The sequence below is a fragment of the Nitrospira sp. genome, assembly GCA_016788885.1.
Taxonomy (GTDB): Bacteria; Nitrospirota; Nitrospiria; order Nitrospirales; family Nitrospiraceae; genus Nitrospira_A.
In genome coordinates, this window is the sequence record JAEURX010000008.1 from 57,672 (window position 1) to 115,342 (window position 57,671).

The 57,671-nt window shown below is 57.9% G+C and carries 53 protein-coding genes and 2 tRNA genes (2 of these 55 cut by a window edge); 11 read left to right on the plus strand and 44 right to left on the minus strand.

The annotated features are described in order from the left end of the window. From JNL86_01740 to JNL86_01825, 18 genes are all read right to left on the minus strand, one after another. A protein-coding gene (locus JNL86_01740) for an NAD-dependent epimerase/dehydratase family protein (GenBank protein ID MBL8041626.1) crosses the window boundary here: on the minus strand, positions 1-323 show its beginning. It extends 691 nt beyond the left edge of the window; 323 of the gene's 1,014 nt are visible here — the first part of the coding sequence; it begins with the start codon at positions 321-323; its stop codon lies off the left edge, out of view. Between the two features lie 29 nt (positions 324-352). Beyond that, positions 353-2,011, minus strand: coding sequence for a GMC family oxidoreductase (locus JNL86_01745; protein ID MBL8041627.1), 1,659 nt, complete (start codon positions 2,009-2,011; stop codon positions 353-355). Next, positions 2,001-2,804: an aldo/keto reductase gene (locus tag JNL86_01750; GenBank protein ID MBL8041628.1), complete on the minus strand. Its 804-nt coding sequence runs from the start codon at positions 2,802-2,804 to the stop codon at positions 2,001-2,003. The genes JNL86_01745 and JNL86_01750 overlap by 11 nt, the downstream gene beginning before the upstream one ends. A 40-nt stretch (positions 2,805-2,844) precedes the next feature. Next, positions 2,845-3,996, minus strand: a complete 1,152-nt coding sequence (locus JNL86_01755) for a glycosyltransferase family 4 protein (protein ID MBL8041629.1) — start codon at positions 3,994-3,996, stop codon at positions 2,845-2,847. A 59-nt stretch (positions 3,997-4,055) separates the two neighbouring features. Then, complete coding sequence (locus JNL86_01760; protein MBL8041630.1) at positions 4,056-5,384, minus strand: outer membrane beta-barrel protein; 1,329 nt, start codon at positions 5,382-5,384, stop codon at positions 4,056-4,058. A gap of 66 nt (positions 5,385-5,450) precedes the next feature. Continuing rightward, positions 5,451-6,053 carry a polysaccharide biosynthesis/export family protein gene (locus JNL86_01765; protein ID MBL8041631.1) on the minus strand — a complete coding sequence of 201 codons (603 nt, stop codon included), beginning with the start codon at positions 6,051-6,053 and terminating at the stop codon, positions 5,451-5,453. 24 nt (positions 6,054-6,077) lie between these two features. After that, a complete protein-coding gene (locus tag JNL86_01770) occupies positions 6,078-7,082 on the minus strand; it encodes a glycosyltransferase (GenBank protein ID MBL8041632.1) in 1,005 nt (334 codons plus the stop codon). A gap of 108 nt (positions 7,083-7,190) precedes the next feature. Beyond that, complete coding sequence (locus JNL86_01775) at positions 7,191-8,591, minus strand: O-antigen ligase family protein (protein ID MBL8041633.1); 1,401 nt, start codon at positions 8,589-8,591, stop codon at positions 7,191-7,193. Beyond that, entirely contained in the window at positions 8,588-9,898 is a 1,311-nt protein-coding gene (locus JNL86_01780) for an oligosaccharide flippase family protein (GenBank protein ID MBL8041634.1), read from the minus strand. Before JNL86_01780 ends, JNL86_01775 begins: the two co-directional genes overlap by 4 nt. Before the next feature lie 86 nt (positions 9,899-9,984). Beyond that, on the minus strand, positions 9,985-10,941 hold the full coding sequence (locus JNL86_01785; protein MBL8041635.1) for an NAD-dependent epimerase/dehydratase family protein: 957 nt from the start codon (positions 10,939-10,941) through the stop codon (positions 9,985-9,987). A 73-nt stretch (positions 10,942-11,014) separates the two neighbouring features. Beyond that, positions 11,015-11,803 carry a class I SAM-dependent methyltransferase gene (locus tag JNL86_01790; protein MBL8041636.1) on the minus strand — a complete coding sequence of 263 codons (789 nt, stop codon included), beginning with the start codon at positions 11,801-11,803 and terminating at the stop codon, positions 11,015-11,017. Positions 11,804-11,822: 19 nt separating this feature from the next. After that, positions 11,823-13,055, minus strand: coding sequence for a glycosyltransferase family 4 protein (locus tag JNL86_01795; GenBank protein ID MBL8041637.1), 1,233 nt, complete (start codon positions 13,053-13,055; stop codon positions 11,823-11,825). Positions 13,056-13,095: 40 nt separating this feature from the next. Continuing rightward, the gene (locus tag JNL86_01800; protein ID MBL8041638.1) at positions 13,096-14,478 is read right to left on the minus strand and encodes a glycosyltransferase family 39 protein; all 1,383 of its coding nucleotides are present in this window, start codon (positions 14,476-14,478) and stop codon (positions 13,096-13,098) included. A gap of 7 nt (positions 14,479-14,485) precedes the next feature. Beyond that, the gene (locus tag JNL86_01805; GenBank protein MBL8041639.1) at positions 14,486-15,760 is read right to left on the minus strand and encodes a hypothetical protein; all 1,275 of its coding nucleotides are present in this window, start codon (positions 15,758-15,760) and stop codon (positions 14,486-14,488) included. After that, positions 15,753-16,556 carry a class I SAM-dependent methyltransferase gene (locus JNL86_01810; GenBank protein MBL8041640.1) on the minus strand — a complete coding sequence of 268 codons (804 nt, stop codon included), beginning with the start codon at positions 16,554-16,556 and terminating at the stop codon, positions 15,753-15,755. Before JNL86_01810 ends, JNL86_01805 begins: the two co-directional genes overlap by 8 nt. Beyond that, entirely contained in the window at positions 16,553-18,787 is a 2,235-nt protein-coding gene (locus JNL86_01815) for a hypothetical protein (protein ID MBL8041641.1), read from the minus strand. Before JNL86_01815 ends, JNL86_01810 begins: the two co-directional genes overlap by 4 nt. Further along, on the minus strand, positions 18,787-20,520 hold the full coding sequence (locus JNL86_01820) for a sugar transferase (GenBank protein MBL8041642.1): 1,734 nt from the start codon (positions 20,518-20,520) through the stop codon (positions 18,787-18,789). The genes JNL86_01815 and JNL86_01820 overlap by 1 nt, the downstream gene beginning before the upstream one ends. Positions 20,521-20,679: 159 nt before the next feature. Further along, positions 20,680-20,955, minus strand: coding sequence for a transposase (locus JNL86_01825; GenBank protein ID MBL8041643.1), 276 nt, complete (start codon positions 20,953-20,955; stop codon positions 20,680-20,682). A gap of 1,141 nt (positions 20,956-22,096) precedes the next feature. On the opposite strand from JNL86_01825, the gene JNL86_01830 reads away from it, so the two are divergent. Next, entirely contained in the window at positions 22,097-22,804 is a 708-nt protein-coding gene (locus JNL86_01830) for a response regulator transcription factor (protein MBL8041644.1), read from the plus strand. 239 nt (positions 22,805-23,043) lie between these two features. Here JNL86_01830 and JNL86_01835 read toward each other — a convergent pair. The 23 genes from JNL86_01835 to ccsA form a co-directional block, all read right to left on the minus strand. Continuing rightward, positions 23,044-23,118 (minus strand) — tRNA-Gly (locus tag JNL86_01835). Between the two features lie 68 nt (positions 23,119-23,186). After that, complete coding sequence (locus JNL86_01840; GenBank protein ID MBL8041645.1) at positions 23,187-24,404, minus strand: tyrosine--tRNA ligase; 1,218 nt, start codon at positions 24,402-24,404, stop codon at positions 23,187-23,189. Next, a complete protein-coding gene (locus JNL86_01845) occupies positions 24,401-24,946 on the minus strand; it encodes a helix-hairpin-helix domain-containing protein (protein ID MBL8041646.1) in 546 nt (181 codons plus the stop codon). Before JNL86_01845 ends, JNL86_01840 begins: the two co-directional genes overlap by 4 nt. Beyond that, on the minus strand, positions 24,943-26,370 hold the full coding sequence (gene lpdA, locus JNL86_01850; GenBank protein ID MBL8041647.1) for a dihydrolipoyl dehydrogenase: 1,428 nt from the start codon (positions 26,368-26,370) through the stop codon (positions 24,943-24,945). Before lpdA ends, JNL86_01845 begins: the two co-directional genes overlap by 4 nt. An 88-nt stretch (positions 26,371-26,458) precedes the next feature. Next, positions 26,459-26,845 (minus strand): glycine cleavage system protein GcvH, encoded by a 387-nt coding sequence (gcvH, locus tag JNL86_01855; protein MBL8041648.1) that lies wholly within the window; start codon positions 26,843-26,845, stop codon positions 26,459-26,461. A 96-nt stretch (positions 26,846-26,941) separates the two neighbouring features. Beyond that, a complete protein-coding gene (locus JNL86_01860) occupies positions 26,942-28,450 on the minus strand; it encodes a tetratricopeptide repeat protein (GenBank protein MBL8041649.1) in 1,509 nt (502 codons plus the stop codon). Positions 28,451-28,499: 49 nt separating this feature from the next. Further along, positions 28,500-28,919: a nucleoside-diphosphate kinase gene (ndk, locus tag JNL86_01865; protein ID MBL8041650.1), complete on the minus strand. Its 420-nt coding sequence runs from the start codon at positions 28,917-28,919 to the stop codon at positions 28,500-28,502. Between the two features lie 161 nt (positions 28,920-29,080). Then, entirely contained in the window at positions 29,081-30,145 is a 1,065-nt protein-coding gene (gene mtnA, locus JNL86_01870) for an S-methyl-5-thioribose-1-phosphate isomerase (GenBank protein MBL8041651.1), read from the minus strand. Positions 30,146-30,310: 165 nt separating this feature from the next. Next, positions 30,311-31,378, minus strand: coding sequence for a DegT/DnrJ/EryC1/StrS family aminotransferase (locus JNL86_01875; GenBank protein MBL8041652.1), 1,068 nt, complete (start codon positions 31,376-31,378; stop codon positions 30,311-30,313). Between the two features lie 164 nt (positions 31,379-31,542). Further along, positions 31,543-32,745 (minus strand): glycosyltransferase, encoded by a 1,203-nt coding sequence (locus JNL86_01880; GenBank protein MBL8041653.1) that lies wholly within the window; start codon positions 32,743-32,745, stop codon positions 31,543-31,545. A 293-nt stretch (positions 32,746-33,038) separates the two neighbouring features. Continuing rightward, positions 33,039-35,570 carry a DNA internalization-related competence protein ComEC/Rec2 gene (locus tag JNL86_01885; protein MBL8041654.1) on the minus strand — a complete coding sequence of 844 codons (2,532 nt, stop codon included), beginning with the start codon at positions 35,568-35,570 and terminating at the stop codon, positions 33,039-33,041. Positions 35,571-35,596: 26 nt separating this feature from the next. Next, the gene (locus JNL86_01890) at positions 35,597-36,946 is read right to left on the minus strand and encodes a phosphoglucosamine mutase (protein ID MBL8041655.1); all 1,350 of its coding nucleotides are present in this window, start codon (positions 36,944-36,946) and stop codon (positions 35,597-35,599) included. After that, entirely contained in the window at positions 36,939-37,748 is an 810-nt protein-coding gene (gene folP / locus JNL86_01895) for a dihydropteroate synthase (protein MBL8041656.1), read from the minus strand. The genes JNL86_01890 and folP overlap by 8 nt, the downstream gene beginning before the upstream one ends. Before the next feature lie 279 nt (positions 37,749-38,027). Continuing rightward, a complete protein-coding gene (gene ftsH / locus JNL86_01900; GenBank protein ID MBL8041657.1) occupies positions 38,028-39,842 on the minus strand; it encodes an ATP-dependent zinc metalloprotease FtsH in 1,815 nt (604 codons plus the stop codon). Positions 39,843-39,930: 88 nt separating this feature from the next. Further along, positions 39,931-40,482, minus strand: coding sequence for a hypoxanthine phosphoribosyltransferase (hpt, locus tag JNL86_01905; protein ID MBL8041658.1), 552 nt, complete (start codon positions 40,480-40,482; stop codon positions 39,931-39,933). 2 nt (positions 40,483-40,484) lie between these two features. Continuing rightward, a complete protein-coding gene (gene tilS, locus JNL86_01910; GenBank protein ID MBL8041659.1) occupies positions 40,485-41,978 on the minus strand; it encodes a tRNA lysidine(34) synthetase TilS in 1,494 nt (497 codons plus the stop codon). Positions 41,979-41,981: 3 nt separating this feature from the next. After that, positions 41,982-42,944 carry a bifunctional riboflavin kinase/FAD synthetase gene (locus JNL86_01915; protein MBL8041660.1) on the minus strand — a complete coding sequence of 321 codons (963 nt, stop codon included), beginning with the start codon at positions 42,942-42,944 and terminating at the stop codon, positions 41,982-41,984. Continuing rightward, positions 42,941-43,924 (minus strand): porphobilinogen synthase, encoded by a 984-nt coding sequence (gene hemB, locus JNL86_01920; protein ID MBL8041661.1) that lies wholly within the window; start codon positions 43,922-43,924, stop codon positions 42,941-42,943. Before hemB ends, JNL86_01915 begins: the two co-directional genes overlap by 4 nt. A gap of 7 nt (positions 43,925-43,931) precedes the next feature. Further along, positions 43,932-44,324, minus strand: a complete 393-nt coding sequence (locus tag JNL86_01925; protein ID MBL8041662.1) for a CBS domain-containing protein — start codon at positions 44,322-44,324, stop codon at positions 43,932-43,934. Between the two features lie 31 nt (positions 44,325-44,355). Next, positions 44,356-45,942, minus strand: a complete 1,587-nt coding sequence (gene cobA, locus JNL86_01930; GenBank protein MBL8041663.1) for a uroporphyrinogen-III C-methyltransferase — start codon at positions 45,940-45,942, stop codon at positions 44,356-44,358. Further along, entirely contained in the window at positions 45,942-46,874 is a 933-nt protein-coding gene (gene hemC / locus JNL86_01935; protein MBL8041664.1) for a hydroxymethylbilane synthase, read from the minus strand. The genes cobA and hemC overlap by 1 nt, the downstream gene beginning before the upstream one ends. A gap of 88 nt (positions 46,875-46,962) precedes the next feature. After that, positions 46,963-48,369 (minus strand): glutamyl-tRNA reductase, encoded by a 1,407-nt coding sequence (locus JNL86_01940; protein MBL8041665.1) that lies wholly within the window; start codon positions 48,367-48,369, stop codon positions 46,963-46,965. Continuing rightward, on the minus strand, positions 48,369-49,175 hold the full coding sequence (gene ccsA / locus JNL86_01945; protein ID MBL8041666.1) for a cytochrome c biogenesis protein CcsA: 807 nt from the start codon (positions 49,173-49,175) through the stop codon (positions 48,369-48,371). Before ccsA ends, JNL86_01940 begins: the two co-directional genes overlap by 1 nt. An 88-nt stretch (positions 49,176-49,263) precedes the next feature. Between ccsA and JNL86_01950 the strand changes: the two genes are divergently transcribed. After that, a complete protein-coding gene (locus JNL86_01950; GenBank protein MBL8041667.1) occupies positions 49,264-49,989 on the plus strand; it encodes a hypothetical protein in 726 nt (241 codons plus the stop codon). Positions 49,990-49,992: 3 nt separating this feature from the next. Here JNL86_01950 and JNL86_01955 read toward each other — a convergent pair whose 3' ends face one another. From JNL86_01955 to JNL86_01965, 3 genes are all read right to left on the minus strand, one after another. Beyond that, on the minus strand, positions 49,993-50,253 hold the full coding sequence (locus tag JNL86_01955) for a sulfurtransferase TusA family protein (GenBank protein ID MBL8041668.1): 261 nt from the start codon (positions 50,251-50,253) through the stop codon (positions 49,993-49,995). A gap of 149 nt (positions 50,254-50,402) precedes the next feature. Continuing rightward, positions 50,403-51,185: a hypothetical protein gene (locus JNL86_01960; GenBank protein MBL8041669.1), complete on the minus strand. Its 783-nt coding sequence runs from the start codon at positions 51,183-51,185 to the stop codon at positions 50,403-50,405. Between the two features lie 287 nt (positions 51,186-51,472). Further along, positions 51,473-51,559: transfer RNA gene (locus JNL86_01965), tRNA-Leu, on the minus strand. A gap of 180 nt (positions 51,560-51,739) precedes the next feature. Here JNL86_01965 and JNL86_01970 point away from each other — a divergent pair. From JNL86_01970 to tsf, 9 genes are all read left to right on the plus strand, one after another. Beyond that, positions 51,740-52,021, plus strand: coding sequence for a Fe(2+)-trafficking protein (locus JNL86_01970; GenBank protein MBL8041670.1), 282 nt, complete (start codon positions 51,740-51,742; stop codon positions 52,019-52,021). Positions 52,022-52,273: 252 nt separating this feature from the next. Further along, positions 52,274-52,729 carry a bifunctional nuclease family protein gene (locus tag JNL86_01975; GenBank protein ID MBL8041671.1) on the plus strand — a complete coding sequence of 152 codons (456 nt, stop codon included), beginning with the start codon at positions 52,274-52,276 and terminating at the stop codon, positions 52,727-52,729. Positions 52,730-52,731: 2 nt separating this feature from the next. Continuing rightward, positions 52,732-53,220, plus strand: a complete 489-nt coding sequence (locus tag JNL86_01980; protein ID MBL8041672.1) for a bifunctional nuclease family protein — start codon at positions 52,732-52,734, stop codon at positions 53,218-53,220. Between the two features lie 50 nt (positions 53,221-53,270). Further along, complete coding sequence (rplM, locus tag JNL86_01985; GenBank protein ID MBL8041673.1) at positions 53,271-53,702, plus strand: 50S ribosomal protein L13; 432 nt, start codon at positions 53,271-53,273, stop codon at positions 53,700-53,702. A 51-nt stretch (positions 53,703-53,753) separates the two neighbouring features. After that, positions 53,754-54,137 carry a 30S ribosomal protein S9 gene (rpsI, locus tag JNL86_01990; protein ID MBL8041674.1) on the plus strand — a complete coding sequence of 128 codons (384 nt, stop codon included), beginning with the start codon at positions 53,754-53,756 and terminating at the stop codon, positions 54,135-54,137. Positions 54,138-54,246: 109 nt separating this feature from the next. Continuing rightward, positions 54,247-55,320, plus strand: coding sequence for an N-acetyl-gamma-glutamyl-phosphate reductase (locus tag JNL86_01995; protein MBL8041675.1), 1,074 nt, complete (start codon positions 54,247-54,249; stop codon positions 55,318-55,320). A 57-nt stretch (positions 55,321-55,377) separates the two neighbouring features. Continuing rightward, on the plus strand, positions 55,378-56,589 hold the full coding sequence (argJ, locus tag JNL86_02000; protein ID MBL8041676.1) for a bifunctional glutamate N-acetyltransferase/amino-acid acetyltransferase ArgJ: 1,212 nt from the start codon (positions 55,378-55,380) through the stop codon (positions 56,587-56,589). Between the two features lie 228 nt (positions 56,590-56,817). Beyond that, positions 56,818-57,591 carry a 30S ribosomal protein S2 gene (gene rpsB / locus JNL86_02005; GenBank protein MBL8041677.1) on the plus strand — a complete coding sequence of 258 codons (774 nt, stop codon included), beginning with the start codon at positions 56,818-56,820 and terminating at the stop codon, positions 57,589-57,591. 51 nt (positions 57,592-57,642) lie between these two features. Next, positions 57,643-57,671, plus strand: partial view of a translation elongation factor Ts gene (tsf, locus tag JNL86_02010; GenBank protein ID MBL8041678.1) — the 5' end (the start) only. It continues 568 nt past the right edge of the window; the window shows 29 of its 597 coding nt (coding positions 1-29); its start codon is at positions 57,643-57,645; its stop codon lies off the right edge, out of view.

Below are 57,671 nucleotides of genomic sequence, written 5' to 3' on the forward strand. Positions count from 1 at the left end.
ATCAGGTTGGTGTTGAACAACGAGAACTGATTGCCGAACACATAATTGATGCCGGCAACCACGTCAGCCAGGTGATAGACGATGTCCTGTCCTTCCGTCGCTTGTTCACAGTTCCGGTAATCAGCGAGATCGAGTTCCAAGAACCGATGCTCCATATCAATGACCGGCACACCGTTTTCCCCAAGCAAGTTCGTTTTCTTCCCGCGCCACAGATTGTCGGCTACGGTCACCTGGGCGCCGGCGGCGGCGAGCCGCGCCACGAGGTGAGACCCGATCTGACCAGCCCCTCCGGTGACGAGTACACGTTTGTTTTTCCAGTACATGGTGTTCCCTTTCTCACAACTATACGGTTTCAGTCCCGTATGATACCCGAGTGTGTCTTCTTGAGATGATCAGCGACGCGCAAGGCCATGGCGACGATGGTCAACGTCGGATTGGCATGGCTCGACGTCGGAAATACCGAACTGCTGGCGACAAACAAATTGTCGACGCCATGCACTCGGCAGTGTTCATCAACCACCCCCTGCGCAGGATCAGCCGCCATGCGCGTGGTCCCAATATGATGCCCCAGGACGGCTTTCACATCGTGCATCAATTGCGGCACGTCATCCCCGAGATACGTTAGATAGCCGCAGTCCTGCCTCCGAAGCTCTTGATCCAGAAGCCGGTGCGCTCGCTGCACGCTCTCCCGATCCTGCGCTGTCACCTGAAAGTGAAGCCGTAATCGCGGCATCCCCAATTCGTCCTGCACATCATCCAGGGTCACGCGATTGTCCCGATGCACAATTTGCTCGCTCTGAAAATAGAGATAGTATGTGTTCGAACGGGACCGCATGAGCAGCGAGGGAATACGTCGCCGCTGGAGTAAGCGCTTTCGGCCAAACTTGGGAAGCACCGAAAGGGCTTGAGGCGATCCCATCAAGATGTTCTTCAAATGCCGCCAATACAGTGCGTACTTGCCCGTTCCCAGTTCCTCTTGCTGCCTTCCGCCCAACAGCCGTTTGAGCAGGAACGTGGCCGACAACACGGCGTTTCCGTGACCGGGATCTCCGAGCAGCGGCCGATCGAGAAGCATATACAGATTCAAGAGTTCGTGACGTCGCTGAGCAGCCTCTGAAAACCCGATCCGTCGCCTGCAGAAGACTCCTTGCGGATCGGCTTCGTATCCGAACATCACCTCTTGCCCAGCCGTGAGCGTGACGCTCGCGATCACCCCATGAATGTGGGACATGTACCCGCGCCCCAGCCAGTCCGAGTGGTTGCCGATCCCTCCCTGATGCACGCTCCGTGATGCCAGGAGCAGCCGCGTAGTCTCCAGCCCCCCCCCCGCCAGCACGATAGTGTGCGCGCGCACATGAAAACGACGCCTCGCGAACGTCGCCACTTCAACCGACTCGATTCGGGTCCCGTCCGGCGAGGGGTGCAATTCAACTGCAGGCGCGTGCAGCAGGACACGCACATGTTTCGCCTTGGTCAGATCGGATCGATACACCTTGCCAAATTGAGTCGGCGGACTCCATCGCTCGAGACTTGAGGTACAGACATCTCCATCCTCAAAGCCAGGCAACATCGTGGGGAATGCACCGGGAAGCGCTGAAGCAACGTCGTAGTCGTATGCCCCACACTCGCAGTACACATGCGCACGTCGATAGTAATCGTGCATCTCTTTCTGCGAAAACGGCCAGCCGCTGTACGACACCCAGTCGCGTCGATCAAAGTCGAGAGAATCGAACGGGAGACAACGTCCCCCCCACAGCGAAGTGGTGCCTCCGAGTTGGCGATACCGGGCTTGATCCAAGGGGACGTGGCGGACCGAATCGTTGAGTGCCCCCTGATAGAGCGCTTGACTCTCGCCGGCACGTGTCTTCCCCCCGGCCTCCAGGAGAATGATGCTCTTCCCAGTCGCCTCGAGTTCTTTGGCCAGAGTGATACCAGCAGCCCCTGCCCCCACGATGCAGACGTCCGCCGACAGCATCTGTCCATCTGGGACTGTTTTCGCGTCAAGCAACATGGACGCACCTCAGAGTTTCTTCGATCGCACCGAGATTTTCGCGCAAATGCGTCCGGCATCCCATGCCGGCCAACATCACCCCAACCTCCGGGCGTTGAACGAGCGGCCGGAATGCGGCGGATACGGACCCGGCAGCCATCGCGTCATGGGACAAAATCTCGCGCGCAATCACGCCGACGCCGAGCACACCTGCACGTTCCAGGAGCGGCAGGGCCGATTCAATTCGACTACGGTCGAGGGGAACTTGCACGCAGGCGACGCCCGGGTGCTCGACCCATGAATCGGCATCCTCCAATGAACGGCAGGAGACTCCGAAGTGACGCAGCTTCCCGTCTGCCCTCAAACGCAACAAGAGTTCAAACACCTCATTGCGCTGGGGAAGATCAACCGGAGGATTGTGCAAGAGGAAGAGATCGATGCGATCCACGCCTAAGCGCCGCAAACTTCCTTCAATCCGGCGACAGAGATAGTCCGGATTGAAACACTGCCCCTCCTGACAACGCCGAGTGCGTGTTGTGGCCCCACGGGCGGACGGCCAGCGCCGCAGCAGAACATTCAGGACCGGCTTGACCATGCGAACAAGGCCTTCCACCGGACCAACTGTTAAACCTGCTTTGGTGCAAAGAATCATCCCGTCGCCCTGATCACGATAGACACGCCCGAGCAGTCGCTCGCTATCACCTTGTCCATACACGTCCGCCGTGTCGAAGAAGGTAATGCCGGAATCTCTTGCTGCACGGAGCGTCGCCTCGATTTCGCCGGGCGAATGGCGGGTCGCCAGTGAGGCGATCATCGAGCACCCGAAACCCAACAGAGAGGGAGTCAGATCCGAATTACCGAGCCTGCGATACTGCACAATCAGCTCCCGTCCTCAGGAGATCCGCATACCGCGCCCCGGTCAGACCCGCAATAGTCTCCCAGGAGATCTCAGTCGCGGCCGCTCGGACATTCGCACTCATGCGTGAGTACAACGCTTCATCTCTCAGCAGTCGCACCATGGCTTTCGCCAACAAGTCTGGATCCTTCGGAGGCACGAGCAATCCCGTCGATTCATCCGTCACCACTTCATCAAATCCACCGACCCGGGTGGCGATCACCGGCTTCCCGAACCCGAACGCCGAGGCGAGGACCCCACTGTTCCATCCATTTTCATACGGCAGAACGAGAAACCTGGCGGCGGTGAAGTAGCCAGCCATTTGTGCAAAACTGGCATATTCCGGCACCAACCGCACGCGCTCCTGCAGCCCCAACTCCTCCACCTGACGCTGCAAGGGAGCGATATCCATCAAGGGTTTTCCGACGATCAAGATCAGCGTGTTCGGGACCTGCCGAATGACTTCCGGTGCGGCAGAGAGCAGCGTATGGATGCCTTTTCTCGGCTCAATCAGACCGAAGCAGAGCACGACATGAGCGCCATCCGGAACGTTCGGCGACTCTCGCGCCGCATGCGTTCGCACGAACGCGGTCAGGTCAGCGATCGGTAGCACCGTGATCCGTTCGCGCGGTACCGAAAAATGTTCGATGACCAGCGGCTCATTCTGTTTGGCATTGAGAAATACATGCCTCATGCGGGCGTAGAGAAAGCGAAACGCCTTGATGTGATACGGTCGCAACGAGTTGGGTAAGACATCCTGCGGGGTATACACAAATGTGGCCTGACTCATGACTCTCAAGATCATCCAGAGCAGAATATACAGAGCCGGATGCTGGGCCCCCTGAAGGTGAATGATCTGCGGCTGAAACCTTAGGCAATACCAAAGCCACTTCAACAGCCTGACCGGTCTGGGTCGGTATCGATCAAACACCTCGAGCGCCCTGTACCGTTTGGGATAATCCGCCAATTCAAATCCCAACCCGGTCACAAGCGCTACGCAATGCCCTCTGTCTGCCAGTGCGTTGGCTAGGTTATGGGTATATTGCACCGTGCCGGCCCTGGGAGCCGGGGCGATGAACATAACGCGCAATCCGTCGGTCGCTGTTCCCATTTCTACTGCCGCCTTTTCTTGTACATCATGCCGCGCACGGATTGCTCCACCACACCCGGTCAGAACGTCGCAACCAGCCGTAAGCTCACTTTGTTGGCGAGGCGATTCGCCGAAGTCCCCAAAATGTCTTCCCGTTGATCGAACATGTCATACCCCAGTCGCGTCACAAACCAGGAGGCGGGGGTATACGAAATGCCGACGTTCCACTTCAGTGTGTGCACGGTCAAATCGTCCGAGCTGGTGCTCGTCAAAACCCAGGTCAACCCGGCATCGAACAGAAAGTCATTCGCAAGACGAATTTTCGTCGAGGCTCGGATGAAATCTCCGACAAGCGGTTGACTCAGGCCTCCCGACGGAGGAAACACATCGCGCATATAACCAATCTCGTACAAGGCGTTGCCGATCGACTTCTTGATGGAAGCCTGCGCAAGCACTTCGATCGTGGAAGGGTTAGGTTCCACGCGTACCGCTCCAATTGTTCCGCTCACGACCAACGTTTCCGACAGATCGAACTCCTGAGCAAGGAGAGCAGAATGAGACTGAAAGTCCCGCCCCTGGTCGAAGTCAAAGAAGCGAAACCGGTACTTCAGCGTGGTCCGCCCCCACTCAGTTTCCCGTACTCTTGCCCCTATCTCACCTTCGTGAGTCATACTGTTGTTGGCACCCGGCGTCTCAGTGGACCAGAGAAAGTTGGCATAGTTGGCCAGTAGATCCACCGACGGCGTCAGACGATGTCGCATCATCAAGGCGCCGAGATTGATTGAGGTTCGTCCAAAGGCGCCCATGACCCCGGGTGTCACTTGCTCAGTAGGATCCTGAAACGACTCGAACCGTTCAAACAACGTTACCGTCGTCCGATCGCTCAGATTCCACAATCCGAACAATTCTCCGTTCTGCCGCGACACGGCGCGGTTTTGATTCGTGTTGTTCGCATATACTCTGGACTCTATCGAATAATCAGCCGTCAGCTGCCCATCCCGTCCCGAGGTGGTGTATCCGAGTCCGGGTGCAATCTTCGTGATGAAATCGGTTCCGCGATTCTGAGCCGTAAAAAACACATTGTCCGTATACTGCTCGGTGACGGTGAGGCGTGGCGTAACCCCCTCCCGGCGAGTCGGAACACCCAGCAATAGTTTCTCGGAGGTCGGCATTCGCTCATACCCCATTTGATTCTGCCAGGATGGCAACTCGCCGAACTCTCGCTTCGGCCGAACAAACTCCCCGCTGTCCGGTTCCTCCGCCGAGACTATCGACGGAGTCAGCCAGGGCCACGCCGCCAATGCCATCCCCACCATCGGAAGACGCAACCAACGGAACACCACATCGACCAGCACGTTCCCACCGTTCAACACGGTGTCCCGCCTGCTGCTGCCTTCCACGGCTGTCATCAGGCCCTGCATTCTCTGTAACACGCGACTTCGCTTTCGTCCCGGAGTTGTGAGTGATCGTCGCGGCTACGGAACGATCACCGTATCTCCAGGCCGAAGCATGACATTCTGGTTACTATCTTCACCCTGCACAAACTTGCTGTAGTTGAATGGAATCCGCTGCTCTCCGCTTCGGCCAGGATTCACGATGAAAATCTTATTTCGCGAAGCAAACGTGGTCAGACCGCGCGCCATCGCCAACGCTTGAATCACGGTGACCGGGCCCTTCAAATCAAACACACCAGGCTGCATGACTTCGCCCAGGACGAAGATGCGGAAACTGTGCGTGGCCTCCAAGATCACAGTGACCTGCGGGTCCTGGATGTGCTGCTTGAGCTGTTTGTTGATCCGCTCCTCGATTTCTCCCAGCGTAAGTCCCTTTGCCTCAATTTCGCCGATCAATGGATAGTTGATCTTTCCGTCCGGACGGACCGTGACAATAGTCGAGAGCTCCTTGTGTTTCCAGATGAAGACATTCAGCACATCCCCTGCCCCCAACCGGAACGGGCCACTCCAGCCCATTTCCGGTGTCGGCACCAACGCCGCTTCGGGCTCAGATGCCTGTGCTCCACCCGCAAAACACAACGCCATAAAGAGAACCACCCAGATCGTGCGAAGAATTCGTTGCATGACTCGCCCCTCCGTAACGTGAACTTAATTGGTCTTACTGAGTAACATCGGCACCGTGCGCATCAGCCCGGTGGCCATCACCGCGGCCCGGCACACCAATAGGAATGGTGCAGCCAGCCGCAATCCAGAATCCTCACGCGGCAACTGCCATAGAAACGGAGCCGCCGTGGCGGCAAACAGACCGCCGGCAAGCCCAGCCACAGACGCGGCATGGGGGACAACCGGACTGAGGACTAGCGCGCCGGCACCCAACACCACCGAACCGATCTGCAGTTTCAGCGTTTGAGGGGTGTAGGAATCACGGATCGCTTTCCCTGGGAACCGCTTGTACACCATGACTCGCCAATAGGCCCGACTGTGTTTCTTGCGAAGATACTGCGTGAGGGTCGACGGATGTTGATGATAGATAATCGCTGCCTGGTTAAATTTGATCTTATAGCCGGCTGTGGCGACCCGGTACGAAAGATCTGTGTCTTCGTTGTCGGCGACGGGAAAGCTCGTGTCGAACCCACCGATCGAGCGGAAGACTTCGCGTCGGAATCCCGCAGAGTAGGAAAACACTACGTCCACATATTCTGCCGCAGCCAGTTGACGATACCGTGCCTCAAATTCGGCCTGTGCAAACCTCGCGACGAGACTTCGTTGCTTCGTCTTGTACGCGCCCTTGACAGCGGCAATTGCCGGTGACTGAAAGGGCGCGACCATCTCCTTGATCCAATCGACATGCGGCACACAATCGGCGTCGGTAAATAGCAGAAACTCTCCTTGAGCGGCTTCTGCTCCAAGATTCCTGGCCGCCGCCGGGCCTCGATGGGCCTGACGAAGCACGCGCACCTTGGGCTGCGCTGCCCCCCAGTCTGTCACATGCCGCTCGATATATTCAGGCGTACCATCTGTGGATTCGTCATCGACAATGATCAGTTCGACTTCGCCTGCCGGAAAGGACTGCTTCGCAAAAGCGTCCAGGCCGTCATGAATTGTCTTCGTGGCGTTGTAAGCCGGGATGACAACCGATACACGTATTCCCATGAGTACCTCACTTCCGATCTGGAGCAGCGCAAGCGGTGTGCGAACACATCGCTTCACACTAAAAACCACCGCCGCTCATAACCACCGCCCGGTGGCTTGCCTACTGAATCACGCCTTTGCCCTCGCCATGGTTCCAATCGCAATGGCCATCGGCAATGTCAGCCAAATCTCACGCACCATCGGAGTGATCATGAGGAACGCCATCTGCCCGAAAATGATACTGCACATCAGAATAGCGTACGGCCGCAATTCCGGGTGTGGTAGGCCGCGCTTCGTGGACATCAGTGCCCAGAGCCACAACCCCAGAAAGGCGACAAGCGCGAACACACCCAGTTCACTCGCCACTTCCAGAAAGACATTGTGAATCGTGGATGGATGGGAAGAGTGATTTGCCCAAGCCGGTAAGTATTTTGTGTAATGCCAAATGGACTGACCGAAACCGACACCGAACCAAGGATGGGCACAGAAAAGCCTCCAGCCCCCGACGATCGACTCCAAGCGAAACTCCCAACTTCCGCTCGCTTCATTGACATCGGCTTTTCCGAAGAGCCCACCGCTTTCTATGGCATGTACTCCGGTCGAGAAAGACTCTGAAATTGCCTGATAGCTCAGGAACCCTGTGAAAACCAACAACGCCCCAACCGGGAGCAACATCCGGACGGCGCGGGAATGAAAGAACACTGCGACGACCGACATCACCACAAATCCGATCATTGAGCTTCTGGCGAACGTGTAGAACCAAGCGTATCCCATCAGCGACAACATGCCTCCAAGCATGATCCGTATCGTGATGCGCGATTCCGTAAGACATAAAAATGCGGTACAGGGAATCGCCATGAGAAAAAAGCTGGCCAGCATAATCGGGTGCGACGTCGTGCCTTCAGCGCGAATTTTTCCGTCCAGGATGGCGCTGAGCGTCCCATCCACACCACCTTCGCCGGGTTGACCGAGATTCTTCCGCCAGTCGCCCGGCATCACAAACCCGTAATGCACCTGCGCTGCAGTGATCAGCGCCTCTCCGAGGCCCGTGAAGGCAATGACCCACAGCAAGCGGCGAAAGTCCTCAGGCGTGCGATTGAACGTAAGAGTCAAGAAGAAGAGTGCCCCATAGACGGGAATCTTAGCCGCCTCTCCAGGCAGACCGCGCAATCCCTCGGCAAGCACCAGGGAGACGATCGAGGCCAAAAAGAACACGCCGGCCAGGTAACCGGCAGGCCATCGCATGACCAGCGGCCACGGCCCTCGATGAGTCAGCGCGTTGAAGGTCACCATGCCGATGGTCAAGGGGGTGATCAATTTGGTGACGGTAATGCTGCTAATCAAGTCGACTTGTACGGGAATGGTCGCCACCAGGATATAGTAGGGAAACGCCACCGATGCGGCCATCGTGCCGAAGGCGGTCCCTGCGATCAGGATCGCCAATGCCTTTGTCGAAAGCGCGAGCACGGACGCTCCCAATGCCGCTCCAATGAATGTGGGCGCTGCCAGAGCGCCAAGATTCGGCCTCATGCGCCTCGTATCCATTCCGCCAGGGGGCTTGGTCTGCGTTTGGACGACGACAGAAATCCCAGGGCGAATCCCAGAATGACGACGATTGCCAATGACTGAAGCAGGCGGGCGATCAGGGTGGTCCATGCGGCCCCAAGCGCACCATATGCCGGTATGAGAAACATTCCGGCGAGAATCCACCCCAGCAACGCGAAGCCTTGGATCAGGCCAAACCACTGAGGGCGGTTCATTGTGTACAACACCAAATACAGCGGATGAGTCACCAACGTTCCCAGCGTGCCGAGGAACAGCACCTGAAAGATCAATATTGTGCCTTCATACGCAGGGCCAAATAAGGCCAGCACCAGCGGACGGGCAACGTACAGAACCGGGAGGAGGGCCACCGCAATCAGCGCATAGAGCGGGAACGACCGCTGAACGTAGGATCGACACTGGTCAAGCCCGGTGAGCTGGGTCACTTTCGGCAGTAAGGTTGTCACCAGACTGACCGTCAAAAAATCGACCCCCATGAGCAATGAGGATGCAGCTCCATAGAGCCCGGCCTCACGGGCACCGGCCAGATAACTTAGCACCGGCACTCCGAGATTGATCTGCAGAATAAAGAAGAGACTCGCCATGGCGGGCCACTTGCTAAACCGAAGCAGCTCACGCACCAGTGACTTGTCGAGCCGGTACATCGACAGATGAGGACGCAGGAGCCAGAGGCCTCCTACAGTACACGCGTAGTAGAACAACACATGCATTCCCATCACAGACCCCAGCGACAACCACCCTGCCCAGAGCAATAGTGGGACACTGGCGATACGTAGCAAGTTGACCAACGCGACCATCCCACCATAGACCGCAAACTCCTCACGCGACTGCCAGACACAGAGCGCAAAACTCCAGAGCGCCGCTCCGAACGACCCGATCAGACCCAATACCACTGGCCACACGTAGTCCGAGCGATCAGATACGACATTGGCAAAATAGACGCTCCCAGCGATACCCAACACGACGACCGGAAGACCGAGCATCACTCGCAGCGCAAGTGCATTACTGAGTACTTCAGCAGCTTTAGGAGGATCGGATTGCCGATACATGGAATAAAAGCGCACCACGCCGGGACTGAGCCCGTCCCCGAGGATATCGTTCCCAAGAATCAGGATCACAATGAAGAGGGAAAACAATCCAAACTCTTCCGGTCCCATTCGGCGCGCGACGATTAAGCTCATCGCAAACCCCAGGCACGCCCCGGTCATCTTTCCGGCAAACACCAGCGCAGTCTGCTGCGTCAGAGCCTTCATCCCGGACCATCTGTTTCGCATACCGGCCAACACCAACCTCTATGTGCACACAGGACAAGGAGTACGCATACGACTTCCCCACCACAATAATCGCAGACACCGCGAGATCACGATCGCACCTCCGTGCCTCGAGGTATCAACGCCCCGGCGGTGCGGGTCACGTCCGCTGACCAGTGCGCCACACAATGCTCCAATCCCTTCGTAATCTCACCAGGCTGATATGGCACCAAATCCAGCAACAGCGAGGTATCCGCCTGCCAATGTTTGGGGTCGCCTGGCAATTCTCGATTCAGCGTCACAATCGCTTTCTGGTTCCCGACCAAACGTGTGACGATCTCCGCCATGGTTCTGACCGACGTAGACACCCCCGAGGCAATATTGACCGCCCAGAATCCCTTCGGCTGCCGCTCTGCAATCCCAAGGAAGTACCGACAAATATCGTCGATATGCAGGAAATCACGAGTTTCGGTCCCCGTACCCTGGATGGTCAGATAAGGATTGTCGTCAATCGCCTGCCGAAACAGTTCCCATACCAACAACCGCTGCTGAGCGGGTCCGATTGTGGAGAACAGTCTGGCCGTCACCACATTTAGGCCGAAACATTGCGCATACTCCTGCGCCAACTGCTCACAGATGACTTTGTGAAATCCATATGGTGAAATCGGGCGAAGGCTCGCGCCCTCGGTAACTGGGAGCAGAGTCGGATTGCCATACACTGAAGCGCTGGACGGAAAAATAACCAACGGATCCACATCGGATTTTCGAACCGCCTCCAGTACCGCACCCCAGGTCTCGACGGCCTTCAGAAAATCTTCTCGAGGTTGCTGAAAAGAGCGCCCTACCGAGGCAGAACCGGCGGCATGCACCACCACATCTGGGGCATACCCATTTACCGCAGTGATGAATTCCGGATGGTCCAGGGCGCAGTGTGTGAATGCCATGCCTTCGATCGGTTCGCCACGCTTCGATTGCGCAACGCCCAACACCTGGTGTCCTCTGCTGAGGGCGTATCGAACCATGCTGCTTCCCACGAACCCATGACAGCCTGTAACCAACACTTTCATATCCGGCTCACTTCCTGTGAGAAACACGTGCTTTACCGCAAGACCGCCAATTCCGAACCAGACTACTGGCCTATCATTTGATAATGAAGCAGCTACCCATCGGCGTCTCATAAAAGAGGGAACAGTCGATATCCCGTACAAATTCATCCACGGCCCGTTTCGCTCCTGGAAACACGCTATATCCGTAGTCATCCACGACGATGACGCCCCCTGGCATCAGCCTGGGATAGAAAAATTTCAGGCTGTCCAACGTGGGCTGGTACAAATCGACATCAACGTGCACGAATGCAAATCGTTTGTGCTCCACCTCGGGGAATCGATCGGGGATCCATCCCTTGTAAATTTCAATGAAGTCGAACCCCACGAGCGCTTTCTTCAAGTCCTCAATGGTGGAGGAGAACCAATTCTTTTCAAATTCGGCTTCTTCTTTGGTCTGCCGTGCATAGTCGGAAACGTCTTCACTGGTTTTGTCCGACAGTCCGCCTTCGAATGAATCAAAAATGTGGAACGACCGCGAAAAATTGTGACGCGCGAGAATTTTCGAAATGATGTAGGCCGAATGCCCCTTCCAACATCCACACTCCGCAAACTCCCCGTCGATATTCCTGCGCGCAGCCAATTCGACCATTTGCTGCAGGCTAAACAGGCGGCATTGCAGCGGGAAGTTGTCCACCCATTCCATCCCCGACTTGACAAGACCTTCCCGATAGAGCGCCATTCGCGGATGGTTCTGCTGAAAGTATTCCAGCGTGTTCTTGTCGAAGAAGACGATGTCCGTATCGCGCTTCTTCTGGTGAAACTCGGCTTGGAGACCCAGCATGGCAAATCCCTTCACAAGCGATGTCTTGAGTATCTGCTTCACAACAACCTCCCACCTTCCGTCATGACTTACAGGCGATCTCGCTAAGTTGGCGTCTGAAATCTTCTTGGACCGAACGCGCCCTATTCCGATCCGGCCGAAGGTTCACCAATCTGTCGTAGACCTGATACGTCCGCTCAGCCATGGCAGCCAAGCTGAGATCCTGCAGAATTTTGGCTCGGGCCTGTAGGCCCACCCCTTTGAGTTGCTCAGGTTGTTCTCTCAGTCTGAGCAACGTCTCGGTGAGAACTGGCACGTTGTCCACGGGTACCAAATAGCCTGTCTGGCCGTCAGTGATCATTTCGGAGGCGCCGCCCACATCCGACGCGACCACGGGCTTTCCCATCGCCATGCCTTCGAGCATCGTAAAACTGAAACTTTCGGCAAACGACGGCGCCACCAACACATCCAAGGCAGCAAATACCGCCGGAATCTCCGCCAACGAGACATGGGCCATCAAAACGGCCGAGGTCAGTTCATGCCTTGCGATATAATCAATCAGAGTCTGGCGATAGGACTCGAATCCGGGCAGCACAGTGCCGACAATCACGAATCGACTACGCGGATACCGGTCAAGAATCGCGCGAGCCGCCGTCAAAAAGTTCAGGTGACCTTTCACCGGATGAATACGCCCGACCATTCCGAACACGTAATCGCCGCCGGCAGCAAAACTCGACACGGATGAGGGTGCCAGCGTCCGAGCAGGATCAAACCACGCAGTGTCGATGCCATTGCGTATGGCGACCACGGGGGGATCCTGCTTCCCCATCCGCAACTCCGTGCCGATTGCAACGGAGTCGGTGATAACGGCATCCAGTCGCCGAAGAATCATTCGATCGATCCATGGATACACGGTGGCGCGCCACGAGCCCTTCGCAAAATTCACCCATCCGAGAAAAGAGGCAACAACAGGCCGCCCGGTCAGTCTCGCACTGAGAATACCGATCAGATCGGAACGGTGATCCAGCGCGTGGATCACATCGGCTTGGTATTGTTTGATCAACGCGCTCACGGCGAAGACATCACGTAGATTGAACGGATTGCCGATAGGAATCGTGACGTACTCGAAGCCCGTCTGTTTCAATTCCTTCAGCCAAGTGGTTTCCCCGAGTGCCGGATTCACGATACACACCAACAGACAGCGCACTTTCTTCGGGTCAAACCCTTTTAAGAGCGAGAGCAGATAGGTCTCCCCTCCAGTCATGCCTGTGATCCCACGGCAGTTGCGAATGATCAGAACACGAATTGGGTTCATCTAAAGCTCCACACCGAAGCACCACTTGTCTCCAGCATCATCACGAACGTCTCCCTCGATAGAGCCCATATATGGCAGCGAGGTCTTTAACCGGTGACAGCCTCAACCAACGATTTCCCCCAACGCTGTGCGATGCCACCCACCGACTCGCCAACTCGCGCAGTCCGGCCGTCACCAACACCGTCATAACCGGAATCGTAGGAATGCTGTATCGAATCGTGGAAAAGGTGACGGCGTGAGCCGCGACCAACACAAGGATCGGTACGACCAAAACGAGGAAGACTTCTTCCCGACGCTCGGCGTACCGGATACCAAGGAGAGCGAGCGCCAACGACACCGTCTGAAACACGACGATGTACGATTGCGCCCAACGATTGTCGGGGAGAAAGATTCGAAACCAGAATCGAAACATTTTTCTGACGGTGAGCAGCGCACTCTCGAATGGATGGTCGACAATCTCCCGCCACGCCGCGTGAAGAAATGCACGATCTTCCTCGACTGTGATCTGGACCGGATGAGTCGCAGAAGGCGCCGTCTGGTGATTCGATACCCCCATGAGTCTGTGAACGGAACCCTCCGTCTTTGCCATCACGGCACCACGCAGGTTATCCAAGTGCTCACGGGTGGCCGTATCAACCTCCCAATCCTCCAGCCCTTCACTCACTGTTTGATTACCCAACCACAGTGCATAGCCCCCACCCGTAGCCACCACCACGAGTTGACCAGTCAATCGATGGTTGCGGAGTGCCCAAGGCGTGAGCACCAGAAGGCATGCGATGGACATCGCTACCGAGACGGAGAGCGCATAGACGGGGGCTCTTCGGAACTGGTAACACGCGGCGGCGACCAGACAGGGCCAGAGACTTAGCGCCACCGGCTTCACCAATGCTGTTCCGGCAATCAACACACCGACCGCAACAAACGCGGTCAGGCGCCGTGTCTGCATGGCTGCGCCCCATGCAGCGATCGACGCCGTGAACACGAACGTGAACAGCGGCTCAGTCAGAAACCGAAGGGTGTAATAGGCGGAGAGCGGATGAAGAGCAAACAGGACCGCAGACACACATCCCACCGTCGGGCCGAACTGCCGCGTTCCAATGTACACAATCAGCATAGCCGTCATGGAATCCAAGACCGCTTGAGCGAGAAGCACCGCGATCTCGTTGTGCTCGCCGAACAGCTCGTAAACCGCCGCAAGGAACGCGGGATACGCCGGCGCCCGCCAGAGAATGGCCTCGCTTTCTGGCTCAGCCACAAAACCGTGTCCATGGGTCAGATTTGCAGCAATCTCCGAGTACACATCCGCCCGCTTGATTACGTGCACCGACGAATCGATCAGCAGCGCGACACCGGTGCGCAGGATCAAACACACGGCAAAGAGTGCGCACATGCAGAGCCATCGTGAAGGCCGGTTCAGCGCCATCGACACACTACTTTCCGCCTTTAAACGAAGCGTGTTTCAGATACTCCGAATTCTCAAGAACTGCCCGCTTCCAGGCGCGTTCCTCATCGGGATAGACACCCAGTCGCGGGACTTCGTAGAAATCTTGGGCAATCTTAAAGTGTGCGAGGGTGACGGCGTGAACTCGGTCAAATCGGGGCAGCACCTCGCGAAAGACTTCCTCAATGATTCGCGCGCGACTGCTGCGTCCATCCCCGAGTATGCCGAACTCAGGAAGGAACAAGGGTCGCTGCGTGACGCTCCCCCAGGCCGCATACCCAGGGGCCAAGGCCTCCGTAATCGAGGTGCGCAATTCTTGCTGCCGGAGCTTCGGTGGGATGCGTGGGTCAATAAAATAGGCGCTTTGACCTACCCACTCGATATACTCATCGCCGGGATAGAAGAATTTCGGGTGCAACCAGGCGTTATAGTCTTCATGGTTCGGATTCATGTAGTGCGAACCGGCGTACATAAACCAGGTAACGTTCTGAACCTCTTCTTTCCGAAACAATTCGATGACATGCACGAAGGCGTCTCGAATTCGCTCCGGCCCATCCGGCCACGTCGGATCACCGTACAAGCGACAGAGATGCTCGGTATCGTCAAGGCGCTCCCCGCCCTGCTTACCGAACACCATCATGCCCTGATAGTTGAACTCGCTGAACAACGTGAGCATGATCGGATGTCGGAAGGCTTTAATCTGACGAGCCACGGTCACAATGTATGGGTCAAAATCTCCCTTCAGCAGACGCGCAACCGTAACCGTCGGTTTCCTGAACCCATACCAAAATAGGGTAGAGTCCCAGTCACAACACTGAATGGCCCACGCCACTGCCAACACCCCGCCATGCTTGTGCAGTTCACCTGCCAATTGAAGAGGGCTAATCGAGGCAGACTCCAATGGATCTGCAAAGGTGCGCAGACGCGGTGAGGACGAGTTCCAATCATCGTCGGAAACCCAATCGTGAAAGGTAAAGACAATCGCTGGGACATGCCCAGTTTTTGAAACGAAGTCGCGATGATCATCCAGAATCGGACCGATGCTGTACATGCCGATATAGGCGCCATGGCTGGGAGCCTCAAGCGAGACTTGGGCTGCGGATGATTTCCAGCCAGCTTTCGGCACGGTCACATCGCTTCGACACCCAGTGGTCGCTTCTGGCATCGATGCCGCACTGGCCTGTGCGGCATAGAGAACGAGGCCCGCCGCGACCGACAGGATCAGCCCAAAACTCTCCCTGCGTATTGAGAAATCGTTACGCACCCACAGGCCTCTTGCCGAGTTCTACAATCTGTAGATAGCCATACCGACGAAGGGAGGGAATCGATCCGGCTACCTGATCACAGCGGAGGAGCAACGACGTCATCCACGGGAGGCGTTTCTTAAACACATAGAAGTCGAGCAGGCGGAAGAACAACAAACTTGGGAAGTGGATGGTGCAGTCGCCGGGGAACGCACGTTGCAATGTCGCAATATCCTCTCGTGTCAGGGGGTGTTCATGCTCGTCGCTGTATTGCGGAACACCAAGACGCCCACACACCTTGTTTCGTGCAAACATCAACAGCGGATTCAAGGCGGAGTTTTCGATAAACACTGCCCTCCCACCTGGTTTCAATAGACGCTCGATCTGCCGGCTGGCCCTGGGAAGATCCACGTGGTGCAAGACGAACGTCCCAAACACGAGGTCGAAACTCGCATCCGGGAAATCCAGTTCCTCAAACGGCTTGCAAAGAAACGTCACATTCACGCCGTTGACCGCCGCCAGCTTGCCTGCTGTCTCAAGTTGGCCCACTGCCGTATCGAAGGCCGTCACCGTCGCACCGCGTTTTGCGAGCATCACCGATGTGTGTCCAGGACCACAGCCGCAATCCAGAAGCACTTTCCCTTTCACATCACCAAGCAAGGCCAACGCATAGGCATAGAGGTCGTACAATCCCCATAAGGTGAGCCAGTAGTCATAGGGGGCATACCACCCGTCTTCCCGAACAAACCCCTCCACAGGAGCCGCCATCTCATTCACCTGCATGACTCCCGCTCCTCCCACGCTCGACTTGCTCATACTCCCTCCCTCCCACCAGCCGCCAACCACCGCCCGTAGATCCAGTCCGGAATGATATACCGTCGCTTGTTCAGCACGAGGCCCAACAAGTGCCCACCGGCCGCCTCAATCGTCCTGATTGTTCTTGAGGCCGCCACGGAGACCGTGCGCTCTGCTTCGATCACCAAAACCGTACCGTCGATTCCCGCAATGGCCACACGCATCTCCGGGAACGATGTCAACGCTGGTCCATCGATGAGAACCAAATCGAAACGGTCGCGCATGGTCTTCGCGATCTCTCCCACAGACTCGGCAAACTCCAGGGCTGTTCCATTCCTATGCCGAACCAGCAGACAATGGAGATGCGGATGGTCAGTCGGCTCGGGGACATCGGGCATCGAGTGGCCAGGCGCCGCTGCTTGTGTCATGTCGACGGCGACCTCGCTCACACCAGACTTCTCCTGGCCAGCCGCCTCGAAGCGAATGAGCAACACACGGAACTTTTGATCGGCGAGCACTCCTGCAAGTGCACCGGCCACATATGAACGGCCCTCGCCATGGAGAGCACTGGCCACCAGAACTGTTCGCAAGCCCCGTTCGTGGTACGAACGGATGATCTGTTGAGCGGTGTGCCGCAATTCGAGGTCACAACTCCCTGTATCGGAAGTGCCGGGACGGACAAGCGGAAGGGCGGCAAGCACAGGTTTGCCCAACGTGTCTTCAACCTCTTCCCGGGTCACAAACGTCCGGCGGAGATATTCCGAGGCATAAGCGAATCCGAATCCACCAACTACGCCGATCAATAATCCGATCAGAATGTTGAGGAATTTACGGGGTCGAATGGGTGTTTGAGGAGCCGTCGCATGCTCAATCGCGTTGACGTTCGAGATTCCCTTTCGGTCCAACACTTCATTGATCCGCGACTCTTCCTCCTTTTTGAGATAGACGTCGAAGGCTTCCTGCTTCACCTTGACCTCGCGCATCAATCCCTGCAATTCCATCTCTCGCTGATCCAGAACGTTCAGCGAGTCTCGATACGATTTGAATTGCTTGGTAAGTTCCGACAGTCGTGGACGCAAACTCTCCCGGCGCCCTTCCTCCATCACCAACGTACGCTTCAATTCCTGATACGTCTGATTGACACCGGAGGTTGCAGCACCCGTGACTTTCGCACTCTCCGCTTGCAGACGCCCACGCACCGCGGCGATTTCCCGCACGAGTTCGGCTGCGGCCGGGCTGTCCGGCACATACTGCGCGTACTCCAACTCCATCTGCATCAACCGGTTCTTCAGTTGGTCCAGCATCGGATTCCGTTCCGAGACGTTCGTCAGCGGAATGGCTTCCTGTTGCCCGGCTAATCGCTCCTTTAACTTAGTGATGCGCACTTCGGTTTCAGCGACTTGAACCTGGCTTTCGCGGAGTGCGGCCTCAGTGTGCGTGACCTGCTGCAGGAGATGCCGCTTCTGATCCTCGATGGACACGATATTCCATTTGTCTTTGAAGGACTGCAGCCGGAGTTCGGCCTGCTGCAATTCTCCGCGCATCTGTTTTGTCTGCTCGTCGAAGAACTCCCGTGCACCTTTTCCTTTGCGGATCGACAATTGATGGTCCAGATAGATTCCGACCAAAGCATTCAGTGCATCTGCTGAAAAATTGGGATCAGGAGAATCCAAACTGGCTACGAACACATGCGTTTGCCGAACGCCTTCCACATTTAAATGAGAGCGAATCTGCTGCACGGCTTGATAGTGCAAATTCTCAGGTTTTGGTGCATACCCGATGGCCGCCAGCGCTTGAGCAATCGGCGGCAACCCGGCCAGTTGCTTCAAGACAGATTTCGGCAGATCGGCCACCCAGTCCCACCGTCCACGCATCGATGCCAGTACGCGTTCATTGCCGAAGTAATCAACGAGTTTGTCCAGGAGAATCGGACTGGTGAAGATTTGCACTTCGGTCGCCACATCGTCTTTTTGAGTGATATCGGACGGGGTAAAGACCTGGCCGGTCAAGGGCGTGCTCATGCTGAACGGAGTTCGCGCATTCTGAATGAGCAATCGGACCTCGGCGCTGTAGATATTCGTCATCAGAAACGAGCCGGGACCGGCCACAATGGTCGCGACGCCGATGATGGTCAGCAACATCCGTTTCTGACGAAACACGGTAATCAGGTGTTCTCTCAGACCAAACGCAGATCGGCTTGGAGCCTCAACGGATTTCGTTTCTGGAATCCCAGTCGGGTACGACACGGTCATTACACTCCTTTCAGCAACACACGAGCAGTCCGTATCAGGATGTACACATCCAGCACCAATGAACGCCGACGAACATACTCGAGGTCGTATCGGATCCACTCCGAGAAGCGATTGCGATTGCGCGCCTTCACCTGCCAGAGTCCGGTCAAGCCCGGACGAACCGTGAGCCTTGCATCACGCCACGTCGGACAGAATTTCATCTCGTCGTAGGCCAACGGACGAGGTCCAACCAGGCTCATTTCTCCCCGCAGCACATTCAACAGTTGCGGCAACTCATCGAGACTCGTTTTGCGGAGCAGTTTGCCGACCCGTGTGACGCGCGGGTCTTCTTCCAATTTGAACATCGGTCCGTCGACGCTATTTTTGGCTTTCAGGTCTTTTTGTCGCTGCTCCGCATCCGGCACCATAGTTCTGAATTTGTGCATCCAGAACTCCCGCCCGTCTTTCCCGCAACGTTTCTGCGAAAAAAATACCGGCCCGCGCGAGTCCAGCTTGACCGCGGCGGCAATCAGAATCATCAGGGGGCCGACCAGCACCAATCCGATTGCGGCACCGGTTCTGTCGACAATGGATTTGATAAGGCCGTAGACAGACCGACCCCACTTACCGCCCTCCCCTGTGGTCGAAGATCGCTGGGTGCGTCGGGAACGCGGCATCATCTTGATCGGAGAACCTTGCTCGGCCACACGACGGGATTCGTGCATTCCAGGCTCCACACTGGTCCAGTACATGCTTTGCAGTTGCATACCCTCAGGCACCGTCTCGTCCCCACCAACCACCGAATACTCCACCCTGGCGTTTCCTCGCACCCGCGTGCCTGGTCGCAACACGCTTTCCCTCACCAAACTCCCCTTCTCGAGGTACGACGTCGGTCCAATGACCGCAGGGCCTATCAGATGAACATGATCTTCCACGACACAGTTACGGCCAATCACAAGAGGCCCCAGCAAAAACGAATGCGGAGAAATTTCTGCATTTTCTCCGATGACGATCTCGTCCAAGCCACTCTTAGGGCTATCACCGCGAGGGGAGTGTTGCAGATTCTTCAGCAAGATCTCGCGATTCAACCAGAGATAATCCTCGGGGCTGGTAATGGCATGCACGCCGCTGTCGACTTCGTAGGCACGAACGACGCCTCCACGGCTTCTGACGAGCGGGACAAGTTGTTCGTTTACGTCAAAATATTCATCGCGCGGGATGTGCGAGAGCACGGACCTGTCGAATACGTACAATCCGCAGGGGGCGAGCTGACTACGACGATTTCTCGACCAATGGAGAATATTGACCCGCGACACAAGACCGGTTGGGTCGATTTCTACGCTTTCCAAGGTATCATCAGTACCTCCTCGACGCTGCGCAACCAACGTAATGCTCGCGCGATACTGGTCGTGAAGGCGAAATGCCGCCGTCAAATCAAGCTCACGCACATAGACGTTGGCATGCACACCGAGGAAGGTCGGTGTGTCGAGAAAGTCTTTTACGGCGTCCACACTGCCGGCAGTGCCCCGATAAACGCTTTCCGTCCGCCAGAGCACCTCCATGTTCTCGGATTGACCGGCCTGACGGACTGCCTCTCGTATGTGCGGGTCCTGCTCACAAGAAACGATTGCGACCTCGCGGATGCCGTGCCTTCTCAACATCAACAGGAGATGGTTAATCAGCAGCTCGTTTCCCACGGGAAACGCCAGCATTGTTCCAGTACCGGGAGCACCGTCCATGATCACAGCTTTCATGTGATGGGCTCCAATGTGGAGGCGAAACGCACAACCTGGGCAGCCTGACGAGCCTGAGGCTCTAGCCGATTCGGCGTATGTCCCCGCATGATGTTCGAGAAACTGCTCATGCCTGCACGCATCTGCATCTGTCCCCACTCAGCCACGTCGTCGTACACATCAACATTCATTTTCCCTGTCATTAATCAATGCGGACCGAAGGATCGTGTAGTCGAGCGAGAGTTCAGCGACCCGATGTTTGAGTCGCCGATTCTCCTGCTGCAAGGAACGTAAATGAAGCATTGGGTCAGGCTTTGGGACATCAAGCCTAGCTTTCCAACGATAAAAGGTGCTGACCGAAATGCCATATTTCCTGCACAGGCGTGTAACCCCGCCTTTCGAGTGTCCCTCTTTGAGGATTTGCTGCTTTTGCCGGTCAGTGAATTGAGAGCGCATCCTTTAACAATGTCCGATCGAGTCCATAGCTCAGAACGACGCTATCGTGAAACCGACAGCAATTTCCCCTGCATGACATTGCATGATTGCGAAATCAGACGATCCCATTCAGCACGAGAAGAATCGAATTCGACGCGTCTCTCGAAGCTCTCCGCTAGGCACAGCCATGAACACATCTCACTCCATGCCATCGGTCGGCGACAGCCTCGTTTCGGCGCGGGGCACTTATACAGTGTCGTGCGACAACACACATCGGATATTGGTGCCTATCAACCCACCGAAAAACCTGCCGGCAACTCGTACGTTTGTGCTGGTCACGGACCTCACGACACTCTTCGATCTGGAGCGACGAGAAATGCGTCCATTTAATTTCTCTGGAATTCTGAGACCGCGGGCGGCGCCTGACTCTCCAGCCTAGTAGGCACACCAGGGAACGCCCTCGTAGTTTGGACAAGCACTACAATTTCCGTGGACCGATTACTTATGCAGCAGAATATTTTCTTACGAGCGTTCGGCCTCACATCCAGGCATTCTCCAATGCGCGTCCGCACAGGCATCGTGCGGCGATTGGCCCTGCGCCAGATTCGGCGTTCACTCATAGACCGTTCTGAGCGGGTGACAGAAGAAGAGCACGGCAAGAGAGCGGTGCGGTGAGGGATGGCGTGAGCCGTATACTCTCGAGGATGTATCGACAACACCGACAAACTCGACGGCGCGATTCCGCAAAATGGCATCACACGCACGACTTGATCTGCCGCAACATCGCTGGCAGGTAGATGAGAACAATTACGCGCATTGTACAGAGGCAAATGAGGGGGAGATCTCACACCCTTCGAACCTGCGAAGACACGAGGCATTCCCCCCAGTATCTTAACGTGTGTACATTTTTGTGCGCACGAACGATTACTTTACGTAGACAGTCCATCGGCGAAAGATGGTGATGGACAAGCCTTTGGGTCGATTTCTTGATGAAACTTACCGATTGCCTGGCACTCAGCAGGTGTGCGATTATGCGCGGTCGAAGGTGTCTGGAATCACCTATTCAACCTAGCGTTCACTGCGTAGTATTTTATTTATTACGTAGTCTGATTTCCGAATGACTCGGCGATCACATGAACATGCGTGCCGGTCAGGAGGCGTGATGAGCAAAACCGAAACAGAAGTGGCCAAAACGGTCGTGGCTATTATCAGCAGTAATTATCTTCTGCGGCTCGGTTTGCAGCGGATTGTTGAAGCGGAAACCTGGATCAAGCTCATCGGAGAAACTGCTCACGGAGCGAACCTGGACCAACTGCTGGCAAGCGATCACCCGGATATCGCCATTCTCGACGCGGAAAATGATCAGGCCATTCCTGACCTCGTCCGGAAAATCAAACATGCCGTTCCAGCCATTAAGATTGTTCTGTTGAGTGGATTCGATGATGTGGAACGCACCCGTCAGGCATTGGCGTCCGGGATCGACGGCATTGTGCTCAAGGTCCAGCCTTCGGCCGTGCTCATCGCCACGATCGCTGACCTTGCCAAGGCAAACGAGGAAGCGCTGCTGACCTTCGACAGACAAGACAACTGCCCGAATCTCAGCAGCCCGGCGGAACTGCCCGTCTTGATCCCACGCGTCTCCGCTCAACTTAAACGTTTGGATGGACTCACGGAGCGGGAGCAGGAAGTCGTGCGATTAGTGAGTGAAGGACTGTCCAACAAAGACATTGCAGATCGCCTGTGCATTTCAAGCATCACAGTCAGGCATCACCTCACCAACATTTTCGACAAACTCGGCGTCTCGAATCGCCAGAAATTACTGATCCGGGCACACCAGAACGGACTGACCCGCCCGCCCGCGCTGGCATAGGACAACGCGTCGACCAGCCACGATTGGGAGCAATCCCGATCGTCCTTGGCCATCGGCGCCATCACAATTCCACTTAGCCACGACCGTCCCAAGGACGGTATCATCAGACCTGCTTAGACGCCGTACTATTCGACGAAATCTACGCAATACACGGCAGATAGAATGAACGGACCTTCAGTGTTAGGCCCTGCCCGGAGCACTGCCGTGGATCAAAAACTGCGGCTGATGAATGGGTTTTTTGGAGCGGGCGATGGGATTTGAACCCACGACAACTTGCTTGGGAAGCAAGGACTCTACCACTGAGCTACGCCCGCCCCGAGAAAGAGAACACGAATCCTACGCCGTAGCCCACGCTAAGTCAAGGCAGCTGGACGGGTCCGGGTCAGCTTTTATATTCTGCCACAGCAAACTTCCGTCGCCCCACACGCAGATGGAGCGTCGTGCCAACCGATAACGGGACAGCAGCGTTCGCATCCGTCATCTTCTGCTCTTCAATCTCTACCCCGCCTTGAACGATCAGCCGGCGGGCTTCGCTCTTGCTCGGGACCAGCCCGGTTTTCGCGATCAAGTCGACGAGGCCGATCGACGGCGCGCTCGCATCTTTCACATCGGCAGGCGTCAACACAACATGTGCATCAGGCTGCTCCGGAAACTCCCGGGCCTGGAATTTTTGCTGAAATGCGGCTCGGGCATCCCGCCCGGCTTCAGCCCCGTGATACCGGGCGACGATCCGCTCCGCCAACCCCTGCTTCGCCTCCATCGGGTGAGCTGATTTCACCTGCGCCAAGTCTTCAGTGGTCAGCAGCTCATAATACCGATGCATCAACGCATCGCTGATCGACATCAGCTTGCCGAACATGTCAGCGGGCTTGTCTTCCAAGGCAATGTAATTGCCGAAGCTCTTACTCATCTTGCGGACGCCGTCGGTTCCCTCCAGCAGCGGCATAGTGATCACCACCTGCGCCTCCTGCCCGTAATCTCGTTGCAGATCCCGCCCCATCAGGAGATTGAACTTTTGATCGGTCCCGCCCAACTCAATATCGGCTTTCAGCGCAACGGAATCGTATCCTTGGATCAAGGGATACATGAATTCGTGGATGCTGATCGGCGTGCCCTCCGTATACCGCTTGTGAAAATCCTCACGCTCCAGCATACGGGCGACCGTGTACCGGGCACTCAACTCAATCAATCCGTCGGCCGTCATGGTACTCATCCACCGGCTGTTAAATTCGACTTGCGTTTTCTGAGGGTCCAGAATCTTGAAGATCTGGCGCTCGTAGGTCTTGGCATTCTCGAGCACCTTTTCCTTCGACAGGGCGACGCGGGTCTCGGACCGTCCCGTCGGATCACCAATCATGCCGGTGAAATCGCCGATCAGAAAGATCACCTGATGCCCGAGATCTTGGAAATGCTTGAGCTTGTGAATCAAGACGGTATGGCCCAGATGAAGATCCGGCGCTGTGGGGTCAAACCCCGCCTTGACCCGGAGTGGCCGGTTGTCCTTAAGCGATCGAGCCAACTTTGTTTCCAACTCGTTCGACGGAACAACCTCAACAATACCTCGAAGAATAAGATCCAGCTGTTGCGCGATGGGAGTCACAGGGTTCCTTTATGTCTGGCCAACGATCGAGTGTTAGTCACAAGCACATGGGGGCGGAGACGGTCGAACTTCTTTCGGCCGATGCCCTTCACCTGCCGAAGCTCCTCCACGCTGTGGAACGGGCCACGTTCATCACGATGCTCAATCACCCGCTGGGCCAACTTCGGACCGATTCCCGGGAGGGCCTCTAAATCGGCGACCGTGGCCTGATTGAGATCGACGGGCCGGAGCGTCGCCTGAGAGGTCGGGCGGGAATCGGCAGGAGGCGTTGCCTGCTGAAACGAACGCTCAATTTCCCCCACCGGCCTGACCGTAGGCCTGACCGGCCAGACGGCCGGTTGGTTGGCACTGGGGTCCTTGGGCGTTGATACAACGGACGGAGTGGGCACTTGTGCCGACGAGGCTGTGGTGATGGGCGCCAGTGCGGGCAAATGCGCCTGAGGCGGCATGACCTTCGTCACGGGTGTCACCGAGGCGATCCACAGCAAAGCACCAAGCGTGACAGCCAGCATGGCAACCTTGATGAGGAGCGAGTGCATCATGACGTGGATGGCTTTCGCGCAAGATGGATGGCATGCCCATGCACGTCTTCCATCGCCTCCATCAATCCTTCGGCCAGCGTGGGGTGCGCATGAATCATCTCCGCCACGCGTGAAACCGTCGTACCAGCCTGCATCGCTAGGGCGGCCTCGTGGATGAGGTCCGTGGCATGAGCGCCGAGAATGTGGACGCCGAGAATTCGGTCACTCGCTCCATCCGCCACGACCTTGATCAATCCTTGAATATCCCCCGTCGCCTGAGCCTTCCCCAATCCCCCATAGCGAAAACGCCCAACTTTTACAGCCTGTTGCGGATCCTGGCCATTGGCCATGGATCGTTCCCGAGCCTGCTGTTCCGTCAACCCCACACGGCCAATTTCAGGTAACGTGAAAATGCCGGTTGGGATGACATCATAATCAATGCTGCGGCTGTGCCCCATGAAGTTTTCGACCGCCACCTTGCCCTGTTGGGAGGCCACATGCGCGAGCATGGCTTTCCCGACGACATCACCAATGGCATAGACGCCGGAAACATTCGTCTCCATCCGTTCATTCACGAGAATTTCACCGCGTGCGCCGACTTGCACCCCGGCCTGCTCCAAGCCAATCCCACGCGAATTGAACCCTCGTCCAACCGAGACCAGCACCTGCTCCACGTTCAGGGAGAGTCCGTCGCGAAAATGTGCCGTCACCACGTCGGGTTGCCGAACGATCTGGTCGACCGTGACGCCGGTGCGAATGTCCACTCCCCGCTTCTTTAATTCCCGCTCCATCATTTGGCTGATCTCTTCATCCTCCAGCGGCAGGAGTCGTGGCACTAGTTCGACCAGCGTCACCTCAGTTCCCAGCCCGCTATAGAGCGAGGCAAACTCACAGCCCTCCACGCCACCACCTACGATCAGAAGGCTGGCCGGGATTCGCGCGAGATCCAGCGCCTGCTTGCTGGTCATGATCTGCGTCCCGTCGATAGGGAAGAGCGGCAAGTTCGGCCAGGATGAGCCGGTTGCGATGATGATTCCGTCGGCCGCCGCCTGCGTAACGGTCCCATCAGGCGTGGTCACCCGAATGGTCCGGGCATCGACCAACTCACCCGTACCCTCGACATGCTCGATGTTCCAGGTCTTAAACAGTGTGGCAATGCCCTTGACCAGCGTGGAAACGACCTTATTTTTTCTCGCCACCATGACAGCCGGGTCATAGGCGACCGGACCGTTCAGCAGAATCCCGAAGTCCTTCGCCTTCTTGGCCTTATCGCCCAATTCAACGACCGACAACAGCGCCTTGCTCGGAATGCAGCCCCAATTGAGGCACACACCGCCCAGCGCCTGGTTTTCAATGACAGTCACACGCGCGCCCAGCTGAGCGGCGCGAATCGCCGCCACATACCCGCCGGGACCGGCGCCAAGAATTGCGAGATGCTTCGACATAAGAATGACTCAGTACACCAGTGCCGATTGAATCACAGGCGACACACCATCATGCGCCGCCGATTCAATGGTGCAAGGATGTCCTGCCTCAATGTTTCTGCTTGCTCAAAAATTCTTCATACTGTGCAGCGGTCATGAGCTGATCCACTTCAGCCGGCGTCGCGAGATCGATCACAGCCATCCACCCCTTGCCATAGGGATCGGAGTTCACCGCTTCGGGATGATCCTTGAGATCGGCGTTGATCTTCGCGATGGTCCCGCTCACCGGGGTATAGATCGTAGACGTGGTCTTGGTGGACTCCACCTCACCAATCTGTTGGCCGGCAGTCACCTTGGCGCCCACCTTGGGAAGATCGATAAACACGATGTCGCCCAGCGCATCCTGGGCAAAATGGCTGATGCCGACCGTCGCCTGCTGGCCTTCAGCGCGCACCCACTCGTGCTCTTGGTGATAACGAAGATTGGACGGTATCATGGGACTCCTCTTGGCGGCCGCCATCCCGGCGGCCTACGTGAATAAAACGCGCTCCAGACACAGGTGGCGCGATCGTAAAAGCTGAGAAATTCTTTGTCAAGGAATCGCCGGCGGCGCGTCCGGCACAAAGACCAGATGACGAATGTCCGACGTCCGTAATTCGTCCGCTTGCTGTGCGAGCCCCGTAAACATGCCCCCGCCATGCTCGGCCGGCGTCCGTAGGAGAACCCACCCTTGCGGAAGGGTTTGCGGTTCTCCCTTCTCGGATTGAATCACATCGCGACTCCAGCCTTTGAACGAGCCTCCGAAAGCCCGCACATCCGAGGCCTCACGCGACGGCCCTCCCAGCAATAGATCAAACCCGCGGCGGCGTGCCTCGGCGGCATCCTCTCCGTAGTTCACTAAGGCTGACGTCGGATTCGACAAGGCTTCAGGATGAATCTCCAGCACCATGCGCAGGCGCGGAACCGCCTTCTGCAAATATTTCTTGAGCCGGGCCAGCACATCGAGCTCCTGACGAGCCTTCCACCCCACCCACCGCCAGAGCGTCTTGTCGGAAGCCAACGCTCCCGCGTCTTGGCGCACCGTCATCCGTTCGCGCAGCGCCTGCGCAACTTCCGATGACGGTTGACGCACCTGGGTTTCAAACTGCCGCAGCACACCGTCACTCACCTCGTAGGCAAAACTGTTCTCCGCCCGCGCGCGAAACACCATGCCATCAACTCCGCTTCTCAGGAGATCGGCCAGCAACTGCGCCAGTTCCTGTTGAACCGGCGGGGCGAGAAGATCAAATTGCGTCCACGAATGGACCTTGCGCCGGGTCGGATCATACAGCAACACCCGGGATTCCTGGCGGTGATCGGACAGCGGTGCGTGGAACAGATCGAGCACCGCAAAGACGGAAATGCCCAGCTCATGCGCTTGCGGCACCATCACACTGAACCAGTCGGTCATCACGGGACCTTGAGAGGTCGAGAACAGCGCACCCGTCGGCAGAGTCGGCAAGGGGCTGCTGGTCGGTGGCCCAGTCGGGACAGGCGGCCTGGTAAACGACGAGTCCAAACTCGCATCCATGAGAATTGCGCTGACACCCTGGGCGCTCAGTTGCCGAACCCAGGATTCCACTTGCGCCATCGGCGGCAAATTGCTGAACGACACATACAGCGCGGTATGACCGGACTTGACGCCGGCCGGCACAGTGGATTGGTTCCGTAACGCCTCGATACGATGCAGCGCCCGTTCGGCATAGGCGCTTTGCGTCGACACCGGCGCACTCTCGGGTCCGGCCAGGACGCGATACGCTTTCAACGCCGGGGTTACTTCGCCCATCTGTTCATACGATTGCCCCAGTTCCCACTGCGCCTCATTCGCGCGACGTGACTTGGGATAGGTGGCCAGATACCGCTCGTAGAGGTGGATCGCGGCGGAGTAGCGCCCGTCTGAAAATGCCGTGGTGGCCTGATACCAGAGACGTGTCTCCGCTTCGATTGCGGGACTCTCAGTGGATGAAGCGACAGGCACAGTGGGTGAGCCGGTGCATCCGCTTAGAGCAGCCACGAGGAGGGACGCACAGAAACCAGGCAACACGGCTCGACGGCCCGTCATAGGCCGCCGAGCATCGAACAGGTCAAAGAAGTCCGCGCTCAATGTGCGCCTACCCGACCAACTCCATTTCGGGGAAGAAATACCCGATCTCGAACTTGGCCGTCTCCGGCGCATCCGACCCGTGTACTGCATTGAATTCAATGTTTGCTCCATGTGCCGCGCGGATGGTCCCGTTGTCCGCCTTGGCCGGATCCGTGGCGCCCATCAGTTCGCGATTCTTCTTCACCGCGTTATCACCTTGCAGCACCAGCACCACACAGGGTCCTGACGACATGAAGGTACAGAGGCTGTCGAAGAACGGGCGCGCCTTGTGCACCGCGTAGAAACCTTGTGCTGTGGTCTTGGACAGGTGCATGAGACGCATCGCGACCGGCTTCAACCCCGCCTTCTCGTAGCGATTAATAATGTCGCCGATGGCATTTTTCTTCACGGCGTCCGGCTTGATGATGGCAAGGGTTCGTTCACTCATGGATCGACAGGCTCCTTCGCTAAAAAATATCGCAACAATGGGGATTCACGCACTCTCGCGGCATTATAAAGAAGCGGCGGAAGTGCTGGCAAGATAAAGGACTCTGAGATTCCCGGCTAAGAGAGGAGTCTGACGAGTTCTCCCCACCAGAGGACAGATCATCAGGACGCGATGCTGGACTGGCGTACAGCTCGCTCGGTCCCAAACACACCGGCCAGCTCCCCCGGCTTGAAGACACCCCGCTCGGTGATGATGCCGGTAATCAGCTCAGCGGGCGTCACGTCGAACGCCGGATTGTAGACGGCCACACCGGTCGGCGCCACAGGATGGCTGCCGTGGATCGACGTCACTTCGAGCGGGTTCCGCTCTTCGATGGGAATATCGGCGCCGGACTTGGTGGTCAGATCGATCGTGCTGTACGGCGCGGCGACATAGAACGGAATCCCATGCGCCCGCGCCAGGACCGCAACCGAGTAGGTACCGATCTTGTTGGCGACATCGCCGTTCGCCGCAATGCGATCCGCCCCGACCACGCAGAGATGAATCTTCCCCTGTCGCATCAGGCTGCCGGCCATATTGTCTGTGATCAGCGTCACGGGAATCCTGTCCTGCATGAGTTCCCAGGCCGTCAACCGTGCCCCCTGGAGCACCGGCCTGGTTTCGTCGGCGATCACCTGGATCTGTTTCCCCTGTTCCCACGCGGCGCGAATCACGCCGAGCGCCGTCCCATACCCGGCGGTCGCCAACGCCCCGGCATTGCAGTGGGTCAACACCGTCTGGCCGCTTTGAATCACATCGGCACCCTGCTTGCCCATGGCTTTGCACAGCGCAATATCTTCGTCCAGGATCGCCTGTGATTCACGAGTGAGCTCGATTTTGATTTGCGCGATCGGAAGCGTCTTCAGCGCTGCCAGCTTCTGTTTCATCCGTGCAATGGCCCAAAATAAATTGACCGCCGTGGGACGCGAGGCGGCCAAGTGGTCACAGATGTCGTCGACTTGTTTGGCAAAGGTGTCGTAGTCGGACGCCGTCACCATGTGCGCGCCGAGGGCGACGCCCATCGCCGCCGTGACACCGATGGCCGGCGCGCCACGAACTTTCAACTCACGAATCGCGTGGGCAACCGCGCGGTAATCCCGGCAATCGAGAAACTCGACGGCCCCCGGGAGTCGGCTTTGATCCAGGATACGAACTGCGCCGTCTTTCCACTCGACTGTAGGTACCATGAACGTTGTCTCCAGTATCACCAGGGCGACAGCCGACCATATCTTCCTGCGACGTCCCCCAGAATCACGCCACTATGCCGATCACTCCCGCACGGGTCAAGAGCAGGGAGCCCCATACCGGTTCAGCACGAACGTGGCTGTCCGACAGCAGGCAGCTACCTTGGCTTAGCGGAGTTCCTCTTGAAGCATGTGCGCCACTTGTCGCACGGCGTCTTCGTTGAGAGAGGGATGGATGGGCAAGGAGATGGCGGTGGTATCAACCTCGTCGCTCGCGGGAAAATCCGGCAATTCTAAATAGCGATGCAGCGGACGAAATACGGGTTTGCGGCAATGGACTCCACGATGAGCCAAACGCGACAGGTAGTCGGCAAATTCGTCGGACGACTGAAGCCCCTTCTGAAGGCGCACGACGAACCGATAATAGACATGAGTCCGCCCGTCGGGCACCGTCGGAAGCGTGAACAAGTCTTTCGGAAGATGTTCCCGGTACACGGCGGCCAGCGCCGACCGCTTCTCAAGAAACTCTCCCAACTGATTCAGTTGCGCGACGCCGACTGCAGCCTGGAGATCCGTCATCTTGCAGTTGAACGCCGCGGCATTGAGCGAGGGGGCCTGATCGTATTCCCGAAGCTCGCGGACCCGCTCGAGGAGTGCCTCGTCGTTCGAAAGCACCATGCCCCCTTCCCCGGTGCACAGCAATTTAGTGGCGTAAAATGAGCAGACCGTGAGGAGCCCCACGGTGCCCACCGCCCGTCCCTGCTCCATCGCGCCAAGCGTCTGCGCACAGTCTTCGATCAGGGGAATGCCCAGCGATTGCAAAGTGGTCAGGTCCGCCGGCAATCCGAACAAATGAGGGACGATGACAGCGCGGGTCCTGGAGGTGCGGGCTTTACGAACCTTGTGCGGATCGAGATTGTAGGTCGTCGGATTGATGTCGACAATTCGTGCCTGTGCGCCGACACGTTGTACCGCCAACCAGGGAGCCGAGCAGACATAGCTGGGGAGAATCACATTGTCGCCGTGCCCCACACCCAAGGCACGCAAGGCCAGCTCCAACGCCACCGTTCCAGAACTCACCGCCACGCCGCCGTGCACACCGATATAGGCGGCCATACCTCGTTCGAACTGCGCCACCACCGGGCCTTGGGTGACGTGGCCCGATCGCAGCACCTCGGTGACGGCGCGAACCTCCTCCTGGCCCAGGGAAGGTTTGGAGTGCGGAATCATCGTCATGGTATCAGAAGTGAACTCTCACGAACCGTCATCGTGTCGACGACGCGCATTGGCGAGAAATTCTACGTGGAAGGCCTCTCATAAGACAACACCCTGTCTCCGCCACAACGCGACGCTACGGCTGCTCGCCGCTCTCTCCACCTGTACCAGAACGATGGTGATCGTCAACACGCGACCGCCGTCGCCTCCGACACAGTGCGTGTCGGCCCGAGCAGCGGATGATACAGCGACTCCAACGGCCAGAGACAGCGATTCCAGTCGTACCAGATTTCCGCCATGTGGCGGGCCGCCTGCGCAAACCGTTCGCGATCCGACTGACTCGCAAGCAGGGTCTGAATCGAGTCGATGATATCGGCCGGTTGATCGGCCACCAAGACATCGCGGCCCGCCTGCACCTTCATCCCCTCGATGCCCTGCGACGTGGTGATGATGGGCAACCCCGCGGCCATCGCTTCGAGAAGATGCCCGTGCGAACCCGAACCACTGAGATACGGTGCAACATAGATGGTCGCCTCGCGCAGATGCACACGTCGATCTGGCACAGCTCCGGTGACCACAATGCCCTGACCGGCCAGACGAGACACACGCGCGTCCGCATTGCGACCCACCACTCGCAACTCCGCTTTGGGAAAGTCCCGACGAATCGCCGGAAACACCTCCGTCGCCAGACATACCGCAGCATCAATGTTGTGCTCGACACCCATATGCCCCATAAAGAGCAGGATCGGCGTCGACATGGTCTGATCCGGCTTGGGACGGATCCTCTGACAATCCACGCCGTTGGGAACCACCAACACACGCTGCCCCGGGTGGGCTCGCTCACACCGAACGCGCTCTTCCTCCGAGGCCACAGCCACGCAGTGGGTCATCGGCCAACACCAGCGGTCGAACAAGCTGCGCTTGAGTCGACGGATCAGGTGCGTCGATCGTCCTTTGGCCTCCTGCCCGTCTCGCAGCCTGCGGACCTCACTCGTCGAGTCGTGGGCTCGAAGGTCGAGCACGACCGGAAGCGCCGTGTCCGGTGGAACATACGGCATCATGGCTAACGTGTCGACATGGATCGCCGCATAGGCGCCAGTGGCCACTCGATCCCGCACTACCGCAGCAACCGCTCGATCCTTCGGATAGGGATCGAATCGACAGAACCGATCGAACACACTGGACCCTTGGAGCGGGACGGGTATGACGTCGACGGACACATCTTTGAACAGCGCAGAGACATCTTCTGCACCATCCTGTGCGGGAAACAACAGATCCACAGGAAAGCGGCTTCCCAGAAACCGAAGCAGATGGAACATCCGCAGGGCTCCTCCTCCGTGACGGTCGGAAGGCGGTCCAGAGGCCAGGAATAACAATCGCTTGCTCATGGATGTGCGCCCCTTACCGCCCACACTCACTCTGCGAACCGGTTTCGGCGCTCATGCCTTGTCCGACCGACCAGTCTCGCCCAAAGACCATAGCGACTCTGAATGCTTCAATTCCCCGCAAATGTGCTGGAATGCCTGCATGCCCCATGCCTTAACAACGGGACAACTCACTCATGAGAAATTGGTGACTTACAGCGATGCCCGACAGATCATGTCGCCAAAATTGACAGGGGCGATGACGAAAGCTGCCCACAACGCGGCCGATACCTTCGTGCCAGGGAGAGAGTCTCCGGCTAGAGCCAATTCCACCGCCGCCAGAGTCGATGCCAGTTCTCCCGCTCCAACGCCCACATGGGAACGGAGAAGGGCACTGGCTGAAGCGTCCATTCCCTGGCACTGTGCACCACCAGGTGTCGCTGCGTCGGATCCACATCAACCCAGACCGCCCCATCCCGATCCGTTCGCCATACCTGAGCCTGCACCGCCTCGTATGCCGCCAAGACCTCTCCGGCGGGATGACCGTAGGGATTGTGCCGGGCGACAGACATCACCGCCACGTCCGGCCGAGTCGTCTCAAGCCAACCACGCTCCAGCGAACTCTTGGCCCCATGGTGCGGTACCTTTAACAAGGTGATGTGCCCGAACGAACCAACCTGAGTCAGGCGGGCCAACGCGTCACGCTCGGCGTCTCCGGTGAACAGCATCTGCTGCTCTCCGCAGGTCAGTTGAGTGACCACCGACAAATTGTTCAGTGACTCGCGTTTTCCACCGGCACTCTCCGTCTGTACGGGCGCAGGGTTCAGCGCCACCAGGCGACAACTGCTCTCCTCCGCCATGAGTCGCCCCTCCTGTGCCACCGTGGCCGATACATGCCGCTGCAAGAGCGCTCGCTCAATCTTTTGCCAGAACTCCTCGGGTCGTGTGACTCCGTTGGTCCAAAAGTGCTCGACCTGGAAATGGCCCAAAATCCAGGCCAACCCGCCGACATGATCCAACTGCGGGTGCGTCCCGACGATGTGATCGATGTGTCGGATTCCCCGATTCCAGAGAAACGGCGCCACGACACTTCTGCCCATATCAACCCGCTCATAGGTCGCCCCGCCGTCGATCAACACCACCGCGCCTTGCGGCAATTCAATGACCGCACTGTCCCCTTGCCCCACATCGAGAAACGTCACGCGAATGTGCCCGTCTCGAGTGAACGGGCGCGGAGACCACAGCCACCACATCACGATACCGGCGAGACACCCCACCAACGCCCCCCTCACCAGCGGAGTGGCAGACACCAATCGACCTGACAGCCAGACCCAGCCCAGCAGATAAAACAGCACCATCATGGGAACGGTCGGCGCAGCCACAAACCATTCCGCCCCCGGGAGATCAGCCAACCAATGTGTCCCGTCGATCAGTCCGCGTCCAAGCCACTCGATGAATGCAGCGCCAGGAATCGCATCGGCATGCGTCACAATCACCCACAACGCCGCCAGGAGACTGATCGGGAGAAACACCAGCCCGATAAACGGCACCATGGCGACGTTGACGAAAAGCCCCATCCAGGACACCTGATTGAAATAGCAGGCCACCAACGGCAAGGTTGCCAGGGTCACCCACGCGGTCAGTCGAACGGACTCACGCAGCCAATGGAGCATCCAACCGGCTTTTGACGGTTGAAGCCGGGGCAGTTCGGCCGTCTCCGCCCCCCGCCGCAACGCCAGTGCCAAGACCCACACCGACACATACGAGAGCTGAAAGGAGATGTCATAGAGGGCTGCGGGATGCACCAACAATGTGAGACCGGCTGCTGCCGCCAGCGCGTGGAGCAGGAAGTGCGGCGCCCCGAGCCAGACCGTCCACAAGCCGATCATGATCATGAGCGACGAACGAATGGTCGCCGTTTCTGCCCCTGCCAGGAGCGTGTACGCTCCCACCGGGAGGAGGGTCAGCAACGCGGCCGCTCTGGTTGGTGTGAGCCATCGCGAGAGGCTCAGCAGGATGTGTGGCGGGAGCAGTAGACACAGCTTTCGAATCAACGCGAAGGAGATCAACGCAATGAGACCGAGATGCGAACCGGATATCGACAGGATATGCACGGTGCCGGTCGTCATGAACCACTCCCGAGCGTCCGGCGCCAGAAACCCCTGCTCCCCAATGGTCAAACTCAGGAACAGCCCACGAGTCGGTTGGGAGAGCGAGTCGGCAGCGCTCCTCACCAGCGCGCGCCAGTGTTCGATCAGGCGCGAGACTGGCGGTATCAGTGGAGGGGCCCCGGCATCCAGCACCTCCACCGCACCGGCCCCCGAAATCGACCCGACCGCGTCGACTCCCTGCTGGTCCAGATAGGCCGCATAGTCAAACCCTCTCGGATTAATCGTCCCCGTGGGCGCATGCAGGCGGGTGCGTACGCGAATCTGAACACCTCGATGGAGATCGCGGTCTGGGTCGCGCCAGGTCAGACGAAGATGAAACGGTGTGACGAGATCTGGATCGTCGCTGGATGTCACGCGCACCAGCGCGGTCTGCCGCCCCGGTGCATGACGAACGGAGTCCACGATTGTTCCAATGACGCGGGTCGGCAAGCCGCCAGGCCTCTCCGGTACCGGGCTGTGCGGTGCGAGCCAGGCGTACAGAATCCAGTACACGCAGCCGCCACACAAACACGCGAGCCAGAGGCTGGTCTGTCGCGGAGAGAAGCGCTTCTGCCGCTCCACGAGCAGCGCGCCGACCGTGCAGATCGTCAGGAGGATGGCACTGCTGATGGGAAAGGAACTGACATAGGAACCGAGCGCCAACCCAAGGATGAAGGTAATCGTCAGGGTAGGCAGCATCCGGCACCTGCGGCATGAAGCCGTTGCTAGCCGATGCGGGCACGCACAATATTCGCGAGATGATCGGCGACCTCGCGAATCGTGGAATCCCGTTCGCCCTCGACCATGATCCGCAAGAGGGCTTCGGTCCCGGAGTACCGCACCAGCACTCGGCCGCTCCCATTCAGGGTGGCTTCAGCCGTCTTGATGGCCTGCTGGATGTCCGGGATCTGATTCAAGTCGGGCTTATGCTTCACTTTCACGTTGAGCAAAATCTGCGGCACCGCCGTCATGGCCTTCGCCAACTCCGAAAGCGGCTTGCCGGTTCGCTTCATCAGGGACAGGATCTGGAGCGCCGAGATCAACCCGTCACCGGTCGTGTTATGGTCGAGGAAAATGAAATGCCCCGATTGCTCTCCGCCGAAGTTATAGCCGTCGGCCAACATGCGCTCCATCAGATAGCGATCCCCCACCGGAGTTCGCATCAGTTGAATCCCGGCTTTCTTCATGGCGAGTTCCAGCCCGAAGTTGCTCATGACAGTGCCCACGACGGTTTGGGACGCCAGACGCCCCTGGGCATGCAGATCCAACCCCAGCGCCGCCATGACATGGTCCCCATCCACGATCTCGCCCTGCTCGCAGACAAAGATCGCCCGATCCGCGTCACCATCCAAGGCAATACCGAGATGCGCGCCATGGCGCCGCACCGCGTCCTGCAGTCGTTCCGGATGCACGGCGCCGCACGTGTCATTGATGTTCATGCCGTCGGGGGTGTTGGCAATGACCTCGATCTCTGCCCCGAGTTCCCGCAGCACCGTCGGGGCAACTTTGTACGCCGCACCGTTGGCGCAATCCACCACCAGCTTGATCCCTTGAAAATCGAGATCCCGTGGAACAGAACGTTTGACGAATTCGATATACCGCCCCTCGGCATCCCCGATGCGATAGGCTTTTCCAATCGCGTCCGCCGTCGGCCGTAGATGCTTGATCTCGTCGGAGACGATCAGTTGTTCGATGCGCGCCTCAACCTCATCAGGCAGTTTGAAGCCTTCATTGGAAAAGAATTTGATCCCGTTGTCCTGATAGGGATTGTGCGAGGCCGAAATGACCACACCCGCGTCCGCCCGTAGACTCCTCGTGAGAAACGCGATCGCCGGCGTCGGCATAGGACCGACGAGCAGCACGTCGACGCCCATCGAACAAATGCCCGAGGTCAACGCCGATTCCAACATATAGCCGGAGAGACGCGTGTCTTTGCCGATGACAACCTGGTGTCGGCCCGCCCGCCGCATGAAAAGATGGGCAGCCGCGCGTCCCAGTTGCATCGCAATTTCGCTGGTCATCGGTTCGAGATTCGCAACTCCACGAACACCATCTGTACCGAACAATTTACGCATGAGGTACCTCTACAGAAGAACGCACGTAACGGGAAATGGCTGACACGACTGCAGCCGTCTCTTTCATGGCTCGAACGTCATGAACACGCAGGATGTGGGCGCCTTTCAAAACCGCCACGGCAATGGCGCCGGCGGTTCCATACCCCCGCTCGTGCACCGGTCGATCCACCAGGTTGCCGATAAACTGCTTCCGGGAGACGCCGACCAACACCGGATGCCCGAGTTTCGTCAACGCGTCGAACCCCGCGAGCAATTGGAGGTTATGCTCTTGGAGCTTACCAAAACCGAAGCCGGGGTCAAGAATGATCTGACTTGCCTGGATACCGGCATCCAATGCCGCCCGGATCCGTTCACGCAGAAAGGTGGAGACCTCCTGTACCGCGTTCCCATAGTGTGGCGCTCGCTGCATGGTGCGCGGAGTGCCCTGCATGTGCATCAGGACGACTGCGGCCCCTGTTTCAGCCACCAGGCCGGCCATGACGGGATCGCCGCGCAGGGCGGTGATGTCGTTGACGATCGACGCTCCGGCCTCAATAGCCCGACGGGCCACGGCGGCCTTGGTAGTATCGACAGAGATGGGAAGCGACACGGCCTGACGCACCGCTTCGAGCACGGGCATCAGTCGACTCAGTTCCTCACGCTCGTCGATGGCCTCTGCGCCGGGCCGCGAAGACTCCGCACCGATATCGATCAGATCGGCGCCCTCATCTTGCATCTGCTTCGCATGGGTGACAGCCTTGTCGATCGTGAGGTAGGCGCCCCCATCAGAGAAAGAGTCAGGGGTCACATTGAGCACCCCCATGATGAGCGGCCCGGACTCGAAGGTGAGGGTTCGGGAAGCGGCCGTGAGCACAAGCGGTATACGTGAGGTCGTGTTCGTCGAGGTCACCAGAAGTCCCTCGGGTAATAGCGCGCAACCGGAGGTCTTGGAACCATGTGAGCCGGCTACGGAAGGAACACGGAGGCAACTGGCGACAAGAACAGCCGCGCGATCCCAACCTTTGGCGTGGTGCTCACAGAAGAGAAATGCGTTGCCGGAACTCCCGGTCAGGAGTTCCGGCAACGCCGGTAGTCTACAGATTTAGGCAGGAACCGTCTGCGATGAAGACCCTTGGATCAGGATTTGATCAATCTCCAACGCGTCCAACACTTCCTTTTCCAGCAAGGCCTCTGCGAGGGCCTTCAGGCTGGTCATGTTATCCGTCAAGATCCGTTTCGCACGCTCGTAGTTCTCTGTGACCAAACGCTTCACTTCATGGTCGATTTCGATTGCCACCTGCTCGCTGAAGTCACGCTTCGAGCCGATCTCCCGGCCCAGGAAAATTTCCTCTTCCTTACGCCCGAAGGTCAGGGGCCCCAGCTTCTCACTCATACCCCACTCGCACACCATCTTGCGAGCAAGATCTGTGGCTCGTTCCAGGTCATTCCCCGCTCCGGTCGTCACGTCATGCAAGACCAACTCTTCAGCTACTCGCCCGCCCATGAGGATGGCGAGATTGTTGTAAAGAAAGTCTTTCGAATAGTTGTGACGATCGTCCGTCGGCAACTGCATAGTCACGCCGAGCGCTCGCCCCCGCGGGATAATGGTGACCTTGTGAACGGGATCCGTCCCAGGCAAGAGCTTGGCCATGAGTGCATGACCCGCCTCGTGATAGGCCGTGGTGCGCTTTTCGTCATCGGTGAGCACCATGCTCTTCCGTTCTGCACCCATCAGGACTTTGTCTTTCGCCATCTCGAAGTCAATGAATTCGACTTCTTTCTTATTCAGACGCGCTGCCCACAACGCCGCTTCGTTTACCAGGTTCTCAAGGTCAGCACCCGAAAAACCTGGCGTGCCACGCGCAATCTTCTCAAGTTCCACGTCAGAGGCGAGCGGAACCTTCTTGGTATGGACTTTCAGAATTTCTGAGCGACCACGCAAATCTGGCCGATTGACGACCACTTGGCGGTCAAAACGGCCCGGGCGTAGCAACGCCGGGTCGAGCACATCAGGACGGTTGGTCGCCGCGATCAGAATGACCCCTTCGGTCGTATCAAACCCATCCATTTCCACAAGCAACTGATTGAGGGTCTGCTCCCGCTCATCGTGACCACCGCCGAGCCCCGCCCCGCGCAAACGGCCAACTGCATCGATTTCGTCGATGAAAATGATACAGGGCGCATGCTTCTTACCCTGCTCGAACAGGTCTCGCACGCGCGAGGCGCCGACCCCGACGAACATTTCCACGAAGTCTGAACCGCTGATGCTGAAGAACGGGACACCTGCTTCACCGGCAATTGCCTTCGCCAGAAGGGTTTTGCCCGTGCCCGGAGGGCCAACGATCAGAACGCCTTTGGGAATGCGCCCGCCCAGCTTCTGGAACTTTCTCGGATCTTTCAAAAACTCAATGATCTCAAGGACTTCCTCCTTGGCTTCTTCAATCCCGGCCACGTCAGAGAACGTCACCTTCTTGCGTTCCTCTGTCAGCATGCGAGCGCGGCTCTTGCCGAACGACAGGGCCTTGTTACCGCCAATCTGCATCTGACGCATGAGGAAAAACCACAATCCAAGGAACAGAATGAACGGTCCCCAGGTGACCAGGAACGTGATGTACCACGGACTTTCGTCAGGTGGGCGTGCTTCGATCTGGACATCCTTCTCGCGCAAATGTTTCACCAACTCCGGATACTCGGCCGTATAGGTCCGAATCCGGCTTTGGTCCTTTAAAATCGCGCTGATATGGTTGGCCTTGATCGTCACCTTCATGACCTCGCCCTTATCCAGCTTGGCCATAAAGTCGCTAAATATGACTTCGTCTTCCGGCGCATGGGTCGGCACACTGAACAAGTTGAACAACAGAATCATGAACAGGCCGACCACGACCCAGAACAATAAATTCTTTACCCGTGAATTCATCCACCTCTCCTTTGAGGATTTTAGGCAGACCAAAAAATCAGCTAACCGTGCAGAATGTTACCATAGGTTCCGCGAGGGGAACAACCTTTCATGCAGACTCCTGCTCCCCTTCCTCGCCTTGATCGAGTGCGGCAAGGTACGGAAGGTTTCGATACTCCTGGCGGTAATCCAGCCCGTATCCGACTACGAACTTATTGGGTATTTTGAACCCCACATACTCCAGATCTACGTCGACCAATCGCCGCTCCGGCTTGCTGAGCAGGGTGCACACCTTCAAGGAGCGGGGCTTGCGTCGAGACAATGTCTTCATCAGATACTGCACGGTCAGGCCGGAGTCTACGATATCCTCCACCAGCAAGACGTCTTTCCCGACGATCGGTTCGGTCAGATCCGATACCAGTTTGACCTTGCCCGAGGTCTTCTTCCCTGCCCCGTAACTCGTGACGACGATGAACTCCACGCGCATCGGTATCCGGATGGCTCGTGCCAGGTCGGCATAAAACGCATAGGCGCCTTTGAGAACCCCGACGAGGACCAACTCCTTTCCCGCATAGTCGGACGCAATTTGCCGACCCAGTTCCCGAATTCGGGTCCGCATCTGCTCCTGCGTCACAATGGGGCGACCAAAAATGCGTTCCATTTCTAACAAACTCCTTTCCGACGCACAGGATGTGTCACACTAGCTACAATGAATCGGTTCGTCGAAGCGGTGGCGGCAAATCGAGCATCGATACGTCTCCCGACAATCCAGGCGATTTTCTCGTCCGATAGCAACAACGGGATGTGTTCTCGCATAGACCGACCCAGTTTTGCATCTGTGAAGTAATCTTGCAATTTCTTTCGTCGACCGGCCATGCCGGTGGGCATAAACCAATCCCCTGGCCGCCACGACCGGATTGTCAGGGGTAACGCGAGTCGGTCCGCATCAAACAGCGCGGCATCGGGAGACGGTTGTGTGAACAACGCCAGACCTCGTGCCTTCGTGACGCGACGCACGTGAATGACCTCCCCTGTCCGTGGCCATGAGGTGGTCGACGGCAGTGTGTAAAGCCTCACCACCTCGGAATCCGACACCGAAGCTACAGCGGGTGAACCATCCCTGGAGCCTGACGGACGCAGCGGCGCCCCCTTACGCGTGAGCGCCACCGCCTCTTGCTCAGAGACCACCACCAGAGGTCCGACGCGCCATGTCTGACCTGCCTGCCTGGTCGTGAGCGACGCGAGCATCGAGAGAAGCAGATCGCTGCGCGGCCCGGAAAACGCCGGCGCGAGGGCGTGAATTGCCAACCTGAGCATTCGACGTTGCAAGGCTGTCGGGTGCTGAAGAAACGCGGCCCGATCGAGGATAACCATAGTCGCATCGCGTCGCTGCGTGACACGGCGCAGCGCACGTGCGGCCAACACCTCCAGGAATCGATCATCGGCTCGCAACACATCGGCCTGACGTGCGAGCAACCGAGTGGCAGCCGGGGCCAGTGATTCCAGGATGGGTAACACTTCGTGCCGCACACGATTGCGCAAATACCGCGAGGACGCATTGCTGGAATCCGTCCGATAAGACAATCCCACCGCCGCAAGGTAGGCCAGAATCTCCGCCCGCGTCACACCCAGAAGAGGTCGGACAAAGAGCCGTTCACGAATATGCGGCATCCCGGCAAGACCCCGTAAACCGGCCCCGCGCAACATGCGCAACAGAATCGTTTCCGCCTGGTCGTCCGCCGTGTGCCCAAGCGCCACCCGATCGAGCTGTCGCTCTGCCGCCAGGTCGCGAAACAGGCGATAGCGCAGGTCACGGGCACGCGCCTGCAGTGAGCTCGACACTCCAGCCTCGCGCGCACCAATGTGGAGCGATCTCACACAGCAAGGTACATGAAGCCGGTGGCACAGCGCTGCGACAAACGACGCATCCTCGTCCGACTCAACCCCGCGAAGCCCATAGTTGCAGTGCACCACGCTGAGGGACAGCTTCCAGGCCGTGGCCAGACCGTGCAGAATCGAGAGCAACGCCACGGAATCCGGCCCGCCGGAGACGGCCACCAAAACAGACTGCCCTGGGTGGAGTAAGGCACGCGCACGGATGGCGCGGATGACTTGGTTATGAAGCGGGTGATGCGATGCTGAGGAAGAACCTGCCATCGCTCATGACTGGGAATGGAGGGGTGAGACCGGGTCCAATGCCGCCTCGCGCAACTGCGCACGGGCCACATCCACATCCGATTCGATCTGTCTGGTCAACGCGTCTGCGGAAGCAAACACGCGGTCTCCGCGAACAAACCCCAGCAGCTCTACACGAATTGTTTCTCCGTAAAGCTCCAGCCGTTCGTCCAGAATCGACACCTCGAGCAAACGTTCTCCGGCCCCGAACGTCGGCCTGGTTCCGATGTAGACCACCGAATCCAGGCACCGCCCCTTCCAGAGCACCCGAGCGGCATACACACCGTCCGGCGGAATGACACGCCCCTCAGGAAGCCGAAGGTTGGCGGTGGGCCATCCGAGATCCGTCCCGCGCCGGGCCCCGGCAATCACCGTTCCCTCGATTCCATACGGCCTTCCGAGAAACCGAACGGCTTTCTGCAGCTCGCCGGCTTGAATCATCTGGCGGATCCGTGTGGAACTGACGATCGTTTCGTCGATGGTGACCGGCGGCATGGGATGGACGCGGAATCCGAATTGCGCGCCGAACTCAAGCAGATCCGCGATACGTCCGGCTCGGCCTTTTCCAAACGCAAAATGTTCCCCGACGAAGAGCTCCCGCGTCCCAATCCCATCCCGCAACACGTGTGTCGCAAACTGCAGCGGATCCAGCGCAGCAAACGCAGGGGTAAATTCCAGGAAGACGACCTCGTCGATCCCGGCTGCCTCAAAACGGGCCAGCTTTTCTTCCGGCGAGGTCAGGAACATGAGGTTGACGTGCGGGGCGAGGATCTTCACCGGATGGGGATCAAAGGTCAGCACCATCGCCGTGCCGGCCTCCCGGCGCGCCGTTGTCACCACCTGATCCAGAAGCGCGCGGTGACCGCGATGATGACCATCAAAATTGCCGATGGTCACCACCGAATAGGGCCTGGATGTGGATGGGGTGACTCCCCGGGTAACTTTCATGCGTGCCGTGACCGGAGCAGCCCGGCGGCGTCCTTTGCAAAATAGGTCAGAATAATGTCGGCACCGGCCCGTTTGATCGACAGCAACGACTCCATCATCGCACGACGTTCATCCAACCATCCCGCTTGCGCGGCCGCCTTGATCATGCTGTATTCGCCGCTCACTTGATAGGCGGCAATCGGCAACAACGTCCGCTCGCGCGCGGCACTGATGATATCCAGATACGGCATAGCCGGCTTGACCATGATGATGTCGGCACCCTCCTCGACATCCAGATCGATTTCCCGCAATGCCTCGCGCTTGTTGGCCGGATCCATCTGATAAGACTGACGGTCGCCGAACTGCGGGCTGGAATTGGCCGCGTCGCGAAACGGGGCGTAAAAGCAGGACGCGAACTTCGCGGCATAGGCCATAATGGGCACATCCACAAATCCGGCCCGATCCAGTTCGTCACGGATGGCCGCCACCCGCCCATCCATCATGTCCGAGGGAGCGACCATGTCTGCCCCGGCCTGCGCATGGGTTCTCGCCATGGCCCTGAGACAGTCCAGCGTTTCATCATTGAGGATCCGGCCCTGCTTCACGATGCCGCAATGCCCGTGACTGGTATATTCATCGATGCAGACATCCGTAATCACCACGAGATCAGGCACCTGTTCCTTGAGGGCCCGAATCGCACGTTGGACGATGCCATCCGGATCGAAGCCTGAGCTACCCCGCTCATCCTTTTGATCCGGAATACCGAACAGGATCACCGCGGGAATGCCCAGGGCCTTGACCTCGTGCGCTTCCTTGATCAGCAGATCAATGGACAGACGCGATTGTCCCGGCATCGACGCAATCGGTTCGTTGCGCCCCTGCCCCTCGGTGACGAACACGGGGTAGATGAAGTCGTTCGGCGTGAGGGACGTCTCCCGAACCATTCGCCGAAGCGGCTCCGTTTCCCGTGTTCGACGCATGCGCTGCATCGGAAAGGCCATGGTTCGCTCACTTCCTCGGCAAGTTGGTCAGGAACACGACCAGATCCCGCACGGAGATCATGCCGACGAGTTGCCCGTCCTTCGTCACGCCCAGATGGCGGAGATGCGTCTGGGCCATGAGATCATTCGCATCCAGCAGGGTCTTATGTTCCTCAATCGTGACGAGCGGCGCCGACATGATCTGCTCAACCGTCGTCTTGGTCATGTCCGCCCCGGTAGCCACCACCCGCCGGACCATGTCCGTGTCGGTGATGATGCCGATGACCTCCTTCCCGTTGGTCACAAACAGACTACCGATGTTGCGATCGCGCATGACTCGCCCCGCGGTACGCACATCCGTGTCGCGCTCCACGGTGGTGAACTTGTCCTTGGGAACCATGAATGACTTGACTGGAACCATGCCTGTCCTCCCCTCTTACTAGTGAATAGGCTTACCTACTGCCGCTGGGTCCGCTCGGCGCCGACCTCGCACGACGAGCATTCCGACTTTCAACATGCTGGACGATGGCCTCCGCCAGCGCAGGAATCGTGTTCTGCGCGGCCATGATGTGCACCGTCAGGCCGGCTTCCCGCGCCGTCGCCGCAGTGACCGGACCGATACAGGCCACCGTCGTCGATCCGACCAGTCGTAGCAATTCCTCCCTCGTGGCGAACAACTCCACGAAGTTCCGCACCGTCGACGAACTGGTGAAGGAAATCACATTGATCTCACCGGCCCGGAGTTGCGCCACAAGCCGATCCGTCGCGACCGCCGGACGAATGGTCCGGTAGACCGGCACCACATCAACCGTGGCTCCCTGAGCGCGCAACTGCTCCGGCAGGAGTTCCCGGGCGACCAGTGCGCGCGGGATCAAGACGTGAGCTCCGCGAATCGGCCGGCCGGCCAGAGCATCGAGGATCCCCTCCGCTTGGAACTGCTCCGGAATCACATCCGCCCGCAGGCCAAAAGCCGCCAACGCGTCCGCGGTGCGCGGGCCGATACAGCAAATGGTCATACCGGCCAAGGCCCGCACGTCGCGCTTGGTCTCGAATAATCGCGTCATGAAGGGTGCGACGCCGTTCACGCTGGTAAAAATCAACCATTCATAGGTCGACAGGCGCGCAAGCGCGGCATCCAGCGAGGACCAGTCTTCGGGAGGCGTCACCTCGATAGTCGGGCATTCTACGGCTTCCCCACCCTGCGCGTGAATCAAATCGGAAAACTCCGCGGCCTGCGGTTTCGGCCTCGTCACGAGTACGCGTGTACCGAACAACGGGCGCCGCTCGAACCAATTCAACTGCGACCGTAAACGCACTACCTCGCCGATGACGATCACGGTCGGGGGCTCCATCTGAGCCGCCGCGGCTTTCTCCACAATATCGTCCAGCGTTCCCACCACCGTTCGTTGGGACACTCGAGTTCCCCAACGAATGACGGCCACGGGCGTCGCGCCCTCCTTGCCTTCGGCCCGAAGGCACTGCACGATGTTCGGCAAATTGGTCATGCCCATCAGAAAGACCAAGGTGCCATGCACCGTCGCCAATCGCGTCCACTCGATATGACTCCGATCCTTCGTGGGATCTTCGTGACCGGTCACGAAGGTCACGGTCGACGCCATGGTGCGGTGCGTGACAGGAATACCCGCATAAGCCGGCGCAGCGACCGCCGCCGTCACCCCGGGCACCACTTCAAACTCCAGCCCCGCGGCTGCAACCGCCTCCGCTTCTTCTCCCCCACGCCCAAAGACGAATGGATCGCCCCCCTTCAGTCGGACGACGCATTTGCCCAAGCGCGCATGATCGATCAGGAGACGATTGATTTCCAATTGATCGCGATACTGGCCACGGCCGCGACGCCCAACGTAGAGGCGTTCCGCTTGAGGGGCCGTATGCTGCAACAATGCTTCGTTGGCAAGATAGTCGTACAAGACCACATCGGCCTGTTCGAGGCACTCCTTCCCACGCAGCGTGAGCAACTTCGGGTCGCCCGGGCCGGCCCCGACCAGAAAGACTCTTCCTGCACGTGTCGTCGCCGCCATTATGCCCGTCCGTAAATTTCCTTGAGGATGACATCGGCGCCATCCGCTAGTAATCGTTCGGCCAACGTGGTTCCCAAGTGGTGTGCATTGCTTGCCGGGCCTTGGATGCGATGCCGAATAACACGTCGTCCATCGACCGTGGCCACCAGGCCATCCAGCGTCAGGGTCTCGCCCTCGAGCACGGCATGCGCCGCGATAGGAACCTGGCATCCCCCTTCGAGGCGGTGGAGCAATGCTCGTTCGGCTGTCACGGTCGTGCGAGTGGGATGATGCTCGAAACGAGTCAACAACTCGCGCACGACCGTGTCGTTGCTGCGCGCTTCGATGCCCAGCGCTCCTTGAGCAATGGCAGGTAAACTGAGAGCAACCGGAAGATACTCCGTGATCTCCGCATCCCATTCCAGTCGACGCAGGCCTGCCGCAGCCAACACAATAGCGTCAAATTGCCCCTCACGTAATTTCCGCAGGCGCGTATCCAAATTCCCACGCAACATCTCAATGACAAAATCAGGGCGATGGTGGAGCAACTGGGCTTGCCGCCGAAGGCTGCTGGTCCCGATGCGGGCACCAGGCTTCAGCTGGTCCAACCGGATTCCATCTCTGGTGATCAAGGCATCCCGCGGGTCTTCACGGGGAGGCACACAGAGAATTTCGAGACCGTCCGGCAGTGCCGTCGGCACATCCTTCATGCTGTGAACGGCGAGATCGATCTCCCCGCTCAGGAGGGCATCTTCGATTTCTTTGACAAACAACCCCTTGCCGCCGATTTTTGCCAGCGGCACATCGAGGATTTTGTCCCCTGAGGTTTGGATGCGCTTCAGTGTAATGGCAATCCCCGGCGCCAGTTCCTGTAGACGCGCCTGCACCCACTGACTCTGATGCACGGCCAACTTGCTGCCGCGGGTCCCGAGAATAAGCGTTGAACGACTCATCGGCGACCACGTCCGGGCTGGTTCGCCACCGATAACCGATGACCTTCTCCACACACGTGCTTCATACGATGTGTGACCGGTGGTCCGCTTAGCGACCGCGCCGGCCAGGCTCCTTCGTTGTATGCTGAACCAATGACGATTCGGAAAATCCACCGGTCTCGTGAACGGGACCATTTCCCTCAGGGAGTTCCTGCGCCTCTGCCTGCCCGGAGGGATATACGGGCTGAGTCTCTTCCAAACTGAAGAACCGGCGAGCGGCATCGACATAGGCCGCGCCGCTGGAAGACGTGGCTTCATTTTTCAGGGTCACCATCGTCCCATGCACCATTTTATTGACAATGGCAGAGGCCAGTGCCTCCACGGCGGCACGGTCATCGGAACTCAAGTGCGGCATGCGCGCCAGAACCTTGTCCACCTCACGCCGCTTGATGTCTTCAGTCCGGCTGCGCAAGGCCACGATGGTCGGTGTGACTTCAAGCGACTGGAGCCACTGCCCGAGCACGCCGACCTCTTCGACCACCATTTGCTCGGCTTTCGCCGCTTCCCGCAACCGATCTTCACGATTTTGCTCGACCCGCATGTGCAAGTCATCGATATCGAACAGGAACGCATCGTCGATCGGTCGAACAGCAGGGTCAATATTGCGCGGCACGGAGATATCGATCAAAAACATAGGGCGGCTCAGCCGCTGCTTCATCGCGCGCTGCACATCATCGGCGGTAACCAAAAAGTGCGAGGCGCCGGTGGACACCAGCACGATATCGGCTTCTGCTAATTCGGTCCTGTAATCCTCAAAGGGCACGGCGGTCCCGTTGAATTTTTGCGCCAACTCCAAGCCATGTTGAAAGTTGCGCGTCGTGATTCTCACCTGACGTACACCGTTGGCAATCAGGTGGCGGGCCGCCAGTTTGGCCATTTCACCCGCGCCGATCAGCAACACGGTCTTTTCGGTCAGGTTGGAGAAAATCTTCTTCGCCAGTTCGACGGCAGCGTAACTCACCGACACCGCCGTCTCTGAGATTTTCGTTTCGGTCCGCACACGTTTTGCGACCGAAATGGCTTTCTTGACGATTTTATTCAGCAACAGGCCTGACGCCTTGTGCGTCAAGGCGACCTCGAACGCATCCTTGATTTGGCCGAGAATCTGGGACTCGCCGACGATCATCGAGTCGAGGCTTGAGGCGACACGAAAGAGATGCCCGATGGCGCGATCACCGGCGTGCCAATACAGATGCGGAGTCAGGTGTTCCGACGAAAGAGACAGGTGCGTATCTGCCAAAAATTCCTGCACTCGGCCATAGCCGCTTTCCAAGTCTTCGACGACGGCATACACTTCGACCCGATTACAGGTGGACAGCAGCAGCCCCTCACGAACACCGGGGTACGTACACAGCCGGCTGAGCGCTTCCCGCAGACGACTTTCGGGAACAGCGAGTTTTTCGCGAATTTCAACCGGAGCGGTTTTGTGGCTCAAGCCGACAACAATGACATGCATCAGGACACCGATCCGTGACTTTTCAAGACCACGCCGATCAGGGTCAGAATCACACCCGCGAAACCGATGATCGTCAGGTACGCCGCTCGCTTGGCTCGCCAGCCAATGGTCAGTCGACCGACCAGGACCGCGAAGTAGAAGCCCCAGGTGACCATGGCCCAGGTCTGCTCAGGATTCCAGTTGACGTAAGTACCCCGAACGATTTCTGCGGAGAAGGCCCCGCTGATGATCCCCAGCGTCAACAGCGGAAACCCCATGACGATGGACTGCTGGTTCAAATGATCAAGATAGTCGAGCGCAGGAAGTTTCGCGTAGAGGACGTTGAACCGCTTGGACTTGAGAAGACCGTCTTGAATGAGGTACATCACCCCCGCGACGAATGCCACGGCAAACCCGACCGTCCCCAACATGCTCAAGGTCACATGGACCCATAAGGTCTTGAACACGGGTTGAAGGGTGGAGGCTTCGTCCGACCGGAACGCCGCAGCAGTGACCAGCGACACCAGTGCCAGCGGTACGATAAAGGACCCGAGCACGTGGAGTTGCCGACGGAACTCCACAGCGAGAAACACCAAAATCAGCATCCAGGAGAAAAACGACAGGGCTTCGTGAAAGGTCGGTAACTGAGCCTGGCTGGTGTCCATCATCCTGGCCACCAATGCCACGGTATGGGTGGCGAACCCGGCAGCCGTGATCCCGAGCGAGACCTTTGACAGAGTCTCGGCCCGTCTCAATAGGTAGGCCAGGTAGCAGACGGTGCTCACGAAATAGAGGCCCATCGTGAGCATAAAAAACACAGATGACATTTCTCCCTATCCTCGCAACATTTCAGCGCAAAGTCACTCTTTTTTGGAACTGGAAATTATATCGATGCCGGAAGAACAGAGTCAAGGAATGAGCGCGCATTCCGGCCAGCCATCGGGCACTCTCTTCCTCGTCGGCCTGCCTATCGGACATCCGGATGATCTCACAGTCCGCGCACTGACAATTCTCCGTCGCGTCGACCTCGTCGCAACCAAGAATCCCCGGTCGACGCAGGTACTCCTATCTCACCATGGCATTCATGCTTCCCTCACAACCTACGATCGGAACAATGCGGCGGAGAAGACCCCGATTTTGATCGATCGGTTGAGACAGGGTCGACATATCGCGCTCATCTCCGACTGCGGAATGCCAGCCCTGTACGACCCCGGACGATTACTGATTGCCGCCGCAACAAAGGTACATTTCCCGGTGGAAGTCATTCCCGGACCGTCCATCGTGACCGCAGCAGCCACTCTATGCGGCATGGACACGAATGCGTTCGTGTTCGAAGGTCGCTGCACCGGAAGCCCTCGCGGTCTCACGCGTCGTCTTCAGTCGATACAGTTCGAACCGCGAACCCTCATCCTCCTGCCGCCTGCGCGATCGCTCCGACAGACGCTTCGCGTGATCCTTCGTACCCTCGGTAACCGACGGGTGGTCGTGGGACTCGACCTTACGCAGAGTGGACAGAATGTCCTCCGAGGACGCGTTCGATCCCTCCTCGCAAGGGAGGCGCTGCTTAATGAGGAGTCGCTTGCGGTACTGATCGTAGAAGGCGCGAGGGCCGGAAAGCACGCAGGCAGAAAAGCGACGTAAGAATTATTCGTCGAGACGTTTTCGTATCACGACACGAAAGGATTGATCGGCTCGCTCCTGCGAGAGCACATCATGACCGTCATCGGCCACACTTCGCGGGACATTCCGAATAGGGTCGCCGTCGTCGAGATGAACCAGGAGGAGTTGCCCGGGAGACATGCTCTCCAGTTTGAGCTTGGTCTTTACAAAATTATACGGACAGATAACGCCGCGAAGATCCAACTCTTCATCCGGACGATGGACGTTTGAAGATGTCTGGGACATGTCACCACCCACACTTCATTGATGACTGATAGTAGCAAGCCATTCTTGCTGTTGCAACGACGCACACAGAACCTGCGTCAAAAAGCAAAGCGGGGTGCTCCTTACGAAGCACCCCGCTCAACAACCGGCCATCGAGATGGCCGTAGAGTCTAGTTGGTCCAGCCCTTCTGCAGATTGGGCTTGGCGCTATCCGTTCCATAGTCCGACTTGTTCTGGACCTTGGTTTCCGGAGTCACGGTCTGATAACCCCATCCCGGCTGTGGTTCGCAGTTCCAGCAAGGCGCGGTTCCAGTGAACTCACCCACTGTTGTGGTGACCACGCCACCTGTGACCGTCCCCGGGAATACACCACCGACCGGGCCACCGGTGTTCGTCGCCGAATTCGTCTCGATTCCCCGCTCGGTCGAGGGGGCCGGACGCTGACCAAGACCACCGAATCCCGCCAATTTCTCGTTACCACGGAACAGGTAGACTTCACGCACAAGCTTACGACCAGTCCCGTATACACCCTGTTCGGCCCGTTGATTGACTGGCTCCATGACCTGTACCGAAATGTCATCACCAGCATTCAACGCGCGGATCTGGTCAAGATTGGTCTTCTCGTCCAGGTATAGAGTGAGCGAAGACATCGCACCAGTTCCGGCGCGGCCTTCATCATGAGAACTGCCGCCCGTCTCCAGGTGAAGCTTTCCACCCGGGATATCGATGGCCAGCACGCGACCGAAAACCGTTTCCGGCTGAGAGAGACGCTCCATGAACGCGGTTCGGTCAAACGCTGCCGTGCGGCCGGAGTTGCCCGACACGTCTCCGACTGAGTTACCGACACCGAATCCTGATCCCGACGAGGACTGTGGCAAACGCTCTTGAGCGCCTGCAACACCAACGGAGCTGATGAAAAGCACCGCAGCTCCAAGTGCCAACACGTTACGCATGTGCTGCCTCCTTAGTGATTGGAATTGATAAGAGATTGATGATGGACGGCGATAAACTAAACGAGTCATACGTATTCCAAAGCAAATTCGGGCGAACTATAGGCTAAGCCCCACATCATGTCAAGATGTTTTCGGTCACGACATCCACTATATAGTGTTGTAGCAGATTCCAAAGCCCCATTCATTCGTGAGCGAACGCGTCCTGGAGAGTGGCTCTTCGCGTGGTGGTGGGTCAATGACATCAAAAGGACAGCTCCACTTCCTGTGATGTTGTGAGGCGAGGTTGATGGTGCCCAGAGGGAGGGTCGAACTCCCACTCTCTTGCGAGAACCGGATTTTGAGTCCGGCGCGTCTGCCAGTTCCGCCATCCGGGCACAGATCCCATCAACACACCGCTCCAGATCCCTAACTGATGTGCGAGCGAGGGGCAGCAGTTGTAACATGAACGAGGAAAAGTCGTCAACGGCGCGGCCCGCCCTTTTTTCCGGGTGGCTCCGGTGCTAGAATGCAATCTCAATAGAACGCGACGACTCGACAGACTTACGGAGGCAACCATGGCAGATGTGCAGTGTGTCACCTGCGGCCAGGCGGGCGAAGCAATCACGGATATGTTGTTCTTGGGAAAACTCGAAGCGGAGATCAAGGCCAAGGTCTGTAAGCCCTGCTGGAAGAAGTGGGAAGGGATGCGGGTCATGGTGATCAACGAGTATCAAGTCAATTTGGGTGACGAAAGTGGCCGCGAACTGGTCAAAAAACAAATGAAAGCCTTTCTGAAGCTGGGCGAACAAACCGACACGTCACAGCTCGATCAGAACTATCGGCCGGCCGGCACATAAATTCCGAGACTCGCCCGTGCTCGCCCCCAAATCTTCGTGCAGGCACACGGGCAAAACTCCATCTGCAGGAGGAGGACTTCCGTGCTTCGTTGACCGACCCGTCGCTGGCAGCTCTTGTCGGACCGGAACCCGGGCCTCGGCAACTCACATCGAGCCGACACCACTCTGAATTCATTGACACTCTGATTTCGGAAGTGCTAGAGTGCCCTATTCTTGAGGTTTTCAGCTGACATCGGGAAGGATACCCCCGCCGTGATTACACAAATGCGGGTAAAGGGTCTGATTTTCGACCCCTATAACAACGCCTATATAGTGGTGTTGCGCGACGAAGATAACTCGGACATGCTCCCGATCTGGGTAGGAAAATCAGAAGCGAGTGCCATCGGCTTGGCATTGGAAAGCGTCACCGCGCCGCGTCCCATGACGCACGATTTGATGAAATCGTTCCTCGATACCTTCGATGCCAAGATCATCAGCGTGGTCATCACGGACCTCAACGACAATACCTACTTCGCCACGATTCACTTGATGTACGAAGACTCCGAATATACGGTCGATTCCCGGCCCAGCGATGCGATCGCCCTGGCGCTGCGAAGCAGCGCCCCGATTTTCGCGAGCGAAAAGGTCATTAAGAAGCAGTCTTCTGAAGAGCTTGAGCAGTGGCTTGAAAACCTCAAGCCGGAAGATTTCGGGAAGCTGGATACGTAGTCATGGATGCCGCCAAGCAACAGGACGCCTCGTCGGAACTCGTGGCGCTCACAGTCAAGCAGGTGCTGGACGACGGCAACACCGATACACGCATCGTCGTGCTAAAGAGCGAGGAGGCCGGCGTCACCTTGCCGATTTGGGTCGGGTCAGCTGAGGGGAACGCGATTCGCCTGGCCATGGACCATGTGGTGACGCCTCGCCCCATGAGTCACGATTTGATCCGAAGCTTCGCAGATCACCTGGGCGTTCGAATTGAACGGGTCGTGATTACGGACGTCAAGAGCAGTACGTATTATGCCAGCATTGCGTTCGCCTCGAAGGGACTTCACCGGACCTTGGATGCCAGACCCAGCGATGCCATTGCCTTGGCACTGAGGGCCGGCTGTCCGATTTATGCCACACAGGATGTCCTGAACCGGCGCACCGCCGTGCATCTGGACGCGTGGATCAATAGACTCGATACCAATAATACAGAAACTCAACAGGCGTGAGGCCTGACACCTCACATTAGAATCTTATCGTGCAGGAGTAGATGGAGACCATGACAAAAACGTATCTCGAGAAACCCGCTAATGTGCAACGCAAATGGTACCTCGTGGACGCCGAGGGAAAGACGCTTGGCCGCCTCGCGGCCAAAGTCGCCACCGTGCTGCGAGGCAAGCATAAACCGACCTTTACTCCCCATGTCGACACAGGCGATCATGTCGTCATTGTCAACGCGGAGAAGGTCGTGCTCACCGGCAACAAGATGGAGAATAAGACCTACTCAACTCACAGTGGATTTCCCGGTGGATTGAAGACGCTCACCGCAGAGCACATTCACCGCAAGGACCCGACCAAACTGTTGACGAAGGCCATTGAGGGCATGTTGCCTAAGAACCCCCTCGGTAACCACATGGCCAAGAAATTGCGCGTGTACGCTGGCGCAGCGCACCCGCACCAAGCACAAAAACTAGAATCACTCGCATTGTGATTCTCATTCTTCGAAATCGATCAGTGAAGGAGACCGCCTGATATGGCAGCAATGACGCAGTACGCAACCGGAAAAAGAAAAAGCGCGATCGCGCGCGCATGGGTCACCGCAGCGGCGGGTGACATCGTCGTCAACGAGAAACCATTGGAGCAGGCGTTCCCCCGCCCGACCCTGCGGAATGTGATTCAGTTTCCGTTCGAGTTGGCCGGAGTAGCCGGCAAGTATTCCGTCCGCGCCACCGTCTATGGTGGTGGCCCAGCAGGCCAGGCCGGAGCACTCCGCCATGCCATCTCGAAAGCGCTGGTCATCATGAGCGCGGCCTTCCGCGGTCCCATCAAGAAGGAAGGCCTCCTGACCCGCGATTCTCGCGTGAAAGAACGGAAGAAGTACGGACAGAAGGGTGCCAGAAAGCGCTTCCAATACTCGAAGCGGTAACGATCGACTGGAGCGACAGGGTTCTAAAAGGGAAGGCTCCGCAGCCTTCCCTTTTTTATTGGCGCGCCCACACGGCGGGCAACAATGTGTGACGCGTCGGGAGGCGAAGATGGCATCGGTACGAGTTGCGGTAGCAGGGGCCAGCGGATATACCGGGGCCGAGTTGGTGCGGCTCCTCTCTCAACATCCTCATGTACAACTCACAGCAGTCACTTCAGAAAAGTCAGCCGGTGCGGCTATCTCTGCCGTGTATCCTCACCTGCAGGGAGTCGTGAAACTCTCATTCGAAGCGTTGGCGCCGGAAGCCCTGGCGGAGCGGGCCGATGTTCTGTTTCTTGCGCTCCCCCACACGAAATCCATGGGTCCCGTAGCAACCTGCATGAAAGCCGGCAAACGTGTCATCGATTTGAGTGCCGACTTCCGGCTCAAAGATTCCACCACATATGAAACCTGGTACCAGACTGCACATGCGCAACCCCATCTCATCAAGGAGGCCGTGTATGGCCTGCCGGAACTTCACCGGTCTGCCATCGCACAGGCCCGACTCGTGGCTTCGCCTGGATGTTACCCCACGGCCGCGATCCTGCAGCTGGCACCCTTGATTGCGCATGGATTAGTCGCGGCCGACAGCATTGTGATCGACGCAAAATCCGGCATCTCCGGTGCAGGACGGAGCCCTGCCCTACCCTATCACTTCCCCGAAGCGCATGAATCATTGGAGCCTTACAAGATCGGGCAGCATCGGCACATCCCAGAAATCGAGCAGGAACTCACCGGATTGGCGGGCACAAAGGGACGAACGGCTGAGACTGCACAGGGTCCCGTGACCGTGGCCTTCACACCACATCTGGTGCCGATGAATCGAGGTATCCTCAGCACCGCCTATGCGCGAATGAAGACACAGCCCGATGTTGCTGAGCTGCGGAATCTTTATCGGGAGTTTTACAAGGGCGAGCGCTTTGTGCGACTGCTCGAAGGAGCCATGCCGAATCCCCGCCACGTGCGAGGCGCCAACTATTGCGACATCGCTGTGCATACGGATCGTCGGGCCGGCTGGGTCGTCACTGTGTCGGCCATTGATAACCTGATTAAAGGAGCGGCCGGACAGGCCATTCAGGCGATGAACCTCATGCTGGGTTATCCGGAAGAAACCGGGTTGGTGGCGCCGGGCATCTACCCCTAGCACGCACATGCACGACCACCTCCTGGCGAGTCACTCTCACTTCACATAGGAAGAGCCATGAAGACAATTTCTGGAGGCGTGACTGCGCCAATCGGTTTTCGAGCCGCCGGAGTCTATAGCGGCATCAAAAAGAAAAAAAAGAAGCAACTCGACCTGGCCCTGCTCGTGTCGGACCAAGAAGGTCCCGTAGCCGGAGTCTTTACGAAGAATCACGTTGTCGCCGCGCCGGTCATCCTCGATCGACTGCATCTGAAGCGAGGCCTGGGCCGCGCATTTCTCGTCAACAGCGGGAACGCCAACGCCTGTACCGGACCGGAAGGCATGCAGGCAGCCAAGGAGATGGCGCAACTGGCGGCGACAGCTCTGAACTGCGCCACGCACACCATCTTTGTCGGTTCGACTGGAGTCATCGGACAGCCGCTTCCGATCGCATGCATCCGGGAAGCGCTGCCTGCGCTGGCCGCTCGCTTGACACGCCGGGGCGGATCCGAAGCGGCCTCGGCGATCATGACCACCGACCTCAAACCCAAACAAGTCGCCGTCCGTGCGTTACTCGGTGGAAAAATGGTGACTGTCGGCGGCATGGCCAAAGGCTCGGGCATGATTCATCCCAACATGGCCACGATGCTGGGATATGTGACCACCGATGCAGCCATCGGGCAACGCGCCCTTCAAGCAGCGCTTCGACAGGCGGTCGATCAATCCTTCAATTGCATCACGGTCGACGGCGACACGAGCACCAACGATACGGTGCTCTGCCTGGCAAACGGAATGGCAGGCAATCAGACACTCAAACCGGGATCGGCCGACTTCACACGCTTCTGCGCAATGCTTGAAGAGGTGTGCCGCACCTTGGCGCTAAAAATCTGCTGGGATGGCGAGGGTGTCACCAAAGTCGTACGGGTGGAAGTTACAGGAGCCGCTACGAACAAGGCCGCGAAACAACTCGCGCAAACGGTCGCGACCTCGAATCTTGTAAAAACCGCACTCTTCGGGGGCGATGCCAATTGGGGCCGCGTCATGGCCGCGCTCGGACGCGCCGGCGTGCCCATCGATCCCTCCCGCATCAGCCTGAAATTTGGAGGGATCCCGATGGTGCGCAAGGGACAAGGACTGGGGCGCGCAGCCGAACGGGCACTGACCAAGGTCTTCAAAGCCAAAGAGTTCACGATTCTCATCGATCTGGCCCAAGGCAAGGCCGGGGCACACATGTGGACCACGGATTTGTCCTACGAATATGTGCGAATCAACGCGAGTTATCGCTCGTAAGGGGCCACGCGCGGTTGCAAAATCTCGGCCACTATGCTAGCGTTCGTGCGTTTCGCGCAATGAACGGTTCGTCCCATTGTTCGCCGCGCGGCATTCAAAATCAGGGACAACTTATTTAAATCCGCACCAGCGTGATGCGCACGCTGCGCAGCCTGAGAATAAGGGGGACATCCCCCTCGCCGTGAGCTGTTGCCAGGCGCTCTGCAGGCTTCGGAGGGAGGTGAAGGTATGGGAGTAGTTGCGATTAAGGAATTACTGGAAGCCGGCGTCCATTTCGGGCACCAGACCAACCGTTGGAATCCGAAAATGAAGCGGTTTCTGTTCGGAGAACGTAACGGCGTCTACATTATCGACCTTCAACAAACGGTTGAACGCATGGAGCAGGCCTATGCCTTCGCTCGCGACACCGTGGCAGCCGGTGACTCCGTCCTGTTCGTCGGCACAAAGCGCCAAGCTGCTGAAATTCTGGAAGAAGAGGCCAAACGCGCCAACCAGTTCTATATCAACCAGCGCTGGCTGGGCGGCATGCTGACCAACTTCCAGACCATCCGCCGCAGCATCGACAAAATGAAGAAGATGGAAGCGACCCTCGCTGACCCGACTCATCAGGGCCACACGAAAAAAGAGCTCGGGCAGATGCAGAAGGAAGTCGTCAAACTGCAGAAGAACTTGTCCGGTATTCGCAACATGCGGGCCCTGCCCGGCGCCGTCTTCATTCTGGATACGCGCATCGAGCACATCGCCATCCTCGAGGCCAGCCGGTTGGAAATTCCCGTGATTGCGATCGTCGATTCAAACTGCGATCCGGATCACATTCAATATCCCATTCCCGGCAACGACGACGCGATTCGTTCCATCAAGCTGATTATCTCCAGAATTGCGGACGCCTGCCTCGAAGGCGCCCATCTGCGCACCCAGCAGGAAGAGACGGAATTCGCATCGGCACCGGCCGGCGGCGCGGCCAAACCTGCGCCCAAACTGGCCGGCGTGTCCGCATCCTAAGGGCCGCATCTCGCACGATGACATTGTTCTATTCGATTAACTGAGGAAGCCATGGCAAGTTTGAGCGAGCTGGTGAAAGA

Bases quoted from the DNA above. Each gene is read 5' to 3' on its own strand.
- JNL86_01745 (MBL8041627.1), bottom strand. From the start codon at position 2,011: ATGTTGCTTGACGCGAAAACAGTCCCAGATGGACAGATGCTGTCGGCG.
- JNL86_01750 (MBL8041628.1), bottom strand. From the start codon at position 2,804: ATGATCGCCTCACTGGCGACCCGCCATTCGCCCGGCGAAATCGAGGCG.
- JNL86_01755 (MBL8041629.1), bottom strand. From the start codon at position 3,996: ATGGGAACAGCGACCGACGGATTGCGCGTTATGTTCATCGCCCCGGCT.
- JNL86_01760 (MBL8041630.1), bottom strand. From the start codon at position 5,384: ATGACAGCCGTGGAAGGCAGCAGCAGGCGGGACACCGTGTTGAACGGT.
- JNL86_01765 (MBL8041631.1), bottom strand. From the start codon at position 6,053: ATGCAACGAATTCTTCGCACGATCTGGGTGGTTCTCTTTATGGCGTTG.
- JNL86_01770 (MBL8041632.1), bottom strand. From the start codon at position 7,082: ATGGGAATACGTGTATCGGTTGTCATCCCGGCTTACAACGCCACGAAG.
- JNL86_01775 (MBL8041633.1), bottom strand. From the start codon at position 8,591: ATGAGGCCGAATCTTGGCGCTCTGGCAGCGCCCACATTCATTGGAGCG.
- JNL86_01780 (MBL8041634.1), bottom strand. From the start codon at position 9,898: ATGCGAAACAGATGGTCCGGGATGAAGGCTCTGACGCAGCAGACTGCG.
- JNL86_01785 (MBL8041635.1), bottom strand. From the start codon at position 10,941: ATGAAAGTGTTGGTTACAGGCTGTCATGGGTTCGTGGGAAGCAGCATG.
- JNL86_01795 (MBL8041637.1), bottom strand. From the start codon at position 13,055: ATGAACCCAATTCGTGTTCTGATCATTCGCAACTGCCGTGGGATCACA.
- JNL86_01800 (MBL8041638.1), bottom strand. From the start codon at position 14,478: ATGGCGCTGAACCGGCCTTCACGATGGCTCTGCATGTGCGCACTCTTT.
- JNL86_01810 (MBL8041640.1), bottom strand. From the start codon at position 16,556: ATGAGCAAGTCGAGCGTGGGAGGAGCGGGAGTCATGCAGGTGAATGAG.
- JNL86_01815 (MBL8041641.1), bottom strand. From the start codon at position 18,787: ATGACCGTGTCGTACCCGACTGGGATTCCAGAAACGAAATCCGTTGAG.
- JNL86_01820 (MBL8041642.1), bottom strand. From the start codon at position 20,520: ATGAAAGCTGTGATCATGGACGGTGCTCCCGGTACTGGAACAATGCTG.
- JNL86_01825 (MBL8041643.1), bottom strand. From the start codon at position 20,955: ATGCGCTCTCAATTCACTGACCGGCAAAAGCAGCAAATCCTCAAAGAG.
- JNL86_01830 (MBL8041644.1), top strand. From the start codon at position 22,097: ATGAGCAAAACCGAAACAGAAGTGGCCAAAACGGTCGTGGCTATTATC.
- JNL86_01845 (MBL8041646.1), bottom strand. From the start codon at position 24,946: ATGATGCACTCGCTCCTCATCAAGGTTGCCATGCTGGCTGTCACGCTT.
- lpdA (MBL8041647.1), bottom strand. From the start codon at position 26,370: ATGTCGAAGCATCTCGCAATTCTTGGCGCCGGTCCCGGCGGGTATGTG.
- gcvH (MBL8041648.1), bottom strand. From the start codon at position 26,845: ATGATACCGTCCAATCTTCGTTATCACCAAGAGCACGAGTGGGTGCGC.
- JNL86_01860 (MBL8041649.1), bottom strand. From the start codon at position 28,450: ATGACGGGCCGTCGAGCCGTGTTGCCTGGTTTCTGTGCGTCCCTCCTC.
- ndk (MBL8041650.1), bottom strand. From the start codon at position 28,919: ATGAGTGAACGAACCCTTGCCATCATCAAGCCGGACGCCGTGAAGAAA.
- mtnA (MBL8041651.1), bottom strand. From the start codon at position 30,145: ATGGTACCTACAGTCGAGTGGAAAGACGGCGCAGTTCGTATCCTGGAT.
- JNL86_01875 (MBL8041652.1), bottom strand. From the start codon at position 31,378: ATGACGATGATTCCGCACTCCAAACCTTCCCTGGGCCAGGAGGAGGTT.
- JNL86_01880 (MBL8041653.1), bottom strand. From the start codon at position 32,745: ATGAGCAAGCGATTGTTATTCCTGGCCTCTGGACCGCCTTCCGACCGT.
- JNL86_01885 (MBL8041654.1), bottom strand. From the start codon at position 35,570: ATGCTGCCTACCCTGACGATTACCTTCATCCTTGGGTTGGCGCTCGGT.
- JNL86_01890 (MBL8041655.1), bottom strand. From the start codon at position 36,946: ATGCGTAAATTGTTCGGTACAGATGGTGTTCGTGGAGTTGCGAATCTC.
- folP (MBL8041656.1), bottom strand. From the start codon at position 37,748: ATGGGGGTGCTCAATGTGACCCCTGACTCTTTCTCTGATGGGGGCGCC.
- ftsH (MBL8041657.1), bottom strand. From the start codon at position 39,842: ATGAATTCACGGGTAAAGAATTTATTGTTCTGGGTCGTGGTCGGCCTG.
- hpt (MBL8041658.1), bottom strand. From the start codon at position 40,482: ATGGAACGCATTTTTGGTCGCCCCATTGTGACGCAGGAGCAGATGCGG.
- tilS (MBL8041659.1), bottom strand. From the start codon at position 41,978: ATGGCAGGTTCTTCCTCAGCATCGCATCACCCGCTTCATAACCAAGTC.
- JNL86_01915 (MBL8041660.1), bottom strand. From the start codon at position 42,944: ATGAAAGTTACCCGGGGAGTCACCCCATCCACATCCAGGCCCTATTCG.
- hemB (MBL8041661.1), bottom strand. From the start codon at position 43,924: ATGGCCTTTCCGATGCAGCGCATGCGTCGAACACGGGAAACGGAGCCG.
- JNL86_01925 (MBL8041662.1), bottom strand. From the start codon at position 44,324: ATGGTTCCAGTCAAGTCATTCATGGTTCCCAAGGACAAGTTCACCACC.
- cobA (MBL8041663.1), bottom strand. From the start codon at position 45,942: ATGGCGGCGACGACACGTGCAGGAAGAGTCTTTCTGGTCGGGGCCGGC.
- hemC (MBL8041664.1), bottom strand. From the start codon at position 46,874: ATGAGTCGTTCAACGCTTATTCTCGGGACCCGCGGCAGCAAGTTGGCC.
- JNL86_01940 (MBL8041665.1), bottom strand. From the start codon at position 48,369: ATGCATGTCATTGTTGTCGGCTTGAGCCACAAAACCGCTCCGGTTGAA.
- ccsA (MBL8041666.1), bottom strand. From the start codon at position 49,175: ATGTCATCTGTGTTTTTTATGCTCACGATGGGCCTCTATTTCGTGAGC.
- JNL86_01950 (MBL8041667.1), top strand. From the start codon at position 49,264: ATGAGCGCGCATTCCGGCCAGCCATCGGGCACTCTCTTCCTCGTCGGC.
- JNL86_01955 (MBL8041668.1), bottom strand. From the start codon at position 50,253: ATGTCCCAGACATCTTCAAACGTCCATCGTCCGGATGAAGAGTTGGAT.
- JNL86_01960 (MBL8041669.1), bottom strand. From the start codon at position 51,185: ATGCGTAACGTGTTGGCACTTGGAGCTGCGGTGCTTTTCATCAGCTCC.
- JNL86_01970 (MBL8041670.1), top strand. From the start codon at position 51,740: ATGGCAGATGTGCAGTGTGTCACCTGCGGCCAGGCGGGCGAAGCAATC.
- JNL86_01980 (MBL8041672.1), top strand. From the start codon at position 52,732: ATGGATGCCGCCAAGCAACAGGACGCCTCGTCGGAACTCGTGGCGCTC.
- rplM (MBL8041673.1), top strand. From the start codon at position 53,271: ATGACAAAAACGTATCTCGAGAAACCCGCTAATGTGCAACGCAAATGG.
- rpsI (MBL8041674.1), top strand. From the start codon at position 53,754: ATGACGCAGTACGCAACCGGAAAAAGAAAAAGCGCGATCGCGCGCGCA.
- JNL86_01995 (MBL8041675.1), top strand. From the start codon at position 54,247: ATGGCATCGGTACGAGTTGCGGTAGCAGGGGCCAGCGGATATACCGGG.
- argJ (MBL8041676.1), top strand. From the start codon at position 55,378: ATGAAGACAATTTCTGGAGGCGTGACTGCGCCAATCGGTTTTCGAGCC.
- rpsB (MBL8041677.1), top strand. From the start codon at position 56,818: ATGGGAGTAGTTGCGATTAAGGAATTACTGGAAGCCGGCGTCCATTTC.